The 57,671-nt window shown below is 58.9% G+C and carries 49 protein-coding genes and 1 tRNA gene (2 of these 50 only partly in view); 16 read left to right on the top strand and 34 right to left on the bottom strand.

Features of this window, described 5'->3' with window-relative positions:
• From KI611_RS22135 to motA, 7 genes are all read right to left on the bottom strand, one after another.
• On the bottom strand, positions 1-2,494 hold the 5' portion of the coding sequence (locus tag KI611_RS22135; RefSeq protein ID WP_319002327.1) for a methyl-accepting chemotaxis protein. It extends 332 nt beyond the left edge of the window; the window shows 2,494 of its 2,826 coding nt (coding positions 1-2,494); it begins with the start codon at positions 2,492-2,494; its stop codon lies beyond the left edge, outside the window.
• Positions 2,495-2,524: 30 nt separating this feature from the next.
• Positions 2,525-4,912, bottom strand: coding sequence for a methyl-accepting chemotaxis protein (locus tag KI611_RS04460; RefSeq protein WP_319002326.1), 2,388 nt, complete (start codon positions 4,910-4,912; stop codon positions 2,525-2,527).
• A 29-nt stretch (positions 4,913-4,941) separates the two neighbouring features.
• Positions 4,942-5,442 carry a chemotaxis protein CheW gene (locus tag KI611_RS04450; protein ID WP_226418629.1) on the bottom strand — a complete coding sequence of 167 codons (501 nt, stop codon included), beginning with the start codon at positions 5,440-5,442 and terminating at the stop codon, positions 4,942-4,944.
• 22 nt (positions 5,443-5,464) lie between these two features.
• Positions 5,465-7,822 carry a chemotaxis protein CheW gene (locus KI611_RS04445; protein WP_226418628.1) on the bottom strand — a complete coding sequence of 786 codons (2,358 nt, stop codon included), beginning with the start codon at positions 7,820-7,822 and terminating at the stop codon, positions 5,465-5,467.
• Between the two features lie 90 nt (positions 7,823-7,912).
• On the bottom strand, positions 7,913-8,278 hold the full coding sequence (locus KI611_RS04440; RefSeq protein WP_226418627.1) for a response regulator: 366 nt from the start codon (positions 8,276-8,278) through the stop codon (positions 7,913-7,915).
• Between the two features lie 241 nt (positions 8,279-8,519).
• A complete protein-coding gene (motB, locus tag KI611_RS04435) occupies positions 8,520-9,467 on the bottom strand; it encodes a flagellar motor protein MotB (RefSeq protein WP_226418626.1) in 948 nt (315 codons plus the stop codon).
• A gap of 28 nt (positions 9,468-9,495) precedes the next feature.
• Positions 9,496-10,353 carry a flagellar motor stator protein MotA gene (gene motA / locus KI611_RS04430; protein ID WP_226418625.1) on the bottom strand — a complete coding sequence of 286 codons (858 nt, stop codon included), beginning with the start codon at positions 10,351-10,353 and terminating at the stop codon, positions 9,496-9,498.
• 181 nt (positions 10,354-10,534) lie between these two features.
• On the opposite strand from motA, the gene KI611_RS04425 reads away from it, so the two are divergent.
• Positions 10,535-11,113 (top strand): NUDIX hydrolase, encoded by a 579-nt coding sequence (locus KI611_RS04425; protein WP_226419871.1) that lies wholly within the window; start codon positions 10,535-10,537, stop codon positions 11,111-11,113.
• Here KI611_RS04425 and KI611_RS04420 read toward each other — a convergent pair.
• The 11 genes from KI611_RS04420 to KI611_RS04370 all read right to left on the bottom strand — a co-directional run bounded on the left by KI611_RS04420 (position 11,079) and on the right by KI611_RS04370 (position 21,028).
• Positions 11,079-11,759, bottom strand: coding sequence for a hypothetical protein (locus tag KI611_RS04420; RefSeq protein ID WP_226418624.1), 681 nt, complete (start codon positions 11,757-11,759; stop codon positions 11,079-11,081). The genes KI611_RS04425 and KI611_RS04420 overlap by 35 nt on opposite strands.
• 95 nt (positions 11,760-11,854) lie before the next feature.
• Positions 11,855-11,995 (bottom strand): DUF3149 domain-containing protein, encoded by a 141-nt coding sequence (locus tag KI611_RS04415; protein ID WP_226418623.1) that lies wholly within the window; start codon positions 11,993-11,995, stop codon positions 11,855-11,857.
• A gap of 28 nt (positions 11,996-12,023) precedes the next feature.
• A complete protein-coding gene (locus KI611_RS04410; protein ID WP_226418622.1) occupies positions 12,024-12,533 on the bottom strand; it encodes a FixH family protein in 510 nt (169 codons plus the stop codon).
• 13 nt (positions 12,534-12,546) lie between these two features.
• Positions 12,547-13,965 carry a cytochrome c oxidase accessory protein CcoG gene (ccoG, locus tag KI611_RS04405; protein ID WP_226418621.1) on the bottom strand — a complete coding sequence of 473 codons (1,419 nt, stop codon included), beginning with the start codon at positions 13,963-13,965 and terminating at the stop codon, positions 12,547-12,549.
• 135 nt (positions 13,966-14,100) lie between these two features.
• Positions 14,101-15,000 carry a cytochrome-c oxidase, cbb3-type subunit III gene (gene ccoP / locus KI611_RS04400; RefSeq protein WP_226418620.1) on the bottom strand — a complete coding sequence of 300 codons (900 nt, stop codon included), beginning with the start codon at positions 14,998-15,000 and terminating at the stop codon, positions 14,101-14,103.
• A 14-nt stretch (positions 15,001-15,014) separates the two neighbouring features.
• Entirely contained in the window at positions 15,015-15,191 is a 177-nt protein-coding gene (locus KI611_RS04395) for a cbb3-type cytochrome oxidase subunit 3 (protein ID WP_226418619.1), read from the bottom strand.
• A gap of 3 nt (positions 15,192-15,194) precedes the next feature.
• Positions 15,195-15,833, bottom strand: coding sequence for a cytochrome-c oxidase, cbb3-type subunit II (ccoO, locus tag KI611_RS04390; RefSeq protein WP_226418618.1), 639 nt, complete (start codon positions 15,831-15,833; stop codon positions 15,195-15,197).
• Between the two features lie 16 nt (positions 15,834-15,849).
• On the bottom strand, positions 15,850-17,274 hold the full coding sequence (ccoN, locus tag KI611_RS04385; protein ID WP_226418617.1) for a cytochrome-c oxidase, cbb3-type subunit I: 1,425 nt from the start codon (positions 17,272-17,274) through the stop codon (positions 15,850-15,852).
• A 291-nt stretch (positions 17,275-17,565) separates the two neighbouring features.
• Positions 17,566-17,766: a cbb3-type cytochrome oxidase assembly protein CcoS gene (gene ccoS / locus KI611_RS04380; protein ID WP_226418616.1), complete on the bottom strand. Its 201-nt coding sequence runs from the start codon at positions 17,764-17,766 to the stop codon at positions 17,566-17,568.
• Positions 17,766-20,204, bottom strand: a complete 2,439-nt coding sequence (locus KI611_RS04375) for a heavy metal translocating P-type ATPase (RefSeq protein ID WP_226418615.1) — start codon at positions 20,202-20,204, stop codon at positions 17,766-17,768. Before KI611_RS04375 ends, ccoS begins: the two co-directional genes overlap by 1 nt.
• Before the next feature lie 56 nt (positions 20,205-20,260).
• A complete protein-coding gene (locus KI611_RS04370; protein WP_226418614.1) occupies positions 20,261-21,028 on the bottom strand; it encodes a 3-hydroxyacyl-CoA dehydrogenase in 768 nt (255 codons plus the stop codon).
• 237 nt (positions 21,029-21,265) lie between these two features.
• Between KI611_RS04370 and KI611_RS04365 the strand changes: the two genes are divergently transcribed.
• From KI611_RS04365 to KI611_RS04345, 5 genes are all read left to right on the top strand, one after another.
• Positions 21,266-21,454, top strand: coding sequence for a hypothetical protein (locus tag KI611_RS04365; protein ID WP_226418613.1), 189 nt, complete (start codon positions 21,266-21,268; stop codon positions 21,452-21,454).
• 103 nt (positions 21,455-21,557) lie between these two features.
• Entirely contained in the window at positions 21,558-22,508 is a 951-nt protein-coding gene (locus KI611_RS04360; RefSeq protein ID WP_226418612.1) for a diguanylate cyclase, read from the top strand.
• 81 nt (positions 22,509-22,589) lie between these two features.
• A tRNA-Thr gene (locus KI611_RS04355) sits at positions 22,590-22,665 on the top strand.
• 150 nt (positions 22,666-22,815) lie between these two features.
• The gene (gene murJ, locus KI611_RS04350; RefSeq protein ID WP_226418611.1) at positions 22,816-24,366 is read left to right on the top strand and encodes a murein biosynthesis integral membrane protein MurJ; all 1,551 of its coding nucleotides are present in this window, start codon (positions 22,816-22,818) and stop codon (positions 24,364-24,366) included.
• A 14-nt stretch (positions 24,367-24,380) separates the two neighbouring features.
• The gene (locus KI611_RS04345) at positions 24,381-25,010 is read left to right on the top strand and encodes a YbhB/YbcL family Raf kinase inhibitor-like protein (protein WP_226418610.1); all 630 of its coding nucleotides are present in this window, start codon (positions 24,381-24,383) and stop codon (positions 25,008-25,010) included.
• A 78-nt stretch (positions 25,011-25,088) separates the two neighbouring features.
• On the opposite strand, the gene KI611_RS04340 is transcribed toward KI611_RS04345, so the two are convergent.
• Positions 25,089-26,609, bottom strand: coding sequence for a TolC family outer membrane protein (locus tag KI611_RS04340; RefSeq protein ID WP_226418609.1), 1,521 nt, complete (start codon positions 26,607-26,609; stop codon positions 25,089-25,091).
• 120 nt (positions 26,610-26,729) lie between these two features.
• Between KI611_RS04340 and KI611_RS04335 the strand changes: the two genes are divergently transcribed.
• The 5 genes from KI611_RS04335 to KI611_RS04310 all read left to right on the top strand — a co-directional run bounded on the left by KI611_RS04335 (position 26,730) and on the right by KI611_RS04310 (position 33,308).
• Positions 26,730-27,389, top strand: a complete 660-nt coding sequence (locus tag KI611_RS04335) for a transglutaminase-like cysteine peptidase (protein ID WP_226418608.1) — start codon at positions 26,730-26,732, stop codon at positions 27,387-27,389.
• A 10-nt stretch (positions 27,390-27,399) separates the two neighbouring features.
• Positions 27,400-29,313, top strand: coding sequence for an EAL domain-containing protein (locus tag KI611_RS04330; protein ID WP_226418607.1), 1,914 nt, complete (start codon positions 27,400-27,402; stop codon positions 29,311-29,313).
• A 6-nt stretch (positions 29,314-29,319) separates the two neighbouring features.
• Positions 29,320-30,789: a CYTH and CHAD domain-containing protein gene (locus tag KI611_RS04325; protein WP_226418606.1), complete on the top strand. Its 1,470-nt coding sequence runs from the start codon at positions 29,320-29,322 to the stop codon at positions 30,787-30,789.
• Between the two features lie 176 nt (positions 30,790-30,965).
• Positions 30,966-32,675, top strand: a complete 1,710-nt coding sequence (locus KI611_RS04320; RefSeq protein ID WP_226418605.1) for a glycosyltransferase family 39 protein — start codon at positions 30,966-30,968, stop codon at positions 32,673-32,675.
• Positions 32,676-32,855: 180 nt separating this feature from the next.
• Positions 32,856-33,308 carry a pilin gene (locus KI611_RS04310; RefSeq protein ID WP_319002325.1) on the top strand — a complete coding sequence of 151 codons (453 nt, stop codon included), beginning with the start codon at positions 32,856-32,858 and terminating at the stop codon, positions 33,306-33,308.
• A gap of 456 nt (positions 33,309-33,764) precedes the next feature.
• On the opposite strand, the gene KI611_RS04305 is transcribed toward KI611_RS04310, so the two are convergent.
• The 11 genes from KI611_RS04305 to KI611_RS04255 all read right to left on the bottom strand — a co-directional run bounded on the left by KI611_RS04305 (position 33,765) and on the right by KI611_RS04255 (position 47,835).
• Positions 33,765-35,348, bottom strand: a complete 1,584-nt coding sequence (locus KI611_RS04305; protein ID WP_226418604.1) for a GAF and HD-GYP domain-containing protein — start codon at positions 35,346-35,348, stop codon at positions 33,765-33,767.
• A gap of 11 nt (positions 35,349-35,359) precedes the next feature.
• On the bottom strand, positions 35,360-36,127 hold the full coding sequence (locus tag KI611_RS04300) for a 3',5'-cyclic-nucleotide phosphodiesterase (protein WP_226418603.1): 768 nt from the start codon (positions 36,125-36,127) through the stop codon (positions 35,360-35,362).
• A 2-nt stretch (positions 36,128-36,129) separates the two neighbouring features.
• The gene (locus KI611_RS04295) at positions 36,130-38,340 is read right to left on the bottom strand and encodes a CHASE2 domain-containing protein (protein WP_226418602.1); all 2,211 of its coding nucleotides are present in this window, start codon (positions 38,338-38,340) and stop codon (positions 36,130-36,132) included.
• A gap of 24 nt (positions 38,341-38,364) precedes the next feature.
• The gene (locus tag KI611_RS04290) at positions 38,365-39,066 is read right to left on the bottom strand and encodes an FHA domain-containing protein (RefSeq protein ID WP_226418601.1); all 702 of its coding nucleotides are present in this window, start codon (positions 39,064-39,066) and stop codon (positions 38,365-38,367) included.
• Positions 39,067-39,083: 17 nt separating this feature from the next.
• The gene (locus tag KI611_RS04285) at positions 39,084-39,905 is read right to left on the bottom strand and encodes a Stp1/IreP family PP2C-type Ser/Thr phosphatase (RefSeq protein ID WP_226418600.1); all 822 of its coding nucleotides are present in this window, start codon (positions 39,903-39,905) and stop codon (positions 39,084-39,086) included.
• 1 nt (position 39,906) lies between these two features.
• Positions 39,907-42,420 carry a CHASE2 domain-containing serine/threonine-protein kinase gene (locus tag KI611_RS04280; protein ID WP_226418599.1) on the bottom strand — a complete coding sequence of 838 codons (2,514 nt, stop codon included), beginning with the start codon at positions 42,418-42,420 and terminating at the stop codon, positions 39,907-39,909.
• A gap of 99 nt (positions 42,421-42,519) precedes the next feature.
• A complete protein-coding gene (locus tag KI611_RS04275) occupies positions 42,520-43,476 on the bottom strand; it encodes an ornithine cyclodeaminase family protein (RefSeq protein ID WP_226418598.1) in 957 nt (318 codons plus the stop codon).
• 11 nt (positions 43,477-43,487) lie between these two features.
• Positions 43,488-44,189 (bottom strand): TerC family protein, encoded by a 702-nt coding sequence (locus KI611_RS04270; protein WP_226418597.1) that lies wholly within the window; start codon positions 44,187-44,189, stop codon positions 43,488-43,490.
• Positions 44,190-44,253: 64 nt separating this feature from the next.
• Complete coding sequence (gene sucD / locus KI611_RS04265; protein WP_226418596.1) at positions 44,254-45,147, bottom strand: succinate--CoA ligase subunit alpha; 894 nt, start codon at positions 45,145-45,147, stop codon at positions 44,254-44,256.
• An 11-nt stretch (positions 45,148-45,158) separates the two neighbouring features.
• Positions 45,159-46,319 (bottom strand): ADP-forming succinate--CoA ligase subunit beta, encoded by a 1,161-nt coding sequence (gene sucC, locus KI611_RS04260; RefSeq protein ID WP_226418595.1) that lies wholly within the window; start codon positions 46,317-46,319, stop codon positions 45,159-45,161.
• A gap of 136 nt (positions 46,320-46,455) precedes the next feature.
• Positions 46,456-47,835, bottom strand: a complete 1,380-nt coding sequence (locus KI611_RS04255) for an MATE family efflux transporter (protein WP_226418594.1) — start codon at positions 47,833-47,835, stop codon at positions 46,456-46,458.
• Between the two features lie 72 nt (positions 47,836-47,907).
• On the opposite strand from KI611_RS04255, the gene paaK reads away from it, so the two are divergent.
• Positions 47,908-49,203: a phenylacetate--CoA ligase PaaK gene (paaK, locus tag KI611_RS04250; RefSeq protein WP_226418593.1), complete on the top strand. Its 1,296-nt coding sequence runs from the start codon at positions 47,908-47,910 to the stop codon at positions 49,201-49,203.
• Positions 49,204-49,209: 6 nt separating this feature from the next.
• Here paaK and KI611_RS04245 read toward each other — a convergent pair whose 3' ends face one another.
• Positions 49,210-49,911: a fumarylacetoacetate hydrolase family protein gene (locus KI611_RS04245; RefSeq protein ID WP_226418592.1), complete on the bottom strand. Its 702-nt coding sequence runs from the start codon at positions 49,909-49,911 to the stop codon at positions 49,210-49,212.
• Positions 49,912-50,032: 121 nt separating this feature from the next.
• On the opposite strand from KI611_RS04245, the gene KI611_RS04240 reads away from it, so the two are divergent.
• Positions 50,033-51,814 (top strand): FimV family protein, encoded by a 1,782-nt coding sequence (locus KI611_RS04240; RefSeq protein WP_226418591.1) that lies wholly within the window; start codon positions 50,033-50,035, stop codon positions 51,812-51,814.
• Here KI611_RS04240 and KI611_RS04235 read toward each other — a convergent pair.
• The gene (locus tag KI611_RS04235) at positions 51,811-52,557 is read right to left on the bottom strand and encodes a Nif3-like dinuclear metal center hexameric protein (protein ID WP_226418590.1); all 747 of its coding nucleotides are present in this window, start codon (positions 52,555-52,557) and stop codon (positions 51,811-51,813) included. The genes KI611_RS04240 and KI611_RS04235 overlap by 4 nt on opposite strands.
• Before the next feature lie 14 nt (positions 52,558-52,571).
• On the opposite strand from KI611_RS04235, the gene KI611_RS04230 reads away from it, so the two are divergent.
• Complete coding sequence (locus KI611_RS04230; protein WP_226418589.1) at positions 52,572-53,726, top strand: Do family serine endopeptidase; 1,155 nt, start codon at positions 52,572-52,574, stop codon at positions 53,724-53,726.
• 384 nt (positions 53,727-54,110) lie between these two features.
• Here KI611_RS04230 and KI611_RS04225 read toward each other — a convergent pair whose 3' ends face one another.
• The gene (locus tag KI611_RS04225) at positions 54,111-54,656 is read right to left on the bottom strand and encodes a hypothetical protein (RefSeq protein ID WP_226418588.1); all 546 of its coding nucleotides are present in this window, start codon (positions 54,654-54,656) and stop codon (positions 54,111-54,113) included.
• Between the two features lie 661 nt (positions 54,657-55,317).
• Here KI611_RS04225 and KI611_RS04220 point away from each other — a divergent pair.
• Positions 55,318-56,256, top strand: a complete 939-nt coding sequence (locus tag KI611_RS04220) for a hypothetical protein (RefSeq protein WP_226418587.1) — start codon at positions 55,318-55,320, stop codon at positions 56,254-56,256.
• A 616-nt stretch (positions 56,257-56,872) separates the two neighbouring features.
• A complete protein-coding gene (locus tag KI611_RS04215; protein WP_226418586.1) occupies positions 56,873-57,505 on the top strand; it encodes a recombinase family protein in 633 nt (210 codons plus the stop codon).
• A gap of 91 nt (positions 57,506-57,596) precedes the next feature.
• On the opposite strand, the gene KI611_RS04210 is transcribed toward KI611_RS04215, so the two are convergent.
• Positions 57,597-57,671 carry the final stretch of a hypothetical protein gene (locus KI611_RS04210; protein ID WP_226418585.1) on the bottom strand. The gene runs 654 nt beyond the window's last position, so only the last 75 of its 729 coding nucleotides appear in the window; its start codon lies beyond the right edge, outside the window; the stop codon is at positions 57,597-57,599.

Raw genomic sequence — 57,671 nt, 5'->3', positions numbered from 1 at the left:
CCCGTTTGATGCTGGTCACCACCTCCTCCATTGTCCGCCCGGCCTGATCGACCAGACGATTGCCGGCTTCGACCCGATCGACCGAGTCCGAAATCAGTCCCTTGATTTCCTTGGCGGCCGCCGCGCTGCGCTGCGCCAGGTTACGGACCTCGGTGGCGACGACGGCGAAGCCGCGCCCCTGCTCCCCGGCCCGCGCCGCCTCGACCGCGGCATTCAAGGCCAGGATGTTGGTCTGGAAGGCAATGCCGTCGATCACCCCGATGATGTCGGCGATCTTGTGGCTGGCCTGATTGATCGAGCTCATCGTATCGACCACCTTGCTGACCACCACGCCGCCCTGCTCGGCAACCGACTGGGCGCTATCGGCCAATTCGTGGGCCTGGCGGGCATTGTCGGCATTATGGCGGACTGTGGCGGTGAGCTGTTCCATGCTCGAAGCGGTTTCCTCAAGGCTGCTCGCCTGCTCTTCGGTACGGCTCGACAAATCCAGGTTGCCGGAAGCGATTTCGCGGGCTGCCGTATTGATGGTGTCGGCCGACATCTGAATTTCGCCGACCAGCTCGCGCAGCTTGCCGACCGTGGCATTGGCATCGTCGCGCAAGCGGCCGAAGGTTCCCTGGTAGTCGGTCGTGATGACCTGGGTCAAATCGCCCCGGGCCATCCGCTCGAGCAGGCCGCCGATCTCGCCGATCGCCGAACCGCTGGTTTCGAGCAGATTGTTGATGCCCAGGCCGAGTTCCCGATAGAACCCCTCCAGCACCTCGGTATCGAGACGGGCTTCGAGATCCCCGGCAGAGGCGCGGTGAATCAGCTCGGCAACCAAACGCTGGGCGTTCAGTTCGGCAGTCCGGTCGACCCACTCGCCGACGGTACCCAGTCGCTGCCCCCGGTCGTTGGTAATCGGATTGGTCAGCACGTTGTAGATACGGCCACCGATCTGCATTTCGACGCTGCGCGGGCTTTTCAATTCGCGCAAGCTTTGCAGGGCCGCGGCCGGATTATCGAAGAAATCGCCAATGTTGCTGCCCACGAAGCGATCGGCGGAAAAGCCGGGAATGGTCTCGCGCAGACCGCCTTCGATAGTGCGCAAGGTCGATAGCAGACCTTTGTTGGCGTAGATGACTTTCCCGTCGTCATCGGCAATCCGCAAATTCGCCGCCACGCAGTCGAGCGCGATCTGTATCCGCAGGTTGTCATTGGCGATGCGCTGGCTCTCCGCGACATTGAATCCTTGCTGGATCTGCATCGACTGAAGCCCCTGCAGCACCTTGCCCATCTCGTCGTTGCGCAGCACGGTCAGGTTGCGGGTGTAGTCGCCATTCGCCAGCGACTGGAAGGTTTCGATGATCTCGTCAATCGGCCGGGTAATCGACCGGGTAAGCGCGACGGCGATCAACAACCCACCGGACAAGCCGAGCACGACGATCAGGATGACCGAAAGACGAGTGTCGGCAAAGCGCTGCGTGCTCTCGTCCATGTCCAGCCGGACATGTGCCACCTGACGCTTGAACAGCTCACTCGCCTGTTTCGCCGCTGCGGTGTAGGTCGGATTGATCGTGCTCAGAAGAATCCGGTTGGCTTCGTCAAAGCGATTCTCGGCCAGTGCCGCCATAGCCGGGCGCAGCCCTTCGGTGACATAACGCTGGCGGGCCGCGGCATAGGCGGCCTCCAGCTCGAGGTCATCGGCCGAACCGCCGGCCTGCTTGTAGGCCGCCCATTGCGCACTGACTTCGGCGATATTCGCCTCGAGTTGCTTGAGATGGAAGTCGAGCGAATGATCGTGCATGGCAGCATAGGGGCCGCTCGGATCGTGCTGCAGCGACAACAGGATCTGGGAACGGTTATCGGCCATCAGCTGGCCGATGCTCGTCAAGGCCTCGAGCGGTTGCATCCGCTGCTTGTATAGGTTGCCGACCACGTCGTTGGTTTGCCCCATGCCCCAGATACCCAGACCGGCGATCAACGCCAGCATCGACAACAAGGTACCGAAACCGGCCAGCAATTTGCTCTTCAGCGACAGGCCGGACAGCAGGCCATCGCCGCCCTTGACGACCGCGCCATGGCGAATCTGCAGGGCGCCGGACTTCTTCTCGCGGAACAGGCGGTAGGCACTTTCGGCGGCTTCGATCTGCTGGCGCGCCGGCTTGCGGCGCACCGACATGTAACCGACGGCCTGGCCATCTTCGCGGATTGGGGTGGCAGTCGCCAGCACCCAGTAATAATCGCCATTCTTGCAGCGATTCTTGACCATCCCGGTCCATGGGCGACCGTCCTGCAGATCCCGCCACATGTCTTCGAAAGCCTCGACGGGCATGTCCGGGTGGCGGACGATGTTGTGCGGCTGGCCGATCAGTTCGCCTTCCGAGAAGCCGCTGATATCGACGAAATCCTTGTTGATGTAGGTGATCCGTCCCTTCAGATCGGTTTTCGAAACGATCAGGATACGGTCATCAAGCTGGATTTCCACATCGGTAACAGGCAGGTTGGTTCGCATTGGCACTAATCCGTCAGATTGCTTTGTTTGTTAGAACTCGGTCCATTCGTCGTCATCCTGCACTGAAAGTGTCGAAATCTGGGCGGACGGGAGTTTTTTTGGGGTTCTTGCGGTCAATATCGGCGGAGAGACGGACTTGGCAGCAGCAAGCTGCGGCCGTTCACGGTGCGCCAGATGCATTTTATTTGGCTCAGGGGCTCTGTCACCAGGCAGCCGGAACACCGCCACCGAACGGCTCAGGCTGCGGGCCTGCTCCTCGAGGCTTTCCGCCGCGGCCGCCGCCTCCTCAACCAAGGCGGCATTCTGTTGCGTCACGTCGTCCATCTGATTGACTGCAAGACTGACCTGCTCGATACCTGAGGTCTGCTCGCGGCTGGCCTCCGAGATATCGACCATGATCCGGGCGACGCGCTTGATGCTGGCGACCACTTCTTCCATCGTTCGTCCGGCCTGGTCGACCAGTTTGTTGCCGGTCTGGACCTTGTCCACCGAATCGGAGATCAAGCCTTTGATTTCCTTGGCCGCTGCGGCACTGCGTTGGGCGAGATTGCGCACCTCGGTCGCCACCACGGCAAAACCGCGCCCCTGTTCGCCGGCCCGTGCCGCTTCAACGGCGGCATTCAACGCCAGGATGTTGGTCTGGAAAGCGATACCGTCGATCACCCCGATGATGTCGGCAATCTTGTTGCTCGACTGGTGGATGGCGCTCATCGTCTGGACCACCTGACCGACCACTTCGCCGCCCTTGATCGCAACCTCCTGGGCATTGCTGGCCAGTTCGTTGGCCTGCCGCGCATTGTCGGCATTCTGTTTCACCGTACTGGTGATCTGCTCCATGCTGGAGGCTGTTTCCTCCAGGCTGCTGGCCTGCTCTTCGGTCCGGCTCGACAGATCCTGATTGCCGGAAGCAATTTCCTGAGCGGCGGTATTGATGGCGTTGGTCGCATCCTTGATCGAGAAAATGATTTCCTGCAGATGGTCGACCGTCGCGTTCGCGTCGTCCTTGAGCTTGCCGAGCATTCCTTGGTAGTCGGTATCGATCCGTTGCGTCAGGTCGCCCTCGGACATCCGCGCCAACATTTCGCCGACATCGGTGAGGGCACGGCTGTTGGCGGCCAGCAGATCGTTGATCCCCTGGGATATTTGCTTGAAGAAGCCGCTCATCTTGTCGGCATCGAGGCGCCGGCTGAAGTCGCCGGCCACGGCGGCACTGATGATGCCCGCCACCTCCCGCTCGATTTCGACTTCAGCGGTACGATCCAGCCATTCGACGACGCTGCCGAGACGCTCGCCGCGGCCATTGACGATCGGGCTGGCGACCAGACTGAAATAGCGCCCACCGATCACGATTTCAGTCCGATGGATGGCCGTCAGCCGGGCCAGTACGTTGCGCTGGTGGCTCGGTTGCTGGTGGTAGAGATCGAAATTCGAGCCGAGAATGGCATCGGCACGGAAGTTGGGCAACTGCTTCCGGATGTCGTTTTCAGCCAACTGCATCATTTCCTGAGCAGCAGCATTGCAGTAGATGATCACGCCGTCGGGGTTGGCAACCATCACCTTGTTCGAGGAAACGTCGAGGGCGACTTTGATGCGCAAGGTTTCATCCGCCACTTTATGCTCGGCTTCGGTGCGCCGTTTCAGATCGTCCTGCATCTTGTCGAGCGCCAGCATCAATTGCGCCGTTTCATCCTTGCCGGCGCTGTCGATGCGGTTTTCGAGGTTGCCGGCCGCCACCGCCTCGGCCACTGCCACGGCCTCCTGCATCGGACCGGTAATCTGCCGGGTCACCCAGATGCCGGAGGGAATCATCACGATTACCGCCAGCAGGACCAGCAGCAGCATCGTCGTTTGCACCCCCGACTTGATATCGTCGATCTCGGCCACGTTCCGGACGTTGTTGTCGTGTTGCGCTTGCGCATAGTCGCCGATCGACTCATACCAGCCCTGCAACTTCGGCTGGAGGTCGGCGAAGAAGTGCTGTTCGATATCCGAACGGTTGCCGGCCTTGATCAGCCCGAACATCCGGTTGAGCGAAGCTTCGGCCAATTGGCGCTCCGGCAGGATGCGGCCAAGGATTTCCTTGTCGCGGGGCGTAACGGTCGCCTCGACAATCTGGCTTTCGGCTGCCAGATACTTGGCCAGTTCAGCCTCGGCGTTAGTCTTTTCCTGCTCCTGCTTGTCCGGCTGTTCGTAGATCAGCGCCGTCCGCACATGCCGGCCTATCAGCAGATTGCGCGTACGCATATCGACCGTCAGTTCGGTTTTCTTGATGTTGTTATTGACGATGAGTTCGACCTCATCGCCGATCGTTTTCAAGCTGAACAGGGCAATTCCGACGAGCACCAGCATCAGGACAAGCGCCCCGATCGTCGTCATGATGAGGCGGGTGCCGATCTTGTAATCGCGAATATTGAACATGTTGTCCTCCCGTTGCGCAGCGGCGCCGATTATTCGGTCGCCGAGTCGATCAGTTCCATATCGGCACTGCTCATCAGGCGCTCGATGTCGGTCACGATCATCATCCGCGAATCCTGCGAAGCCAGGCCAACAATGTATTTCGTATCGAAGCTGCCGGAAAAATCCGGGGCCGGGCGGATTTGCGGCGGGGTCAGCGAGATGACGTCGGATACGCTATCGACCACGACGCCGATCACCCGACCGGCGACGTTGAGGATGACGACCACCGTAAAGGGCGTGTATTCGATCTTGCCAAGCTTGAATTTGATCCGCAAATCGACGATCGGCACGATGATGCCGCGCAGGTTGATCACTCCCTTGATGAAAGGCGGCGCGTTGGCAATCAGCGTCGGCGGCTCGTAACCGCGAATTTCCTGGACCTTCAGGATATCGATTGCGTACTCCTCGCTGCCCAGCGTAAAAGTCAGGAACTCGCTGACCGTCAGATCCGCTTCGCCTGCTCCTGCACCACCGTGCGTCATCGCTTCCATGTATTGCTCCTCGATTCAGCCGTCAACCGGCTTTCTGCATATTCGACTTGGCCATGCCGGCAATCGCCGAGACGTCCAGAATCAGTGCGACATGGCCATCGCCCATGATGGTCGCCCCGGAAACCCCGACCACCCGGCGATAGTTTGCCTCCAGGCTCTTGATCACCACCTGGTGCTGCCCGACCAGGGCATCGACGAACAAGGCGGCCTTGGCGCCATCGGCGTCGATCACGACCATGATGCCTTGGGTAAAGTCGGTCCACGCCGATTTCAGGTTGAAAACCTCGTGCAAGACGACGACCGGCAGATATTCGCCGCGAACCTGGATGACCCGTGCCTGGTTGGACAACGTCTTGATGTCGCTGGCCTGCGGTTGCAGCGACTCGATGATGTAGGACAAGGGCAGGATGTAGGTCTGATCCCCCACCGCAACCGACATGCCATCCAGAATGGCCAGCGTCAGCGGCAGGCGCACGGTCATCCGCGTGCCGACCCCGAGCATCGACTCGATTTCGACCCGCCCACCCATTGCCTGGATATTGCGGCGCACGACATCCATCCCGACCCCGCGCCCCGAAACATCAGTGACCTGCTCGGCGGTCGAGAAACCGGCCTCGAAGATCAGGTTGAACACTTCCGCATCGGTCATCTGCTCGGATACCGGCAACCCGCGCTCGCGCGCCTTGGCCAGAATCTTGTTGCGCGGCAGACCGGCCCCGTCATCCCCGACCTCGATGACGATATTGCCGCCTTGATGGTAGGCCTTCAGGGTGATCGTCCCAACCGGGCTTTTACCGGCGGCAACCCGTAGTTCGGGCAACTCGATGCCGTGATCGAGACTGTTCCGGATCAGGTGGGTCAAGGGATCGGCAATGCGCTCGATCAGGCCCTTGTCGAGCTCGGTCGTTTCGCCGGAAGTCTTCAGTTCGACCTGCTTGCCCAGCTTGGCGGAAAGGTCGCGAACGACTCGCGGAAAGCGCGAGAAGACGAAAGAAATCGGCATCATCCGGATCGACATCACCGACTCCTGCAGATCGCGGGTGTTCCGCTCCAGCTGCGTCAGGCCGTTGATCAGGCGTTCCGGAGCCTGGTCTTCCATCCGCATCGTGGTCTGCAGCAGCATGGCCTGGGTGATGACCAGTTCGCCGACCAGATTGATCAGCTGATCGACCTTCTCGATGCTGACGCGTATCGACGAATCCCCGGCCGCAACAGCCTGGCTGGCCCGCCTCGCGGTGCGCGCCGGAGCGGGCGCCGGCTTTTCGGCTGGCACAGGGGGCGGCTGGACGCTGACTTGCACCGTCCCGGCCTTTTCCGACGGGGCGATCGGAACAAAAAAGCCGAAACCATCACCTTCCTCGGCGACCTCAACCACCGGCACTACCGCTGGCGGTGGCGTCAGTGGTGCGAAGAAGCCGTAAGCCTCCTGGTCATCTTCCACCAATGGCTCGGCAGCCAGGGCCGCCTGCGGCACGCTCGGCAAGGGTTCAAAAAAGCCGTAGCCGTCGTCATCTTCGGTCTTGTCGATGGCTGCAGCAATATCGGTAACCGAACGATCATCAACGGCCGAAAAAAATCCGTAGCCGCGATCCTCGTCCGGTACACCTGGCGAATCCTCAAAGAACCCGAAAGCCACGGCACCATTTACGGCAACCGACTTGTCTTCGGAAACCCGCCATGCACCGTTATCGGCGACGAAATCGACCTGGTCGGAGAAATCCTCCAGCGCCGCAGCGGTGATCAAACGACATTGCCAGAAGCCAACATTGTGAGCATCGACATCGGGCTGGGAAATAATTTCAAGAGCCCCGATGGTGCGAAGCTCATCAAGCAGAAGGGTGACACCGTCGCCTTTGGCAGAAAACTCGGTGGGCACGAACTGGATATCGAAAACACGCTTTACCGCCCCACCTGCCTCGGCCGAAGCCTTCGACCCGGCAGAAGGGGTCGCAACCGGCGGCTCGGGTGTTGCCGGCGCCTCGACCGGGGGTTGATCGGCCGACAGCTGCCGCAGTCGCGCCGAAACGGCTTCGACCTGCTGCGCATCGACGGTGCCCCGCCCCTGATGCGCTTCGAGCATGCTGCGCAGCAGATCTCCCGCCTCAAGAAAGGCATCCACCATATCGGCACGCAAGCCCAACTCGTGCTTGCGAATACGATCAAGCAAATTCTCCAGGATATGGGTGGCATCGGCCAGATCGCCAAAGCCGAACGTCCCGGCGCTACCCTTGATTGAATGCGCCGCCCGGAAAATGGCGTTGAGCTGCTCTGGATCGGGATTCTCGACATCCAGATCAAGCAGGAGCGCTTCCATTGCCGCCAGATGCTCCGCCGATTCCTCGAAGAACACCTGGTAGAACTGACTCATGTCGATAGCCATGCTACCCCCTCACCTCGACAGCCCACGAGCCCGCTGTCGGAAATCGAATGCGACGAACACCGGCATGATTGCCGGCTCGTCGGCCTCGGCTCAGCCGATTACCTTGCGCACGACTTCGATCAGTTTTTGCGGGTCGAAGGGCTTGACCAGCCAGCCCGTGGCACCGGCTGCACGCCCTTGCGATTTCATGGCATCGGAGGATTCCGTCGTCAGCATCAGGATAGGCGTCGATGCGTACTGCGGCAGGGCGCGCAGGCTCTTGATCAAGGTCAGGCCATCCATGCGCGGCATATTCTGATCGGTAAGGACGAGATTGATGCTCCGGGCCTTGGCTTTATCCAGACCGTCCATGCCGTCGACCGCTTCAACGACTTCATAGCCGGCACTTTTCAGGGTAAATGAAACCATCTGACGGATGGAGGCAGAATCGTCAACAGCAAGAATGGTTTTCGCCATTTTTTCCTCGTATGTAGATCAGAACAACTCGATGCCGCCGCTGGCGTAGCCGGTTTGCCTGATTTGGTTATTTTTCCCGCCCTGTGACAGGAGACTCAATTTCTGTAATACCAGTTCGACGTGCGCGGATAACTCCCAAGCACGCCACGTCCGGGATGAGCCGCTCGCTTCGAGCAGAAGCTGCTACCAGCCTCTTCCCGCAGTTCGGACCCGGCCCAAATCGGCCTGGCGGCCTGAGGTTTCAGCCGGAGGTCCCCTTGCCGGCAGCCGGCAGGTTCAGTCCGCCCGAAATATCTCCCTCGTTGGAAATTTCAGACTGTGGCCCCTCCTCCTGGAGAATGGCCATCTCGGTTCTCTGATTCAGCACCACGATGCTGATTCGGCGGTTGGCCGAACTCAGCGGATCATTTTTGTCAAACGGCACCGTCGATGCCAGCCCAACGACCCGCAAAACCTTGGTATCGCCCATCCCGCCGGCAACTAGCTCCCGACGCGACGCGTTGGCGCGATTGGCCGACAGCTCCCAATTGGTAAACCCCTGGCTGCCACCGACAAACTGCGCGGCATCGGTATGCCCGGCCAGGCTGATGCGGTTGGGAACCTCGTTCAGGGACTTGCCGATCTGCCGCAAAATATCCCGGGTATATGGTTTGAGCTCAGCCCCGCCGGAATCGAACATCGGCCGATTCTGTTCGTCGACGATCTGAATCCGCAGCCCTTCTGTCGTTATGTCGAGCAACAACTGCTTCTTGAACTGCGCCAGTTGCGGAGTCTGCTCAATCATCTTTTCAATATCCGCCTTCAGGGCTTCCAGGCGCTCCCGCTCTTTGCGCCGGAACTCGGCTTGAGCCTCCTTGGAAAAGGACGTTGTCTTCTTGCCTTCGACGTCGCCCTTCTTGACCTGACCAGCCTGCCGCGTCAAATCCTGGCCGCCGCCCTGCAAAATACTGGTTGCATCACCCAGACCGCTGCCACCCGACATGCCAACCTTCAAGGGATTCTGAAAATGCTCGGCAATGCCCTGCAAATCGCCCTTGGCCGTCGAGCCGAGAAGCCACATCAGGAGGAAGAAAGCCATCATCGCCGTTACGAAGTCGGCATAGGCAATTTTCCAGGCTCCACCATGCGCGCCACCGGCAACGACCTTTTTGCGCTTGATGACTATCGGGCGAGAGGAATCGTCGCTCATCGTATCGGCTTAGGTGTCGGTGAGAAAATCACTTGCCCTTGCGGGCCTTGAGTTCGTCCTCAAGCTCGATAAAGCTGGGGCGCACGTCGGACTCGAGGGTCTTGCGGCCAAATTCAATAGCGACCTGCGGTGCATAACCGGACATCGAGGCCAGCAAAACCATCTTGATCATTTGATAGATTTTCGCCCCCTCTTTTGCCTTTTGCTCAAGCAAGTTGCCCACCGGCTCGACAAAGCCGTAAGCAATGAGAATACCGAGAAAAGTACCGACCAACGCCCCACCGATCATCTTGCCGAGCACTGCGGGCGGGGAGCCGACCGACCCCATCACGTTGACCACACCCATCACCGCAACCACGATACCGAAGGCCGGCACCGCACCGGCCAGCTTGGCAACCGCGTGCCCTGGCGCCTCCGCTTGATGATGGTGCGTCTCCAGTTCGACATCCATCAGGTTTTCGATTTCCACGGTATTCAGGTTGCCGCCAACCATCATGCGCAGGTAGTCAGTGACGAACTCCATGACATGGTGGTCGTTTACCAGATTGGGGTATTTGCTGAAAATCGGGCTGGCTTCCGGGTTCTCGACATCGCCTTCGATGGACATCAGGCCTTCTTTGCGAACTTTGCCGAGTACTTCAAAAAGCATGGCCAAGGCGTCGACGTAAAACGCCTTGGTGAATTTCGAACTTTTGAGAACTCCTGGCAAAGCACCGACCGTGGCCTTGAGAAGCTTGATGTTGTTACCGCCGACAAAGTAGCCGGTCGTCAAACCAACAATAGCGATGTATTCGGCAGGCACCCACAGCGCGAGCAGGCTGCCATGAAGGGCGTAAGTTCCCAGCGACGAAGCCAGAATGATTACATAACCGACGATTAGAAACATGCAAAGCCCCCTGGGTGCCAGCCTATGACTGGCGCGAATACGCGTATTTTCTGGTTCCCGCTATTGTAGCCACTGGGCTCGCCGGAGTGAAGGAAGAAATATGCAGACCGGCACGGCAAGCACAGGCTGCATCGGTCGGTGCTAAACTGAAATCTGAACTTAACCGATCAAATTATCCGTGATTCGTTTCTGCAACCGCTGCGGTGCTGATGTCTCCCATGTCGTTCCTGCCGGAGACTCTCTTCCGCGACACGTATGTAATAGCTGCGGCTACATTCATTATGAAAACCCGCGCCTCGTTGTCGGTTGTGTTGCCGAATGGGACGGGCGTATCTTGCTTTGTCGGCGAGCCATTGAACCTCAACTTGGGTTCTGGACGTTGCCGGCCGGCTTCATGGAAAACGGCGAGACGACGGCCCAGGCCGCCAGCCGCGAAACGATGGAGGAGGCCGGAGCCAGCATCATTCTGGACGCGCCTTTCGCGATGGTCAGCATCGCGCACATCAATCAGGTTCACCTCTTTTATCGCGGCCGCCTGGCCACTCCCGCCTACGCTGCGGGGGTGGAAAGCCTGGAAGTGCTGCTGTTGAATGAAGAAGATATCCCTTGGCAAAATCTGGCCTTCCGCAGCGTCACGCTCTGCCTGGAACACTATCTCGCGGACCGGGCCAGCGGCACTTATGGTTTTCACGAAGCCGAACTGACACCGCTGGTTTTCTCGCCGATCAATCGTTCTGACGATACTGAACCGGCACGCTGATAACGAACTGCTTGCCGCGTAAAATGTCCGGCAACGGGGCCTGAGCAGTTGCCTTGACCATCAAATCAAGCGCCAAGCTGTCGAGCAATGGCTGGCCACTACTCCGACCAAGCGCGACAACCGGCGCCCCCACTCCCACCGCAGCGCTAACGGTGACAACAACATCGCCTTCCAGGGCCCCTTCGCGAGCCGATGCCGGATACTGTTTGTATGATCGGGCAGCCCGCGCCAGACTCAAGCGATATTGACGAACCCCGTCCTCACTTGGTGCATCGGCAAGATCTCGTATCTGGGTAGCGCTCACTACCTGACTGCGACGCATTTCGGCAGACTGCCCCGCGGCGCGCCCCAACGGAACGTCAATTGTGGTGATGGTGGAGACCAATCGGGACGAACCTGTCGTGAAATTCCCCGGTTTGGCAGCAGTCAATGGTTTGCCTTCGGACGGTTTGAAAAGACGATTCGCCGCCGTCAGGGGAGCACCCTCAACTCGCCCCTCCGGCAAACGCTCGACAAGCGTGGCGACCATAACGCGACCACCAGCCGGAGCCAATGTCGGCAACCAGCGCAGATACGCACGAAAGCCACCGAGAACAGCGAAGTGTATAAACAGCGAAAGCAACAAGGCACCAAGCAGTTTCCTCACGTTTTACACACCGGCCCCGGAAAAACGAATCCCCCGCCGGAAAAACCGAACGGGGGATCTTGTCCGCACAAAACCGCGGATCCTGACGACACGAATTACTTGCCGAGTTTCCGGCTTTCTTCGTTCATCTTGCTTGAGTACATTTTGCCCATCCAGGCGCCAATCACCAACACACCGACAATGACCCCAAGACTCATCAGGCCGATATCGCTACTAAACAACAATTCCCATGCCATATGTCACCTCCCAGTAACAGAATAAAACCTACTTACCCGCCTTAGCCGTCAGGCGCAGCGGTTCCACAGAATCAGCCTGCCACTCCCCCTGAAGCCGCCATTGCCCAGCCGGATCTTCAATCGAGACAAGCCAACGTCCAGAAATATCAGCAGTCAACTTGCCGCTGTAAAAGCCCTGCCCCTCCGAGACCATCTGCACCAACTGGTCCTGACCTGCCCGGGTCGGATGAGCCAATTTAAGAATAATCGCCTCTGGCACCTGGGCCGTTGCATCGGCGCCAAGAAGCAGACGGATATTCATCTCCGAGCGCATTACATCGGCATGCAGACCAAGGTTACCGGCCATGTGATCGCGATGCAAACGCTGGTTCACCGAAAGCCCTTGCTTGTAGTAGTCATCAGTAACCAGACCGTCATTGCTGACAATCGCCAGCCAGGCCGTAATAAAGCCTGCGACGACCACAATCGCCGGGCCGGAAATCAAAATCCACGGCCACGGTTCCTTGTACCAAGGGCGGTTATCGTTGCGTAATCTCATTGTTGTACTCATGTCAGGGCATCAAAAAAGAGGCCTTCTCATGAACCGCGATCTGCTCGTGGTTCTGGGCCTTGATATCAAAATAAATCGTGTTCGCACCTTTTTTGCCGGACTCCGGCGGGACACGCACAACGACAGTCACTTCATGATTATCGGCACTGGCGACGTCGATAATACGCTCGCCAAGGATTTCTATTCCATCCAGCCCATTGACCACCACCGAGTAACGCTGGGGCTCTTCCGTAGTGTTCATGATCTTCAAGTTGTACACGTTTTCAATCTGCCCATCATCAGCTTCTCGCGCCAACGTCGAACGATCGCGGATCACATCGACTTTAAGCGGAACACGAGTAGCCAGCGACCAGATCGCTGCCGCAGTAATCATTGTCAAAATTGCCGTGTACAGAATGATGCGCGGCCGCAGCAAATGTCCGACAACCTCCTGCGGTGTAAAGTGTTTGGCCAAGGCATTTTCGGTGGTATAGCGAATCAGCCCGCGCGGCAAACCAATTTTTTCCATTACCGGATCGCAGGCATCAATACAGGCGCCACACCCAATACATTCGTACTGCTGCCCCTTGCGAATATCAATTCCGGTCGGACAGACCACGACACACAACCCACAATCCACACAGTCGCCAAGGCCAGCTGCTTTAGCATCAACGCCCTTCTTACGAGCACCACGCGGTTCACCTCGCTCCGGATCATAGGTGATAACCAGCGTATCCGGATCAAACATCACGCCCTGGAAGCGGGCATAGGGACACATGTATTTACAGACCTGCTCGCGCAAAAAGCCGGCTTGCATATAACAGAACCCGGCATAGAAAAAGGTCCAGAAAAGCTCCCAGCCGGAAAGATTGAACGGCAGAGCCGCGAGCAGCTCACTGACCGGCGTGAAATACGCCACCAGCGTAAAGCCGGTCCATAACGAAATTAGCAGCCAGATTGCATGTTTAGCAGCCTTTAACCCCGCTTTGCGGGCAGTCATCGGGCCATTGTCCAGTTTCATTCGGGCCGAACGATCACCTTCAATCCGGTTCTCAACCCAAACAAAAATCTCGGTATACACCGTTTGAGGGCAGGCATAGCCACAAAACAGCCGTCCGGCGATGGCCGTAAAAAGAAACAACGCATAGGCCGAAATAATCAGTAGCAACGCGAGATAGAAAACATCCTGCGGCCACAGAACAAGCCCAAAAAGATAAAACTTGCGCTCAACCAGATGCAGCAATATGGCCTGACGACCGTTCCATTCGATCCAGGGAGCACCGTAAAACAGAATCTGAGTAATCCAGACGAAGGCCCATCGCCAGTTGTTCCACCATCCTTTGACCTCGCGGATATAGACCTTCTTGTGTTTCTCGTAAAAAGAAACAATGGCCTGCGTATCGGCAGAGTTGGCTGGTGTGTTGTTTTCCGCTGGTTCCATACAAGGAAGTATCCGTATCAGAATTGCGCTGAAGTCATATATTTTGCGTTTGCATCAGCGCAATTTTGATACTGATAATTATTTTTCGAGCCTTGCTCGAAAAAACGGGGCGGCAAGCCGCCCCGTCTGTACCAATTACTTGGCGCCTTGACTCAGGCTATACACGTAGGCCGTAAGCAGGTGAATCTTGGCTTCGCCGAGAAACTCCTTCCAAGACGGCATCTTGTTCTGACGCCCGTTGTTAATCGTCTCGGTAATGGTCGCCTCAGACGAGCCGTACAGCCAGACCTTGTCGGTCAGATTCGGGGCACCAACGGCATGCATACCGGTGCCTTCCGGACCGTGACAGCCAATACAACCGGCCGAGGTAAAAGCTTCCTTACCCTTGGCAGCACGCACGGAATCGTTCGGCAGGCCAGACAGCGAACGGACGAAATTAGCCAAATCCTTGACCGTATCCGCACCGAGTTGAGCGTGGGGAGGCATAACACCCATCCGACCATTATTCAAGGTTTCCTTGATCTGCTCCGGCTCGCCACCATACAACCAGTCGTTATCGGACAGATTCGGGAAGCCCTTGGCACCACGAGCATCGGCGCCGTGACACTGCATGCAGTAGGTCAGGAACAAACGTTTGCCCATCTCATTGGCCTGCTTGTCGCTAGCCACAGCCTTGACATCCATGGCCAGATACTTGTCAAACAAAGGTTTGACAGTAGCATCCATCTTGGCAACTTCAGTTGTGTGCTGACCGACCGAGGTCCATCCCAGCATACCCTTGAAGTTACCCAGCCCCGGATAAAGCGCCAAATACACAAACGCGAAAATCACGGTGATGGTAAACAACCAACTCCACCATTTCGGCATCGGGTTGTTGTATTCCTCGAGAGTTTCATCCCAGACATGACCCATGGTCTTGCCCGGCGTGAAAGTCGCTTTGCCCTGCACTATTAGAAGTACCGCGCAGGCCAGAATACTGCCCGTCACGATCACAATCACGTACAGGTTCCAAAAATCGCTAACGAAATCGCTCATTTGCTTTCCTTTTTTCAGCGAGGATGAGATGCGCGAGTCACCGCATCCTGATCATCGTGCTCCGCGAAAGGCAAGTTGGCAGCTTCTTCAAACCCCTTTTTGCTGCCCTTGCCATAAGCCCACCCCACAATCGCCAGGAAACAAAGCAACCCGGCAACCGTAATGATGGAACGCAGATCGTTGATGTCCATGGCTTATTGCTTCATCGTGCTCAGTGCCGTACCCATGCCCTGCAGGTAGGCGATCAGAACATCCAGCTCGGTCTTGTCACCGATTGCCGCCTTGGCACCCTTGATCTCTTCGTCAGAGTAAGTCGGGATACCACGGACATTGGCATAGCCACGCATGACGCTCATCTTTTTCTCGATGTCGGCGCCAACACTCTCCTTCGCCTTGGTATTTGCCAGGAAGGCGAAGGCAGGCATGTTGGATTCCGGCACCACATCACGCGGATTCATCAGGTGGGCACGTTGCCATTCGTCAGAATAGCGACCACCAACGCGATGCAGATCAGGACCGGTACGCTTGGAACCCCATTGGAACGGGTGATCATAGACGTACTCGCCAGCGACAGAATAATGGCCATAACGCTCGGTTTCAGCGCGGAACGGACGAATCATCTGTGAGTGACAGAGGAAGCAACCCTCGCGGATATAAACATCGCGCCCAGCCAGACGAACTGCATCGTAAGGCTTGGTACCCTCAACCGGGGTCGTAGTCGACTTTTGGAAAAAGAGCGGAACGATTTCCAGCAGACCACCGACACTGACCACCAGCAGGGTCAGAACGATGAGCAGGCCAACGCTCTTCTCAATTTGCTCGTGCTTGAACATTATTTTCTCTCCCTAATCAAGCGTGATGGCCAGCCGGAGCGATCACCGGCATATCTTGAGTCTTGCCGCCCGCCATGGTCTTGAACATGTTGTAAGCCATGATCAACATACCGACCAGGAACAGGACACCACCCAGCCAACGGATCGCCCAGAACGGATAGGAGCCTTTGACCCCTTCGACAAAGCTATAGGCCAGCGTACCGTCGGCATTGACAGCGCGCCACATCAGACCCTGCATCACACCGGCAATCCACATCGAGGCAATGTAAAGCACAGTCCCGATGGTAGCGATCCAGAAATGGGTCGTAACCAGCTTGGTACTGAACATCTCGCTCTTGCCGAACAGTTTCGGCAGCAGATAGTAGATGGAACCGATCGAAACCATGGCGACCCAGCCAAGAGCACCTGAGTGCACGTGACCGACAGTCCAGTCCGTGTAGTGCGACAGGGCATTCACCGTCTTGATGGACATCATCGGGCCTTCAAACGTGGACATACCGTAGAAGGACAGCGAGGTGATCAGGAACTTCAGGATGGGATCGTCGCGCAGCTTATGCCAGGCACCGGACAAGGTCATGATGCCGTTGATCATGCCACCCCAGGACGGCGCCAACAGGATCAGGGAGAAGACCATACCAACAGACTGCGTCCAGTCAGGCAACGCGGTGTAATGCAGATGGTGCGGGCCCGCCCACATGTAGGTGAAGATCAGCGCCCAGAAGTGAACCACGGACAGACGGTAGGAATACACCGGACGGCCAGCCTGCTTCGGCACAAAGTAGTACATCATGCCCAGGAAGCCGGCGGTCAGGAAAAAGCCCACGGCGTTGTGACCATACCACCACTGAATCATCGCATCCTGAACACCGGAGTATGCAGAATATGACTTGGTCAGCGTAATCGGCACAGCAGCACTATTCACCAAGTGAAGCAGCGCAACCGCAATGATGAAAGCACCGAAGAACCAGTTGGCCACATAAATATGGGAAACCGTGCGCTTGGCGATGGTACCGAAGAAAACCAGTGCGTAAGAAACCCAGACCAGCGTGATCAGGATATCAATCGGCCATTCCAGCTCGGCGTATTCCTTACCGCTGGTGATACCAAGCGGCAACGTAATAGCAGCCAACAGAATGACGATTTGCCAGCCCCAGAAAGTAAAAGGAACCAGCGGACCACCCCAAAGGCGGGCGTGGCTGGTGCGCTGAACACACCAGTAAGACGTTGCAAACAACGCGCAGCCACCAAACGCAAAAATAACCGCGTTCGTGTGAAGCGGACGCAGACGGCCAAAATGCAGGAAGCCAAGATTCAGCTCCGGCCAGACCAACTGGGCTGCGATGATGACACCGACAAGCATACCGACGATGCCCCAGATGACAGTCATGACGGCAAATTGCCGTACGACCTTATCGTTGTATGTGGTTTTCGTTCCAGACATGAACCCACCTCTCGTTAATGAAAAGACTAAATGACCACCCCCCTAAACCCAAGGCGGCACATGAACGCGGATATTATTCTAGATTAGCGGGGGCGTTTTGACCTAGATCAACCTACCGATTATCTAGGCCACTAGTCCAAAGGGTTTAGAACTCTGGTCCATTTGGCTGAGCGTAGACAAAAAAAGGGTGCGTCGCAACGCACCCCAACCCCAACAGAGAAATACCGTGAAGCTCGCGCTTCACACAGATTGAATAGTGCCAACGGTATCGCCTGCGACAGTTGACGCAGGTCAAACTTTATCCAGTTTGTCGCTCTCGGCAGTTTCCTCGACTTCGGTTTGCTGCTTTGGCATATCGTCATCCATCAGGACGCGAAAACCGGGACCTTCCAGATCGTCGAACTGGCCGCTGCGCACCGACCACCAGAAAGCCACAGCGATGCCGAAAACGAGGATCACCGAAACCGGAATCAACAGGTAGACGCTTTCCATCAATCCTTCTCCACACGCTGAATGCGCAATGAGTTGAGCACGACCAGCAAGGAGCTCGCCGACATACCAATGCCCGCCAGCCACGGGGTAACGTAACCGGCAATCGCCAGCGGGAGCGCAACAAAATTGTAGGCAAACGACCACCAGAGGTTCTGACGAATCACCTGCAACGTCTTTCCGGCCCGCCGCAAGCCGTGGCGTAAATGATCGAGATTTTCGGAAAGCAGCACGAAGTCGGACTGAGTCCGCGCCAGTTGCGCCCCGCCGCCCATCGCCACCGAGACTTGCGCCTGCGCCAGCACCGGAGCGTCGTTGACCCCGTCGCCGACCATCGCCACCAGCGCACCTGCCGCCTGTAGTGCCTTGACACAGTCATGCTTGCCCTGTGGCGTCACACCGGCCCGGACATCCTCGATGCCCAACGCAGCGGCCACCCGCTTCGCTACTGCCGGTGCATCACCGGTCAACAAGACAACCTGCTTGCCCGCCGCCCTCAACTCACGCACCAACGCCGCCGACTCCGGACGAACTTCGTCACCAATCCGGAAAGTCGCCAGACAACCACCAGCATCTCCCAGGACCACCACGGTATCACCGCTTTCCAGCCAGGCGGCGGCCGCATCCGGCAACTCAGCATGGCTCAGGGCCAGCACATAGGCGGGGCGGCCGATGCGGCAACGACGCCCCTCGACAACAGCTTCGATCCCCAACCCCGGCTCGCTCACCACATCCACCGCCACGGGAAGACTAGCGCCAGCCGCGTAGCGCAAAGCCGTGGCCACCGGATGCTCGGAACTTTGCTCAAGGGCGGCAGAAATAGCCAGACACTGATCCTTGCCAAGCGAACCAAACACCCCGACATCAACCAGATGCATGCGCCCAGTAGTCAGGGTACCGGTCTTGTCAAAAACAAAATGAGTCGCCCGGGCAAGCGTCTCAATGGCGTGCCCACGCGTCACCAGCAGGCCATCCTTGGCCAGCGCCCCGGCCGCGACGGTCAGGGCAATCGGCGTGGCCAGGGAAAGCGCACAGGGACAGGTTACGACCAATACCGAAACGGTAATCCACAGCGCTTTCGAAGGATCGACGAAATACCAGCCAACCGCTACCACGACGGCAACGGCCAGCAGCGCCGCGACAAAATAGCTGGCGATGCGGTCAGCCATTTCGACGATACGCGGCTTTTCGGTTGCGGCCCGTTCCATCAGATTGATGATTGCCGACAAACGCGTTCCTTCGCCGACCTGCTCGACCTGGATCACCAGCGGGCTCTCGGCGTTGATCGAGCCACCCGTCACGAGATCGCCCGGAGACTTGGCGACCGGCCGGCTCTCGCCGGTGAGTAGCGACTCGTTGGCACAACTGACGCCTTCGACGACCCGACCATCAGCCGGCACGATGTCGCCGGCGCGAACCAGGACATAGTCACCGGGGCGCAAATCGGCCACGACGCGCTGCTCGGTGCTCCGGTCGCCGGGGAAATCCGGCATTTTTTGCGCAAAGGCCGGGAGCAGCTTGGCCAGCGCCTCGGTCACGCTCAAGGCTTTTTGCCGCGCCGTCATCTCAAGATAGCGCCCACCGAGCAGGAAGAAAACAAACATTGCGACCGAGTCGAAATAGACCTCGCCCGACTGCATCAGCGTAGCCCAGCAACTCGCCGCAAAAGCCGCGCCAACGCCAAGGGCCACCGGCACATCCATGCCGACCCGGCGCAGCTTGAGGTCACGCCAGGCATTCCGGAAAAACGGTGCGGAGGAATAAAAAATCACCGGCAACGTCAACAGCAGGCTGGCCCAACGCATCAGGCTTTCAATATCGGCCGTCATGTCACCGTCGGCGATATACACCGGAAAGGCGTACATCATCACCTGCATCATGCCGAATCCGGCAACCCAAAGGCGCCACAAGGCTTCGCGCCGCTCCTTGCGGGATATTTCCTCGTTCTTGGCGGCGTCGTAGGGATAGGCACGGTAGCCGATAGCGGCAATGGCGCCGAGAATATCGGAGAGCTTGACCCGGGACTCATCCCAGCGCACCCGCGCCCGGCGCGTCGCGTAGTTGATATCGATCGCCGTCACGCCAGGCAGCTTGCCAACGTGCTGCTCATTGAGCCAGATGCAGGCTGAACAGGTGATACCTTCCAGCAACAATGAAGCCTCGCGTTCATTCTCGCCGAGGTCTTTGACAAAGCTTTTCTGAAAATCAACGTGGTCGTAAAGCGCCAGTTGTTCGAGGATGGCCGGCATCGCTTCGCGCGGCGACTCGGGCAGCGCATCACGGCTGCGGTAGTAGTCCTGCAGCCCGTTATCGACAATCGACTGGGCCACCGCCTGACAACCGAAGCAGCACATGGCGCGGGTATCGTTGCCGATTTTCACCGACAGATCGACATCGTCCGGAATCGGTTGGCCGCAGTGATAACAGGAGGATTCAGACATGCAATAAAAAAGGCACCGAAGTGCCTTTTTGGTCAATGGCGGAGCCGAAGTATAGTTTATTTGACTCCCATGCGGATGGCGCCATCGAGACGGATCACCTCGCCATTGAGGTAGGAATTCTCGGCAATGTGCTTGACCAAAGCAGCATATTCGGCCGGCTTGCCCATGCGGGTCGGGAACGGCACCATCTTGTTCAGGGAATCCTGAACCTCCGGCGGCATGCCGAGCAGCATCGGGGTTTCCATGATGCCTGGCGCGATGGTCATGCAGCGGATACCACTACGGGCGAGCTCACGGGCCACCGGCAGGGTCAAGGCGACGATACCGCCCTTGGAGGCGGCATAGGCGGCCTGCCCCAACTGGCCCTCGTAGGCAGCCACGGAGGCGGTATTGATGATCACCCCGCGCTCGCCGCCGGCATCCGGCTCGCCTTTCAGCATTGCCTCGGCAGCCAGGCGAATCATGTTGAAAGTGCCGACCAGATTGATATTGATCACCTTGGCGAAACTCTCCAGCCGGTGCGGACCTTCCTTGCCGACGACCTTTTCAGCCGGCGCGACGCCGGCGCAATTGACCAGCCCCTGTAAGCCGCCAAATTTGGCAATGGCCGTCTGCACGGCGTTCACCGCAGAACTCTCGCTGGCCACATCGGTTTCGACGAAACAGGCGCCGGCCCCGAGTTCGGCCGCCAGCTTTTCACCGGCATCACGATTCAGGTCAGCCAGAACAACCTTCGCCCCCGCCTCGGCCAATGCCCGGGCCGTCGCTGCACCCAGACCGGAGCCGGCGCCGGTAACCAGAAATACCTTGTCTTTTAATTGCATATCTACTCTCTCCTTGAAAAGCTCAGTCAGCCGAAACCGGCGCCCATTCCAGACGGTACCGTATGGAGCAAAAAACATCATCTTACTCGCTGACCGTGAGAAGAAAAAAGCCTCATCGCGCAATCTGAGCCACAAACACCAGTGCCGCATGACGAATATTTTGGCTTTTGGTACGCGCGACAACTAGAGTGAACTAACTACTTGATGTTGCTTGTCACAAACCAACGGGAGGCTGTCATGACAACCTTTGATTCCCCTATCTCACGTTGCGAAGCGGTACGTGAAATGGTTCTCACCGATGAAACACAGGCTGAATGCGCGCGCGAGCATGAATGCCCGCCAGATCGGATCTGCCCGCTGAGCGGTTATTTCGTTGAAGCCGACAGCACACCTGAAGAGATGACCGAAAGCCTCCGACTCCACTGACTCGCTGGCCTCACCAGCCAATCGACCAAGCTAAGCCGGACGGGTGCTATGATGAGTGGGAAATCCATTCATCGCAGCGCACTCCCGGACAACGATTCAGGTGATGTTCGATAGAAGCAAGAGCACGGTACTCGTCGTCGATGCCTCGGCAGCCAATCGCGCCCTGATTTGCGAGTGCCTGTCCCAACTCCCGGAAATCGAACCACTGGCCGTCAGCGATGGCGCACAGGCTTTGACAGCCTTCCGCGAATGTTCACCCAGCCTCGTCCTGCTCGATATCGCCCTGCAGGACACCGATTGCATTTCGCTGGCCCGGGAAATGCGCATCTGGGAACACCTGATCACCCCGGATGGACTGACCAACTGGACCCCCATCGTCTTTCTCTCCAGCATCATGGATGAAGAAGTGCTGGCCCGCGGCATTTTGGCGGGCGGCGACGATTTTCTCTACAAGCCGATTTCGGAAGTCGTTTTACTGGCCAAAGTGCGCGCCATGCTGCGCATTGTCGCCATGCAGCGCGAAATCCACGCAGCCCATCGGCAACTGAAGGAAACTGCGCTACTCGATGGACTGACCAACATTCCCAACCGCCGCCACTTCGACGAAACGCTGGTCACCGAATGGAAACGCTGCGCCCGGACCGAAAGTCCGCTCAGCATCATTATTGGCGATGTCGATTTTTTCAAGCAATTCAACGATCTTTACGGCCATCAAGCCGGGGATGCCTGCCTCAGGGCGGTCGCCAGTTCGCTGAACGAGTCGCTGTTCCGGGTCGAAGACATGGTCGCGCGCTACGGTGGCGAGGAGTTTGCCGCAATATTGCCAGGCACCGACACCGGTGGCGCCCAAGCCGTTGCCGAACGCATGCGCCGCTCGGCCCGGGAACTCTGCATCCCCCACGACTCGGGCGTCGGCGGCCTGGTATCGTGCAGTTTCGGCGTCGCCAGTACCCAGCCCAATAGCGGCAGCATGCCGCTGCAACTTCTCCAGGCCGCGGATATCAGGCTTTACGCCGCCAAGCGGGCCGGGCGCAATCAGGTAAGTGCGCGCTGAATAAAGACTGACAAACGCGCAGCCCCGGCCTCTGCTGCTTGCCCGAACGCCAGTCGTATTGTATTATCCGCGCCCTTGGAAGCCGCTTTAGCTCAGTTGGTAGAGCAGTTCATTCGTAATGAAAAGGTCGCCAGTTCGATTCCGGCAAGCGGCACCATCTGAATAGCCCACCCTCAGCGGTGGGCTTTTTCTTTTCCGACGCCCGTTGCCGTCAAAACCTTACCCACTCGCCCGGCCGTCCGATTGATGCGGCACAGCGTAGAATCACGGCTCTTTCGCCCTCCCGTGCAAGCCACATTTCCCACCGATGAATCTGCTCCGCGCGCTGGCCACGGTCAGCGGTATGACACTCCTCTCCCGCATACTCGGTTTCGTCCGGGACTTCGTGATTGCCCGGGCATTTGGTGCCGGCCTGGCGACCGATGCATTTTTCGTCGCCTTCAAGCTGCCCAACCTGCTCCGCCGGATGTTTGCCGAGGGCGCTTTCTCGCAGGCTTTCGTGCCGATACTCGGCGAATACAAAAACAAGCGCGGCGATGACGAAACCCACGGACTGATCGACCATGTCGCCAGCCTGCTGGCCATGGCCCTGTTCCTCGTCACAGCCATCGGCATTGCCACGGCACCCGTGCTGGTCTGGATTTCCGCCCCCGGTTTCGCCGCCGACGCCGGCAAGTTCGAACTGACCGTAACACTCACCCGGATCACCTTTCCGTACATCCTGTTCATGTCCCTGGTCGCGCTCTCCGGCGGCATTCTCAATACCTGGAGCCGCTTCGCGCTGCCGGCCTTCACCCCGGTGCTGCTGAACATTGCCTTCATCGGCATGGCATTGTTCGCGGCCCCCTATTTCGACCCGCCAGTCCTCGTGCTGGCCTGGGCAGTTTTTCTCGGCGGCCTGCTGCAACTGGCCATCCAGATCCCGGCGCTCAAGAAAATTGCCATGCTGCCGCGGCCTTCGCTGAACTGGCGCGCGGCCTGGGCCGACCCCGGAGTGCGCCGGATTCTGACCCTGATGGGACCGGCCCTGATCGGCGTTTCGGTGTCGCAGATCAGCCTGTTGATCAACACCATTTTTGCGTCTTTTCTCAAGACCGGCAGCGTTTCCTGGCTCTACTACGCCGACCGCCTGATGGAATTCCCGTCCGGCCTGTTGGGAGCTGCTCTTGGCACCATCCTGCTGCCTTCGCTGTCGCGCTATCACGCCAGCGAGAATCACGGCGAATACTCAAAGCTGCTCGACTGGGGCCTGCGCCTGACCTTGCTGCTGGCCGCCCCGGCCGCGGTCGCCCTGGCCATACTGGCCGTGCCCTTGATCGCCACCCTGTTCTTCCACGGCGCCTTTTCGGTGGATGACGTGTTCCGCACCCGCGAGGCGCTGGTCGCCTACGCGGTCGGACTGACCGGACTGATACTGGTCAAGGTCCTGGCCCCGGGATTTTATGCCCGCCAGAACGTCAGGACCCCGGTTCGCATTGCCTTGATTTCCCTCTTCGCCACCCAGGTCATGAACCTGCTTTTCATCGGCTGGATCGGTCATGCCGGTCTCGCCCTTTCGATCGGCCTGGCCGCCTGCCTGAATGCCGGCTTGCTCTATCGCGGCCTGCGCCGGCACAACATCTACACGCCGCAACCCGGCTGGCTCGGCTTCGTCCTCAAGCTGATCGGCGCGATGACCGTCATGGCCCTTGCCCTGTGGTTCGCCATGGGCCAGGAAAGCGGGTGGTTGCAGGGTGGCACGCTTGATCGGATCATCCATCTTTCATGGCTGGTAGTGCTTGGCATGGCGGCCTATTTCGCTACACTGTGGATTCTCGGCTTCCGCCTGCGCGACTTCAAACGCCGGGCGGCGACATAACAGGAGATGCATCGATGAAACTGACCAGCACCAGCTTCGCCGACGGGCAAAAAATTCCCGGCGAGTTTTCCTTTTGCATTCCCGATCCGGCCCATCACGTTTGTCTGGGCAAGAACCTCAACCCGCAACTTGCCTGGATCGATGTACCGGCTGACACCAAATCCTTTGCCTTGATCTGCCACGACCCCGATGTCCCGAGCCAGGGCGACGATGTCAACCAAGACGGCCGCACCATTCCCGCCTCATTGCCCCGCGTCGACTTCTTTCACTGGGTGCTGATTGATCTGCCAGCTTCCGTCAACGCCATCAACGAAGGCGAATTCAGTCACGACGTGACGCCGCGTGGCAAACCGGGGCCACAGACCAGCCGGGGCAGTCGGCAGGGAATCAACAATTACACCAACTGGTTCGCTGGCGATCACGACATGAGCGGCGACTACTACGGCTACGATGGCCCGTGCCCGCCGTGGAACGATGAAATCGTCCACCGCTACGTCTTTACCGTCTATGCGCTGGATATCGAAACACTGCCCGTCGAAGGAAAATTTGGCGGACCGGAAGTCCGTGCCACCATTCAGGGTCATGTTCTGGCCGAAGCCTGCCTGACCGGCACTTACACGCTGAATTCGGCACTGCAAGACTGACTGGCACCCATCAGCAAAAAGGCCCTGCATCAAACGCAGGGCCTTTTTCATGGTTTATCGCGCCGCCCGAGAGGCTTGTTACTGCCCCATGCGACGCCCCGGGGCTTGCTCCGCGGGGTCAATGCGCTTTTCCGGACGCAACACCTGGACAGGCACCGGGACAACCGCCGGCTTGCTGTCAAGCAAGGCCATGGCGCGGGCGTTGAGTGCCTCACGGTCCGGTGCCGCGGCGGCGATGGCTTCGCTGGGGCAGAGCTGGCTGACATCAGCCTGAGCAAGCTCGCCGGATTCCGGATCGCGGCTGTCGAGCTTTTGCAAGCCAAGCGTCTGGAGCAGCGTCCCCATGCCGGCATAGGTCCGGAGGTAGGAAAGACTCAGGTCGGAATCGGCGTTGACCGCATTGCGCCGGGCACTGAGCAGTTCGTTTTCGGTATCGAGCAGGTCGAGCAGGGTTCGCTGGCCGACGTTGAACTGATCCCGGTAGGCATCGCGCGTCTTCTCGAGCAGGCTGACCTGGGTGGCAAGATAGTTGGTTTGTTGCTTCAGGCGCTGCACGTCGTTATAGGCGATGAGCAAGGTCTGCCGAGTATCGCGGCAGGCCTTTTCGCGCAGGTCGAGGGCGAGATTCTTGCGTTCAACGTACTGCTTTTCGCGAGCCCGGTCCGCGCCGCCATTGAACAGATTCCAGCTGACAACCAGCTCGGCGACGTTGTAATTGCGGTCGCCATCGACACCAAGGTAATTGCTGGTGTTGTCGGTCCGCGCCCGGAAATCGAGCCGGGGAGAATAGGCAGCACGCCGGGCGTTGATGTCGTACTGGGCAGCTTCGGTGTTTTCAATGGCGGCGAGCAGAGCCGGATTGTTCTTGTAGAGCGCATCGAGGGCGACTTTCGGGTTAACTGGAACACCGCTGCCGAGCTGACCGGGGGGAATGACGACGCCCGGGGGCAGGCTGCCGACCAGGCGCTGGTAGCGCGCCGAGACGTCGTGCAGGTTGGCGGTTTCTGTGGTCAGGTTGATTTCGGCCAAGGCCAGGCGGCTGCCCGCCTGTTCGAGGTCGACGCGACGGCCGACGCCGGACTGGGTGCGCCGGAGAAGTTGTTCCTGAGTGGCCTTGTGCTGAACGTAGTTGTCTTCGGCCAGATTGACCAGAAAACGGTAGCGCAGCACATCAAGATAGGCCCGCGCCGCTTCGAGGGCGACGGTTTCGGAGGCGTCGAGCAGTTCGTAATAGCGGACCAGGCGGGCTTTGTCGAGACGACGAACTTCGTTGCGGGTAGCAAAGCCATCGAAAAGCATCTGGTTCAGGCTGAGCAGGTAGCCATTGCGCGAGTAATCGTTTCGCTGGTTGCTTGGCGGCTGCTTGAGGCTTTCCCGGCCACCGCCGGCCGTCAGATCAACGCGCGGGAAGTAGCCGCCGCGGGCGACGCCGATTTCTTCCTCGGCCGCCTTGTAGTTATGCCACTTCGAGGTGACTTCCGGACTGTTCAATACCGCTTGCTGGGCTACCTCTTTCAAGGTCGACGGAAGGTCGGCGGCCGGAGCGATGGCGGGGAAAACGAGGCAAATCAGTAAAGAGAGGACTTTGGGGGAGGTCATAAGGGGATAATTTAAAATTTATTTGAGCCGATTGTAGGGATACCCTGACTATTGGAATGTGTAATATTCCGCACTCGCCGCCAAGAATCGAATGATTTGAAGTATTTATCTCAGAGCCCTGTGCTGTCCCGCTTGCTGGTCATTGGCGCCCTGACTGGCGGGCTGGCTCTGTGCGGCCTTGAGACAGCATTCGGCCTGGATTTCGATCGTTTGCAACAAGTCCTGATCAGTCGCTTCGGCCCCGGCCAGGCAGGGCTTCTGGCCGATTGGCAGAAAATGCTGGCCAATGGAAAAAATGCCGCCGAGCCGGACAAACTGCGCCGGGTCAACGATTTCTTCAATCGGCGGATCGTCTTTGACGACGACACCAGCATCTGGGGGCAAACCGATTACTGGGCGACCCCGATCGAGCTGATTGGCCAGGGGCGCGGCGATTGCGAAGACTTTTCGATTGCCAAGTACTACTCGCTGCTCGACCTCGGCATTCCAGTCAGCAAACTCCGGCTCGTTTATGTCAAGGCCCGGCAAGAAGGCCCGGCCGGGCCGACTCTGCAGGCGCACATGGTTCTGGCTTATTACGCCACACCGAATGCCGACCCGCTGGTCCTCGACAACCTGAATACCGAGATTCGCCCGGCCTCGCGACGGACGGATCTTGCCCCTATTTTCAGTTTTAACAGTGCGGGCCTTTGGCAGGGTACCGGCAACCAGTCCAGCAAGAGCAATCTCTCGCGCTGGCAGGACTTGCTGGCACGAGCGCGCGCCGAAAGCTTCGAGTGAGGTAATCACCATGTCCCTATTTCGACAACTCTGGCTCGCCGTCATCGCGAGCACCATCATCGCCTTCGCCGGCAGCTTCGTGGCCAGCATGCTGACCGCCCGGCAATATCTGACGCAGCAATTGGCGATCAAGAACAACGACAATGCCGCCTCGCTGGCGCTCTCGATGTCGCAACTCGACAAGGACCCGGTCACCGTCGAACTCCAGGTGGCCGCTGTTTTCGACAGTGGCCAATACGCTGCCGTGCGCCTGATCGACCCGGAAGGCAAGGTGATGATCGAAAAGCTCAGCCCGCCTGCGGCTGGCGATGCTCCGGCCTGGTTCGTCAAGGTTTTCCCGATCGAATCGCAGCCCGGCCAGGCCCAGGTTTCCAACGGCTGGAACCAGTTCGGAACGGTCGAGCTGGTCAGCCACAGCCAGTTCGCCTACCGCGAACTCTGGCGTGGCGCGATCAATCTGCTGCTCTGGTTCATTGGCGGTGGCGCCATCATGGGCCTGCTCGGCATGCAGGTGCTACGCCGCATTAAGCGGCCGCTTGATGCCGTGGTCGGCCAGGCACAGGCAATCAGCGAACGACGCTTCGTCAGCATCGCCGTGCCATCGACGCCGGAACTGAAAAGCGTGGCCAGTGCAATGAATGCCATGGTCGACCGGCTGAATGCGATGTTCGCCGAGGAGGCTGCGCGGCTCGACAAGCTGCGCCGCGAAGCGACGCTCGACAGCCTGACCGGCCTCGCCAACCGGGCGTTCTTCCTCAATCAGCTGGATGCCGCGCTGAGCGACGACGATGCCGCCCCGACCGGCAGCCTGCTGCTCCTCCGCCTGGCGGACTTGGCCGGCATCAACCGGCGGGCCGGACGCGAGACGGCCGACGCCCTGCTCCGCCGGCTCGGTGCCACCCTGCAGGAACTCGCGGCCGACAAGCCGGGCGCCGCGGCGGCTCGCCTGAACGGTGCCGATTTTGCCCTGCTGCTGCCGGGCGTCCAGGACCCGAGCCAGCCCGCCACAAAGCTGCTCGACGCCTTGCGCGATCTGGTGGCGGCCGGGATGATCGACAGCGAACAGGTCGGTCACCTCGCCAGCGGCCTTTATCTGCACGGCCAGAGCATTGGCAGCCTGTTTTCCCGGCTCGATGCCGCGCTGGCGACGGCCGAGGGCCAGGGAAATCTGGCCTGGTGCCGCGCCGAAATCAGCGGCGAGCAGCGCACCACGTCGAATGCCGACTGGAAGAAGCTGCTCGACGGCGCCATCGAAACCCAGCGCCTGCGCCTGATCGAATTTCCGGTCGCCGGCAACAGCGGCCAACTGCTCCACCTTGAATGCCCGCTTCGCCTGCAAGCCAGCGAAGGCGGCGAATGGCTGGCGGCCGGCAGCTTCATGCCGATGGCCTCGCGTCTCTCGATGACCACCGAACTCGACCTCGCCGCCGTCCGGCTGGCGCTGGAGCGCATTGCCGCCGGCGCCGCGGCTGTGGCGGTCAACCTCTCCGGCGAGTCGATTCTCGTCGCCAGCTTCCGCAGCCGTCTGCAATCGCTGATCGCTGCCCGCAAGGAACTGGCCCCTCGGCTCTGGCTGGAAGTTTCGGAAGTCGGCGCCTTCCAGCACTTTGCCGAATTCCAGGCCTTCTGCAATACGCTGCGGCCGCTGGGTTGCCGTCTCGGAATCGAACACTTTGGCCGGCGTTTCAGTGAAATCGGCCGCCTGCATGACATCGGCCTCGACTATCTCAAGGTCGATGGCAGTTTCGTCCGGGCCATCGATACCCAGCAAGGGAATCAGGCATTCCTCAAAGGATTGTGCAGCATCGCGCATAATATCGGCCTGACCGTAATCGCCGAAGGCGTGCAAACCGCCGAAGAGCTCGCCACCCTGCCCGACCTGGGCTTTGACGGCGCCACCGGCCCAGCCGTGCCAAGGAACTAAGCCGACATGAGCATCGAAATCGAGTTAAAGCTGCAACTCACAGCGAAGACCGCCAAGAAGCTGGCAAGCCACCCGCTGCTTGCCGGCATCAAGCCACAAAAGCAACACTTGCTGAATACCTATTTCGACACGCCGAAACTCGACCTGCAGGCCAAACGCATCGCGGTCCGTTTCCGCAAGAAAGGCTGGCAGTGGCTGCTCACCGTCAAATCCGCCGAACCGGCGAGCGGCGGCCTGGCCATGCGCAGCGAGTGGGAAGCCCAAGCCACGCCGGGTGTATTCGACTTCAGCCATGTCGACGCCGATGATCTGCGCCAATTCCTCGAACAATCGACCGGCGACCTCGAACCGATCTTCACCACCGACTTCCGGCGGCAGATCTGGAACGTCCCGTTTGGCGAATCCCTGATCGAATTGGCGGTTGATCGCGGCAATATCGAAAGCCGGGGCAACAGCACGCCGATCTGCGAAATCGAGCTCGAGCTGCTCTCCGGCAAGATCGACGACATCTTCGGCCTGACCCGCAAACTGCAGGAACAACTCGACCTCCACCCGGCCATCGCCAGCAAGGCCGAGCGCGGCTACAACCTGTACAACAAGGTGCCGCCCAGCCCGTTCAAGGCCAAAGCGGCAACCATCAACGGGCAAATGACACCGGTCGAAGCCTTCCGCAGCATCGCCCTCGGCTGCCTCGAACACTTTCAGCGCAATGAAAATGGCCTGCTTGCGGGAGGCGAAGCCGAATTCATCCACCAGGCCCGCGTTGCCTTGCGACGGCTGCGTTCGGCGATCAAACTCTTCGCCCCCGTCCTGCCGCCGGAATTTGTCACGGCCTACGGCCAGACCTGGCAGACGCTGGCCAGCGCGCTCGGCGATGCCCGCAACTGGGACGTCTTTCTCGAAGAAACCCTGCCGCCCATCCAGGCCGCCTTCCCCGATAACCGCGACATCAAACGCCTGCGCAACGAAGCCCGCCAGCGCGCCAAAAGTGCCCGCCGCTCGATCATCCGCCTGCTCGCCGTCAGCGAATATCCCCGCCTGCTGGTCGAATTCACATCGGCAATCTACGCTCTCACCGACACCTTGCCGATGCCGCTCAAGGAATTTGCCGCCGAACGCATCGCCAGCCACGCCCGGCGCGCCAGAAAACTCGCCACCCGACACGCGACACTCAGCCCGGAAGAACGCCATCGGATGCGGATCAGCTTCAAGAAGCTGCGCTACACCCTGGAATTTTTCGCCCCATTGCTACCCAGCAAGCGCCTCCCGCCCTACCTTGCTGCACTGTCGCAATTACAGGATGAACTCGGGCTGATTAACGACCACGTGACTGCTGAAGCACTGATCGGTGACGTGTTGGCGAAACGCCCGGATGGGCCGATTCATGGCTGGGTAGCGGGAAGACAAGGGTTATTGGTTAACGACCTGACCGGCACGTTAAATACTTGGATAGCACAACAAACGTTTGGGAAATAGCTTATTGCCGGCCACCTGCTCACCGCTGAGTGCCTGTGCTATTTATATGGAGACGAAGCCTCCGAGCGGGCAAATCAAAGTGACAATAAATGGCGGATCTATTTTTTCCGAATGACATACTCCGAAGTCATGTACCTGGTCACCTCAACAAAGACAGCCAAGTGAGCACTTAAACAGTGAAACAAACTCATCGAAAAGTTACCGCTTTGGGTTGGCAAGCCTTGAGTTTTCTGCTCATCGCGGCGGCAGTTATCGCCCTTTATGCCCCGTTCCTCGACAATTCAATTGTCTTCGACGATCACAATTTATTCACAAACCTGTCGATCTATGATCACGCCATCAGGCCTTTCAACCTTACTCCACGCAATTTCCCTTATTTCACGCTTGGCTTCACGGAAGTTATCTGGAAGAGCATAGAAGTACACCGCATCATCAGCCTGCTGCTCCACCTCATCAACACATTTCTACTATTTCGCCTGCTTGGTACCTGGCTGAAAGAAATCGGTGAGGCTCCACCTCCCAATGCAACGCTGCTTGCTGCCGCAGGCAGCCTGTTCTTCGCTATTCATCCGGTTGCGGTCTACGGGGCCGGATATCTGGTCCAAAGAACAATTCTGTTCGCCACTCTTTTTTCACTGCTGTCCCTCTGGTTCTACTGGCGAAGCCTAGCAAGAAACCGTATTTCCGATGCGATTACAGCGGCTCTTTTCTACAGCCTTGCGATTTACTCCAAGGAGCATGCCATCATGCTGCCCGCATCGGCCTTGCTCCTTACCCTGCTGCATGAAGCGCCCTGGCGAAAGAACTTGGCAAAGGCCGCCGTTTTCGCCGGCCTCTGCCTTCCGTCTGCCATCCTAGTCATCCTTACAGTCAAGGGGGTCATCGGCACATCCTACGAACCCGATTCAGCAACCTTCATCAATGCAATCCCGGTCGCCGACTCCCAAATAATGCAATGGCTGATCAGTGGAGTGACCCAAACTGGTTTATTTTTTGATTACCTGAAAAGCTGGCTATTTCCGGACGTACGGATAATGTCTGCTGACATCCGGGTAGACTTCTCATCCAGCTGGACTCCTATATGGATTACTGTAAAACTTGGCGCCTTTGTCGCCTTCGCTGCTAGCGGAGCTTTCCTGGTTCAACGTAGAGGCCCCCTCGGAATCATCGGCTGGGGAATGCTTTATTTCTGGCTGCTCTTCGCTACCGAACTTGTGTCAATACGATTCCAGGAACCTTTTGTTCTCTATCGAAGCTACATTTGGGCTCCCGGCATCATCATCGCCCTTTCTGGATGCCTGACACTGGCAAGGCTGTCCACTCGGGCCATGATATGTTGTTCCATCATCGTACTCTCCATATCATTTTTCATGAGCCGAGACCGCTTGCTTAGCCTGAAAAACGACAGGTCGCTTTGGAACGATGCGGCTGCCAAGTTGACATCGCCGGACCTGCCGGGCACCGAGCGGATTTTCTATAACCGAGGAATTCAACGACTAAAAGAAAACTCGCCATTTGATGCACTAGCCGACATGAACCGCGTTGTTTCACGCCTTCCCTCTTCTTTTGAAGGCTATAGTGGCCGTGCAAAAGCGCATCAGAACCTCGGGCAACATGAACTTGCACTCGCTGACCTGACGACGGCGAGCACCCACACGACAACCGCTGCGGCATTGGGGATGCTCGAATATGATCAATTTGTGTCGTTTACTGCGCTAAATCGGCAGCAGGAAGCGGAAATAGCCCTTACCCAGGCGGCAAGCCATGGCCATCCAACAGCCCGTGCGCTACTTGACTTCGAAAAAAATCGCCGCATGAAATCAAGCCATTGGCCCTCACCGTCAACCGAGGGGGCGCAACTGACCAAACAGGGAACATTAAACTGACTATTTTTGGCAGTATCTATTGCCGCCATTTTCGGAATTTAGCCCCAGCTTGCACAGAGCACACCCAATCAACTGAAAAATAAAGGTTATTTATAGGCAAAGCTGAGAAGGCAAAGCTGGCATAGAAATTGGTTGTATTTCATCAGCGGATTTCCCCGCCTTTTGCCAAAGGAGCTTTCCATGAAACGGGTACAACAAGGTTTCACCCTTATCGAATTAATGATTGTTGTGGCAATTATCGGCATTCTCGCTGCCGTAGCCATTCCTCAGTATCAGGACTACGTGACGCGCGCCAAACTGGCGAAGGTTAACGTTGCCGCCGATCCGATCAAGACCGCGGTAGCGATGTTTGCTCAAGAAAATGGGGGCCTTGCCAATCTGCCTGGCGACGGCTGGACCTCTCTGGGCCTGCAAGGTGCCCCGACTGGAACGACCGAAGTTTCCGGCATTACTGTTACCGCAGCCACCGGCGCGATTGTGGCAACGATTCAAGGCGTCGGAACAGGTTATGACACCAGCACCGTGACCTACACTCCGAGCGTCGGTAATTCGGCCGTTACTTGGGCGGTTGCATGCAACGACACTACCGCTGCTCACCGTGCAAACTTGGCCAAGACCTTTGCGTGCCCATAATTCCAGATATCGGCAACTAGTCCAAATGTAGATAAAGCTGCCATCTTCAAAAAATGCCGTTCAGTATTAACTGATCGGCATTTTCATTTTTGAGACAAGCAAATGTTGGCGGTAGGCATCCCCAGCAAAGCTCGGTGCTTTCATTGGTGGGCCGCCCGAAGTGGTGGGCTATGCGAGGTCACTAATGCGGCCTCCCTATTCTTGGCACTACCTTTTCGGTGGCAGTTCAGTGCCACAAGTTCACTTGATCCTATCGCTTATCCTCATCTTCCTGATTGAGAATTGGCAGTTTCCTCAATGGACTCATCTATATGTCAAACATCTACACCTCTCCGACTGAACCGAGTTTTTTCCATTGATAGGTTAGAAAATGGTGTCGACTTTGCTCCCAGCATTAATAGTCCCATATCGATATAGCCACTTTCCGATTAGCCACCCTCCAGGAAATCATTTCATTCAGCAATCCACCTGTTGCGTCCCCAAAAAAAACCCTGCATATTCCCGGTAAACCGCTCTCCGTACGAATACCTCATGTAGTTCCGGATCAATGTGTCCGTTGTTCTTGAAGTTTTCGAGAATGCTTAGCGCCTCCGACAGCCTCATCCCTTCCTTGTACGGCCTATCTTTGGCGGTCAGTGCCTCGAAAATATCGGCAATGCCCATCATCCTGGCTTGCCAGCTCATCTGGTCGCGCCGGAGACCTTTCGGGTAGCCTGTGCCGTCCATCCGCTCGTGGTGACCACCGGCGTATTCCGGGACATTTTTCAGATGCTTCGGCCAGGGTAGCTGTTCCAGCATCCGGATCGTGGCAACGATGTGGTGGTTGATGATTTCGCGTTCCGGCTGAGTCAGGGTGCCGCTGCGAATGGTCAGGTTTTCAAGTTCGTCGTCGGTCAGAAAAGCAACCTCATCGCCGTCGACATTACGCCAGCGATAGCCCGCGCCAATTTTTTTGACACGCGCGATATCTTCATCACTCATGTTTTCGCTGCCAATATTCGCCTGACGCAGAACACTGCGGTCGACATCGCATTGGAGGCAAAAACCACGATAGATCGCTTCGGCTTCAACGGCATCCTTGCCTTCTGCAATGCTCCGCCATTTGCGCACCTCGGCATCGCGTTTGATCACCTCGAAGCGCGTATCGATCAGATTGATGCGATCGTAAATCGTCTGCAGCTTGGTTGCCTTGTCGACGACATGCACTGGCGTCGTCACCTTGCCACAGTCGTGCAACAGGGCGGCGATGCGCAGTTCGTAGCGCTCGCTGTCGGTCAGTTTGAAATCGGCAAGCGGGCCTTCCGACGTAGCCTCGGCCGCTTCGGCCAGCATCATCGTCAGCTCCGGGACGCGCTGGCAATGGCCGCCGGTGTAAGGCGACTTTTCGTCGATCGCCAGATTGATCAGCTTGATGAAGGCTTCAAACAGGGTTTCGAGCTGCTGCACAAGTTGGCGGTTGGTCAAGGCGATGGCCGCCTGTGAGGCGAGCGACTCGGCCAGGCGCTGGTCGGCCTGGGAGAATTCAACAACGCGCCGTTGCGGGTCGAGGGCGTTGATCAGCTGCAGGACACCGATGATCTCGCCTTCATGGTTTTTCATCGGCACCGTCAGGAACGACTGTGAGCGATAGCCGGTGCGCTCGTCGAATTTGCGCGTTCCGGAAAAATCGAAACCGTCCGCCGCATAGGCGTCTGCGATATTGACCGTCCGACCGGTAATGGCGGCATAGGCGGCCACCAGGCTGTCATTCGGCGTACCATCGTCGCGGTAGAGAGCGAGATCGGGAAAGTTGCCGGAAGTCGGCTGGCCACTTGAGCCACCGAAGGCGATGCCCAGCGAATTCGTCCGGACAATCTCGAAATGCAGGTGCTGCCGGTCTTCGGAAAGGAGATACAGCGTCCCACCATCGGCCCGGGTAATGGTCTTGGCGGCAAGCAGTATTTTTTCCAGCAGCAGATTCAGATTACGCTCGCTGGAAAGTGAAGCGCCGATTTCATTAAGTTGCTCAAGACGGAGAAAGAGGTCATCGAGCGTTTCCATTCAGCCCCCTTCTAAAACTCCAAAACCTGGTTATTCTGCAACATCCGGGGCTTGAAATTACCGAGACAACGCTCGATCTCCTCCATGGTCAGCTCGATTTGCCCCGGCTTCAGGTGGGTGATGTGGATTTCGCAGGCGCGCTCCAGTTTCTGCAGCTCGGCCGCCAACATGTCCGGGCAGAGATGCTTGGAAAGTTCTGCCAGGCGCTGTTCGCGGTTGGAAAAGGCGCATTCGATGATCAGGTGCTTCAAATTGGCAACGCGATTGACGGCGTGCCAGAAGGGATCGCAAATCCCCGTATCGCCTGAGAAAACCAGACTGGCGGCACCGGAGTCGAGGTGGTAGCCGACGGCCGGCACCGTGTGTTCAGCCGGCAGGGCCGTAATGCGGCGACCATCCAGCGTGATGACCTGGCCGAGCTCGATCGCCTGATAGCGCATTAACGGCGTATCGGCATTCGGCACCTCGGCGAAGTCCGGCCAGATCGCCCAGTTGAAAATGTGGCGGCGCAGGATGTCGAGAACCGCGGCGCTGCCGTAAACCGTCAGCGGCGTGTGGCGGCGATCAGCCACCGTATCGATCATCAACGGCAAGGAAGCAATGTGATCGAGATGCGAGTGGGTGAGAAAGACATGATCAATCACCGCCAGCTCGCCAATCGACAGGTCGGCGACCCCCGTGCCGGCATCGATCAATATGTCATGATCGACGAGCAACGACGTGGTCCGCAGGTGCCGGCCGCCGATTCCGCCACTACATCCAAGAACGCGCAGCTTCATGTCTATTTGGTCTGGTAAATGGTGACACCGCCCCAGGATTCGGCCGGTGGATTAGCCCGCCAGGCAACGATCCGTTCGGCGTAGAGCGAATAAAGACGACAACCCGGCGAACGTTGGGCCAAATCGTCGAGCAAGCGTTCGGCCTGGTCCCAATCCCGCGCACGATACAGGTGCAGAACATGTTGCCACAGTTTCAGCTCATCGCGCACCGTCGGCGGCAATTCGGCGGTCAGTCCGAGCGGCTCATGGATGCTCACCGGCTCATCCTTACCTTTGACCTTGACGAGATCGAGTTCGCGGAACGTGACATCGCCGACGTGCACACGCGTCAGTTCGCCCACGACAATGCCGACGCCGTACTCCTTGGTGATGCCTTCAAGGCGGGACGCCAGATTCACCGGATCACCCATTACCGTATAGGCTTTGCGCACCGGCGAGCCCATATCGCCGACCGTCATCATTCCCGTATTGATGCCAATGCCGATCTTCAGTTCCGGCCAGCCACGCGCCTGGAAGGATGCGGCCAAGGCTTTTACTGCGCGCTGCATGCCAAGCGCCGCCAGCACGGCGTGACGGGCATTTTCCGCATCACCGACCGGCGCACCCCAGAATGCCATGATGGCGTCGCCGATGTACTTGTCGAGGGTCCCGCGATGGGCGCGGATGACATCGGTCATCGCGCCGAGGTAATCGTTCATCAGGCGCGTCAGCTCTTTCGGGTCCATGCCCTCGGACAAAGAGGTGAAGCCACGGATATCGGCGAAGAGCACGGTGAGTTCGGCGTTGCGCCCTTCCATGCTGTAGCTTTCCGGGTCCTTGACCATTTCATCGACCAGCTCCGGCGGCACGTATTGCCCGAACAACTCGGTAACTTGGCGCTTCGTCCGCGATTCGACGAAGTATCCCCAGGACATATTCAGCCCATAGAGCAAGACGATCAGCAACACGCTGGCCGCCAACGGCAGCACCAGATTGACCGAGGTCCACAACCACAGGTTGATCGCCAGCGTGGCGACCAGCATCCCGCCGGCCAGCGCCGTCGCCCGGCGCGGCGAAAGCAGCGGCAACAGGGCGGCCAGCATGCCACCCAACAGCACTATCTGCAGCGCCTCGAGGCCCGGCCCGTCGCCCGGCCTTTCCTTAATCGTCCCAGCCAGCATGCCGACAATCAGGTTGGCGTGCGCCTCGACGCCGGGATAAGCCCCGCCGACCGGTGTCGATCGCAGGTCCATCAGTCCCGGAGCGGTGGTGCCGATCAAGACGATGCGGCCCGCCAGATGCTCGGCGGCAACCCGCCCCTTCAAGATATCGACAGCGGAAAAGTAGGGAAAACTGCGTTGGTAACCGCGATAGGGAATCAGGGCCGCGGCATTCTCGTCGACCGGAATGCGCAGGCTGCCCCGCTCGCCTTCGAGATCAAACCAGGCGATCCTTTTCTGCCCCGCCGCAGACCCCGGTGTCAGCCTGGCGTTGCCGAGCAGGGTGCGCACCACCGCCAGCGAGAGCGCCTCGTAATAGGCGCCCTTGAACTCGACGATCAGCGGGATGCGCCGTGAACTGCCATCGAAATCGACTACCGGATTGAAGTGCCCGGCGCTCGCCGCGGCCTTCTGGAGGAGCGGCAGATTCGCCCCAAACCCGTCCCAGCTGACGAAGGAAGTGCCGGAGTCGGCGAAACTGCCGGCCGGAAATGCCGGCGGCGGCAAAGCCCCTGCCTGCTGGGCGCTGCTCGCCCCGGAAAAGTAGTAGCCGAGGACGACCGGGCGACCGCGCAAGCTGTCGGCAAACAACTGGTCATAGTCGAGACTGTGCCGCAATTCGGCCAAGGTTCGCTGAAACCCGGCCTCGCCTTTCAACTGCTGCCGCCCGACGCGCTCCAGCACCTTGAGGCCCGAGCTTTCATCGGGCTCGGCAAAAACCACATCGAAACCGAGCACGGCAACCTGGTAATCCTCGTACAGGCGATTGACCAGTTCCGCCAGGACATTGCGTCCCCACGGCCAGTGCCCGACTTCGCCCAGGCTGCGCTCGTCGATATCGACGATGACAACCCGCTGATCGACGGTATCCGGCATGGCCAGCCGGACCCGCACATCGTAGAGATAGGCCTCAAGGGCGGTGACGAAGGGAATCTGCCACAGCTGCCCGGCGTGACCGAGCATCAGCAATACACATAACGCGCCGAGGATGAAGCGGACCAGAGGCTTTTTCACGCCGGCGTCACTGGGCAACCGACCTCAGGCTTTGAGAAAAAATTCCATCTTGATTCCGGCGATTTCGATCACATCGTGGTCGCCCAGCGGGTGAGCCTGGGCGTCGAGCGCTGTGCCGTTCACCACGGGAAACTGCCGACCTTCGACGTGTGTGATGAAGTAGCCATGCGGCCGCCTGGCGATCACCGCCACCTGCAAACCGGGCTTGCCCAGCGTCGTCAGGGTTTTGGTCAGTTCGAGCTCCTTGCCGGCATTCGGGCCGCTCAACAGCTGGATGGCAGCGGCCGGAATGCTCGGGGCCGGCGGAGGCGGCGGCACGCCAAGGTTGGAGCGGGTCGGCGAGCCGGTCGGCGCGAGTTGCATCTCGCTGGGCAGCTTGGCCATGGCCGAGCGCATCAGCGCATTCTTGTCGAAATCACCGGCGGCCGCCCCGGCCTGCGAATCGCTCATGTACTTGAGCTTGTACTTGCCCAGTTCGATGACATCGTTGTTGCGCAGGATGTGTTTCTTGACCGGCTGGCCGTTGACCAGCGTGCCGTTGGTGCTGTTCAGATCCTCAAGGAAGGAGTCGTTGAGGATCGTCACCACCACGGCATGCTCGCCGGAAATGGCAAGGTTGTCGATCTGGATATCGTTATGCGGCTTGCGACCAATGCTCAGGCGCTCCTTGTTGAGCTGAATTTCCTTGAGCACCAGTCCATCCATCGAAAGGATCAGTTTTGCCATCTCTTGCCATCCTCGTTTTACTTCAAGCGGGCCAGCAGCTTTTGCCACCACCCCCTGGGCGAAGAATAGTCGCCCCGCACCTTGACCAGAATTACCGAGACATTATCGCGCCCGCCGTTGTCATTGGCCATCTGCACCAACTGTTCCGCAGCCAGTGTCAGATTGCCGCCCAGCGTTTGCAGCGTGAGCGCGATTTCATCATCCTCGACCATGTCGTTCAAACCGTCCGAACAAAGCAGCACGATATCGCCGGCCTGCAGTTCGTAATCATGAATTTCCGTGTCGACATCGTGATCGACACCAAGCGCCCGCGTCACCAGATTCTTGTTTTGCGAATAGCGCGCTTCTTCGGCGGTAATCATGCCACTATCAAGCTGCTCCTGCAAAAGGGAATGATCCTTGGTTAATTGCTCGAAGGACTCACCGCGCAGGCGATACAGACGCGAATCCCCGACATGGGCAACACTCATCCGGTTGTCGTAAAACCAAGCGAGCACCAGAGTCGTCCCCATCCCGGCATATTGCGGCTGTCTTTGCGCGGCATTGAAGATGGCTGCATTGGCCAGCAGAACTTCCCGGGCAATGTGCTGTTCGGCAAAGCTGGCATCGCACAAAGCGGCCGATCGGGCGCTTTGTGTCGGAATGAAACAGGCGAAATTGCTCGAAAGCAAGGTGGTCGCCATGCCGCTGGCCACTTCTCCGGCGTTATAGCCGCCCATGCCATCGGCCAGGATGGCGATGCCCAACCCGGCATCGGCAAACAACGCATCTTCATTATGCGAACGGACCCTTCCCGGATCGGTGCGAGCCACCACCTCCAGAGCGTCGGCGAGCTTCATTTCAGGTATCCCTCACAGCCGGTGATCGGGCAGCCTGTGCTGCCAATTGGTCAATGCAGGCGCGCAGATCGGCGGCCATTTCGGCTCCGCGTTGATAGCGCTCCGCAACATTCTTGTTCAGCGCCCGAGCGATCACCGCCACCACGCTGCTCGGTAAGGCAGGATCAATGCTCAGAATATCCGTTGGCGCCTCGTTGGTGATCTTGTACATCAACTGGGCCAGCGACTCGCCGACAAACGGCAGTTGTCCGCAGGACATCTGGTACAAGGTGACACCCAGCGAAAAGAGGTCGGAACGACCATCGATTTTCTTCCCGGCGAGTTGTTCGGGCGACATGTAGGAGGGCGTACCGAGCACCATGCCGGTCTTGGTGCGCGACGAATCGGTGATCCGGGCAATGCCGAAATCGGTCACCTTGACCTGGTCGCTCGCCGCTTCGTACATGATGTTGGCCGGCTTGATGTCGCGATGGACGACCTGCTGGCCATGCGCGTAATCCAGCGCATCGGCGACGCGGGCTATGATCGACAGGACCGTCGGCAAGGGCAGCAGCGCGGCCGGCTTGGTCTGTGCCACCAGGTCGCGGCCCTGCAGGAATTCCATGGCGATATAGGCCAGATCGTGCGCTTCGCCGGCATCGTACATCGTGACGATATTCGGATGATTGAGCCGCCCCGCCGTTTCGGCCTCGCGGAAAAAGCGCTGCTTGACGTCGGCCAGCTCGTCTTCGTCGAACTCTTGGGCCAACGCCATGGTCTTGATGGCGACGACCCGGTTGATCTGCGGATCGCGCCCCTGATAGACCACACCCATCGCCCCCTTGCCCAGCTCCTTCTCCAATTCGTAACGACCGAGCATCGGCTTGTCGAGCTGCCCGCCCGCGACAATCGGCGGACCGGCATCGGCCAATGGCACCATTGCCGAGCCCTGTCTGGCCCGCCCGAGACGCATCTGGATATCGCGGAACGTCGGGTTGTGTTCGGCCATCGTGCGAAACACCGTCTCGGCCTTGGCAAACTGGCGCTGGCGCTCGTAATCGAGCGCCAGGTTGTACATGTTCTCCATCAGCCCATCATCCAGCGGACATTTGCGGAATTTTTCAAAAGCCATGTCGAGCTGCCCCTGGCCCTGAAAAGCCAGACCCAGCATGCGGTTCGCTTCTGCCGAGGCGAACGCCGATTTTTCTGCTGGCCGCTCGCCCAGCAGAAACCGCTTGGCGACCAGCAGCAAGTGACCGACCACCAGCAGGCTGGCCGCCCCCATCAGCGGAATCCACAGGCCGACGCCGAGCATCAGAAAAAAATAGCTACCGAACAAGATCAGCAGAAGCAGCAGGGTAGCCAGCGCGCCCTGCCAGCGCCCCAATTTGGGCAGCGCGAAAATGAGGTAAACACCGACGACCAGCAGGGCGGCCAGGCTAGCCCAGATTCCCCACGACGGCGTCACGAAAAAGTGCTCCTGCAGGATGCTCGATACCGCATCGGCGACGCCGAGCACCGGCGCCATCGACGGCGCCTGCGAAGCAGCCAGACCGGTAGCCGTCACCCCGACCAGGACGATCTTGCCGGCATACTTGCTGGCCGGAACCTTGCCAGTCAGCACATCGGCGAAGGAATCCACCGGAAACGCCGACTGTCCGTCGCTGGCCCTGTAGAAGTAGGGGTTCATCCGAGTGCTGGCATCGGTGGCGATCCGCAGCTTGCCGAGCCGCACCGCCTCACCGAGCCGGACCTTGATGTCGGCCGGACCGAGATCGAGACTCCGGGCCGCGATCATCAGCGACAGCGCCGGGTAGAACTGGTCGGAATACTGGACGACCAAGGGCTCGCTCCGCACGCTGCCGTCGGTATCCGGCGTACGGTTCAGAAACCCCAGGGCGAGCGCCTTGCCGCCCAGAGTCGCAAGCGGCATCTGCACCTGTGTCGCCGGCAACGCGTGCCCTTTCCCTTCGACCACCTGCGGCAGGCGGTTCGACAGCAGGAATCCGGGTAACGCCTGGGTGGGATGCCCCGGCACCTTGCCCAATTCAAACGACACCGGCAACACAACGTTGCCGGCCCGGGCGTAGCTATCCGCCAGTTGGCGATCCGAATTGAGGGCTGTTTCAGCCTCGGCCAGTACGGCCGTTATTTTTTTGGTTTCCGGCCCCAAACCCGCCCCATCGGCTACCGCCTGATTGGCGATGTCGATCAGCCGGGTGATATAGGTGTAACCGGGATCGAGCTGCGCTTCGGAAAACAACACGGTATTGGCAATCACCTTGGCCGGCACCTCCGCCAGCCGATCGGTAAGCCGGGCATGCAGTTGCCGCGACCAGGGCCAGGGACCAAGCTGGGCAATGCTCCGGTCGTCGATGGCGATCACCGCGATGCGCTCGGATGGGACGCGACTGGCGGCCTGCATACCGAAGTCGTAAGCCTGGCGTTCAAGGCCATCCAGGAGATCGGAGCGGACGGCAGTCAGCATCAGCAGGGTAACGAGCCCCCCGAGGAACCAGTCCGACTTCCAGAACACGCCCTTCGCCATCCCCCCGCCCTCTTGTTTTTAGTGTCGGATCACGAGCCAATGCGGCCGGGGCATATTCTTACGCCCACTCGCTCCCCCGGTCAAACCTCATTGCATCGGTATTTCCTGCCCCAGGCCCGCCGCTTCGGCCGCAGCGAGAACCCGCAGGGCAACGGCCAGATCCTGGATCGCCATGCCCTGCGACTCGAACAGGGTGATTTGCTCGACCGATGTACGGCCGGCATGACGCCCGACGATCACTTCCCCGAGTTCAACCAGCTGACGCGGATGCAAGCGGCCTTTTTCCAGCAAAGGCAGCAGATCTCCGGCTTCAGCCACGGCGGTCGGCACGCTGTCGACGGCGACCAGCGCGCAGCGTTTGACGGCAGCTTCCGACAGTTCCTGACGGATCAGCGCATTCGAACCCGCCGCATTGATATGCACGCCCTCCTCCAGCCATTCGGCGTCGAACAAGGGCTGGGCAGCCGTCGTCACGGTGCCGAGCAGATCGCTGCCGCGCACCGTCTCCTCGGCGCTGACCGCCGGTACCACGGCAACGCCGGTCTGCTCGCTCAAGCGCTGGCAGAAAGCCTGCAACTTGTCGGCATGGCGGCTGAACACCTTGACCCGCTCGAGCGGCAGCGCCGCGCAGATGGCCTGGACATGGCCTTCGGCCTGCCAGCCGGCACCGAACACACCGGCCACCGTCGAATCGGGCCGGGCCAACCATTTGGCGGCCAAGCCGCTGACCGCTCCGGTCCGGATCATGCCGAGATAGTCGGCTTCGATCACGGCCCGCAATCTGCCGCTGGCCGCATCGAACAGGTGAACCAGGAAGCGGTTGCCACTGCGATTGCTGGTATAGGCCTTGTAGCCGATAACCCCTTGCGCCGGCAGCGCCCCCTGCAAAATATGCAGCACGGTCTGCGGCAGGCGGCTGCGGGCACGCGGCGTGTCGAGCGCCAAACCCAACGCCAGGTCGCGATGCGCCGACTCGACAGCCTCCATCGCCATCGCTACCGTCAACAGTTTTTTTACGTCATCTTCCGAAAGAAACAAGGCCATAGCACGACTCCTTAAACGATGGTCACATCCTGCCTGGCCAGCAGACGCTGCTCCAGCCAGCGACCGAGACCAACGACCAGCACGGCGCCAACCGCTCCGGCCGCCTTGGCCGACCAGGCCGGCAGCGGCGGCAGTAATTGGATGACGCCCGGGTCGGAGAAGATCATTTGTCCGGCGACATAGCCAAGCAGGCCGGCGCCAAACAGCACGATGGACGGAAACCGCTCCATCCAGTGCAGAATCAGCTGGCTCGACCAGACGATCAACGGAATGCTGACCGCCAGCCCGAAGAACAGCAGGGCCAGACTGCCATGCGCCGCCCCGGCCACCCCAATGACGTTATCCAGGCTCATCACGAAATCGGCGACGATGATGGTCTTGACCGCCCCCCAGAGATTGCCCGAAGCCTTGATGTCATGACCGTCCTCTTCCTCGGGCAGCATCAGTTTGACGGCAATCCACAGCAGCAGGAGTCCGCCGACCAGTTTCAGCCAGGGCAGGTTCATCACCAGCGCGGCGAAGACGGTCAGCACGACACGCAGGCTGACCGCGCCGGTAACGCCCCAGAAGAGGCCGGTCCGGCGCTGTTCCGGCGACAGATTGCGACAGGCCAGCGCGATGACTACGGCGTTGTCACCCGACAGCACGATGTCGATCAGGATGATCTGGCCAACGGCAATCCAGAAGAGGCTAGAAGTTAAGTCAAGTTCCATAAACCATCAGACGAAAAAAAGGCGAGCACGCAGCCCGCCTTTTTGGTTGAGCAAGGCTCGAATTTTACAGCAAGGCCTTGAGCAGCTTGGCCATTTCAGACGGATTGCGCGTCACGGTGAAACCGCAGGCTTCCATGATTTCCAGCTTGGCATCAGCCGTATCGGCACCGCCGGAAATCAGGGCGCCGGCATGGCCCATGCGCTTGCCGGCCGGAGCCGTGACACCAGCGATGAAGCCGACGATCGGCTTCTTCATGTTGTCCTTGCACCACATGGCAGCTTCAGCTTCGTCCGGACCGCCGATTTCGCCGATCATGATGACCGCATCGGTATCCGGGTCGTCGTTGAAAGCCTTCATCACGTCGATGTGCTTCAGACCGTTGATCGGATCGCCACCGATACCGACCGCCGACGACTGGCCCAAACCGATTTCGGTCAACTGGCCGACGGCTTCGTAGGTCAAGGTGCCGGAGCGGGAAACGACGCCGATCCGACCCTTGCGGTGGATGTGACCCGGCATGATGCCGATCTTGATTTCGTCCGGCGTGATCAAACCAGGACAGTTCGGCCCGAGCAGCAGGGTCTTCTTGCCGCCCTTGGCTTCCTTTTCCTTCATCTTGTTGCGCAGGATCAGCATGTCGCGGACCGGGATGCCTTCGGTGATGCAGATGGCCAGATCGAGGTCGGCTTCAACGGCTTCCCAGATCGCGGCGGCGGCGCCCGGGGGCGGCACGTAGATCACGGAAACGGTGGCACCGGTTTCGGCGGCGGCTTCCTTGACCGAAGCGTAGATAGGAATGTTGAAGATGGATTCGCCAGCCTTCTTCGGATTCACGCCGGCGACGAAGCAGTTCTTGCCGTTGGCGTATTCCTGGCACTTTTCCGTATGGAACTGACCGGTCTTGCCGGTAATGCCCTGGGTGATAACTTTGGTGTCTTTATTGATGAAAATGGACATTCAATAGCTCCTTACTTGACCGCAGCAACGATCTTGGTGGCGGCCTCGGCCATGGAATCGGCAGAAATGATCGGCAGACCGGAATCCTTCAGGATCTGCTTGCCCATGTCTTCATTGGTACCCTTCATGCGCACGACGAGCGGCACCGACAGATGGGTTTCCTTGGCCGCGGCGACGACGCCGGCAGCAATGGTGTCGCACTTCATGATGCCGCCGAAGATGTTGACCAGAATGCCCTTGACGTCAGGATTCTTGAGCATGATCTTGAAGGCTTCGGTGACCTTCTCGGTCGTCGCACCACCGCCGACGTCGAGGAAGTTGGCCGGCTCGGCGCCAAACAGCTTGATGGTGTCCATCGTGGCCATGGCCAGACCGGCACCGTTCACCAGGCAGCCGATGTTACCGTCGAGCGAGATGTAGGCCAGATCGAACTTGGATGCTTCGATTTCGTCGGCATCTTCTTCGTCGAGATCGCGGAAGGCAACGATTTCCGGCTGACGGTACAGGGCGTTGGCGTCGAAGTTGAACTTGGCGTCCAGCGCCTTGATGTTGCCGTTGCCTTCGAGGATCAGCGGGTTGATTTCCGCCAGCGAAGCATCGGTTTCCATGTAGCAGTTGTACAGGCCCTTGAGCGCTTCAACGGCTTGTGCCTGCGAAGCGGCCGGAATGCCGATACCGGCAACCAGGGTCATGGCTTGTTCGTCGGTCAGACCAACCAGCGGGTTGATGAAAACCTTGAGAATTTTTTCCGGGGTGTTGTGGGCAACTTCTTCGATGTCCATGCCGCCTTCGGAGGAGGCCATCATCGCCACGGACTGGGTCGCGCGATCGGTCAGCGCAGCCACGTAGTACTCGTGCTTGATATCGGCGCCTTCTTCGATCAGCAGGCGACGAACCTTCTGGCCTTCCGGGCCGGTCTGGTGCGTGACCAGTTGCATGCCGAGGATCTGGTTGGCGTACTCGCGCACTTGCTCGAGCGACTTCGCCACCTTGACGCCACCACCCTTGCCACGGCCACCGGCGTGGATCTGGGCCTTGACCACCCAGACACTGCCGCCCAGGGTCTCGGCTGCCTTGACCGCTTCATCGACGGACAGACAGAAGATCCCGCGCGGAACCGTAACGCCGAATTTCTTCAGGAGTGTTTTGCCCTGATATTCGTGAATTTTCATGCGCTTTCCTTGCGTTTAGTTGAGTTGCGAGCAATAAGCGGTAGCCATACAGTCCCCCGGCCCCGCCCTGTTATAACGGTTTGAGCCCAAAATCTTACCACAGACCGGATTTTTTATTGCTGGCCAAAATTCATAATTACGGACTGCTTTCGATGGCCCGAACCGCCTTGTAGAGCAACGGCAAAAGCAGCGCGGCGGCGAACATCAGCCCGATCACCGCGGCCAGCCAGAAACCGGCGACGCCGAACGGCGGCTGCCACCTGTAACAGAGCCAGGCCCCACCGAGCAAACCGACGCCCCAGAAGCAGAAGGTCTGCACCAGCATCGGCAGAAAAGTCACCCGATAGGCCCGCAGGACATGACCGGCAACGGTCTGCAAGGCATCGAAAAACTGGTAGATGGCGACATAGGCAATCAGGCTAAGCGCCACCGCCCGCACCGCCGGATCATCGGTATAGGCGGCGATCAGCGGCCCGGCCGTCAGCCAGAGCCCAAGGCCGGCCAGGGTCGACAGGCCGGCCGCAAGCAACAGGCCGGCCTTGATCGTCGCATGGGCACGCCGCCAGTCGCGCCCGCCAACCGCCTGCCCGACGGCTGCCATGGTGGCGATGGCGAGCGACAGCGGCAGCATGTAGGTCAGCGCCGATAGATTGGCGATGATCCGGTGACCGGCGACGACGGTCGCGCCCAACGACGCAACGAAGAGGCTGATCAAGGTGAACGAGGTTATTTCAACCAGGTTGGACAAACCCATCGGCAAGCCCAGGCGCAGCAGTTCCCGCCACACCGTCCAGCGTACCCACTGCCAGTTGGCGAAAGGCCGGTAGCGTCGGCCGAGCGGTCCCCAGGCAAGATAGGCGGCGCCGCTCAGACAGGCCAGCCAACCGATCAGGATATTCGACAAGGCACAGCCGACGACGCCAAGCGGCTCGCCAAACCAGCCCTGCAGCGCCAACCCCCAGGCGAGCAGGGCATGCAGGCCGAGGGCAAAAATGCCGATCCCCATCAACACCCGCGGTTTGCCCAGCGCATTGCAGAAAGCGTAGAAGGTCCGATAACACAACGCCGCCGGCAGCCCCCAGGCAAGCCAGGCCAAATATTGTCTGACCTTGGCAGCCACGGCGGCGTCCATATCCGCCATGCCGAGCACCGCGTCGGGATGCGTCAGCAACAGCACACCCGGCACACTGAGCAGCAAGGCCAGCCAGAAACCCTGCTGCAGAATGCCGGCCACCTCGCCATCGCGCTTTGCGCCGTGCAAGTGGGCGACGACCGGCGCCACCGCCTGGAGGATGCCGACCAGCGCAAAAACGACCGAGACATGAATGCCGCTGCCGATGGCGACTGCCGCCAGATCAAGCGGACTGACATGGCCGAGGACGGCGGTATCGATCACCATCATGCCGACCGAGGCGAGCTGGGCGATCAGGATCGGAAAGGTATGGGCAAGCAGCCCGCGGGCCACGACAAGAAGCATCGAGCGATTGTCGCATGCCCGGCCGACCGGCAAAAACATGCCAAGTTGATCTGGCTCAAGCAGCCGACCGGCCGGCCGGTCGAAAATCTCCGGTTCAGGAGGGAGTCAACAATGAAAAAAGGCCTACACGCCATAGAAACCGCCAGTCGCGACGAGATCATCGCGCTCCAGACAGCACGTCTGAAATGGACGCTGCACCACGTTTACGACAATGTGCCGCACTACCGGGCCAAATTCGATGCCGCCGGCGTCCGCCCCGAGGATTTCCACTCGCTGGCCGACCTCGCCAGATTCCCCTTCACCACCAAGCAGGATCTGCGCGACAACTACCCTTACGGCATGTTCGCCGTCCCCCGTGAAAAAGTCGTCCGCGTCCATGCCTCGAGCGGCACGACCGGCAAGCCGACGGTGGTCGGCTACACACAGAAGGACATCGACACCTGGGCCGACCTGATTGCCCGCTCGATCTACGCTGCCGGCGGCCGACCCGGCGACATCGTCCATGTCGCCTACGGCTACGGCCTGTTCACCGGCGGTCTCGGTGCCCATTACGGCGCCGAGCGACTGGGCTGCACGGTGATCCCGATGTCCGGCGGCCAGACCGAGAAGCAGGTTCAGCTGATCTGCGACTTCAAGCCGAACATCATCATGGTCACCCCGTCCTACATGCTGAATATCGCCGACGAATTCCATCGCCAGGGCATCGACCCGAAAAGCACCGCCCTGCGTATCGGCATCCACGGCGCCGAACCCTGGACCGACGCCATGCGCGGCGAGATCGAGAAGGCTTTCGCGATCGACGCCATCGATATCTACGGCCTGTCGGAAGTGATCGGCCCGGGCGTCGCCAACGAATGCGCTGAGACCAAGGACGGCCCGGTGATCTGGGAAGACCATTTCTACGCCGAAATCATTGACCCGCTGACCGGCGAAGTGCTGCCCGAAGGCAGCGAAGGCGAACTGGTGTTCACCTCGCTGACCAAGGAAGCGATGCCGGTCATCCGCTACCGGACCCGCGACCTGACCCGGCTGCTGCCGCCGACCGCCCGTTCGATGCGGCGGATCGGCAAGATTACCGGCCGCTCGGACGACATGCTGATTATCCGCGGGGTCAACGTCTTCCCGTCGCAGATCGAGGAACTGATCCTCAAGCAGCCCAAGCTGTCGCCGCATTACGTGCTGGAAATCAGTCGCGACGGCCACCTCGACACGATGAAGGTAAATGTCGAACTGAAGCCCGAATTCGAGTTCACCAGCAATGCCGAGAAGGAGTTCGTGGCGCACGACCTGCAGCACCACATCAAGTCCTACATCGGCATTTCAGCTCGCATCGACGTGGTCGAAATCGGCGGCATCGAACGCTCGATCGGCAAGGCCAAACGCGTCATCGACAAACGGCCGAAATAGCGGCAGCTAGACGATCCGGGCGCGCAGCGTACCAACGCCGTCGACGCCCGCTTCCAGCACATCGCCGGTAACGATCGGCCCGACGCCGGCCGGCGTGCCGGTATAGATCAGGTCGCCGGCCTCGAGGCGGACCATCGTGGACAGGTTGGCGATGATGTCGGCGACCTTCCAGAGCATCGCCGACAAATCGCCATCCTGCCGCATCTGGCCATTGACGCTCAGCCAGATACGCCCGTGTTCAGGATGACCGGCCTCGGCCACCGGACTAATCACGCCGGCCACCGCCGACTGATCGAAGCCTTTGCCCATATCCCACGGATGGCCTTTTTCCTTGGCCCGGCCCTGGATATCCCGGCGCGTCAGGTCAAGCCCGACGGCGTAGCCGAAAATCAGGTCTTTGGCCGCCTCTACCGCAACGTTCGCTCCCCCCGCCCCCAGCGCGACGATCATTTCGACCTCATGATGCAGATTTTTGGTAAGCGGCGGATAGGCAACGCTGATCTCGCCCTCGCCGCTGACCATCGCATCGGCCGGTTTCATGAAGAAGAACGGCGGCTCGCGCCCCTCGGCCTGATCGGCGGCGCCCATCTCGCGGGCATGATCGGCATAGTTGCGGCCGACGCAAAAAATGCGGCGAACCGGGAAGCGGCTGGCGGTTCCGGCAACAGGAAGCGCGGTAACGGGACTGGGTGAAAATACGAAAGTCATCGGGCAATTCGCTGGGGGTTGATCACAAGCAGGAGTGTGCAATATTTCACCATGGGTGCGCCAGCGCAGTGTTACAGTTTTGCCATATCTGACGAAGTTAACGAGTAACACAAAGGCCCCCATGAATTCCAGAGCACTCCATCTCAGCGCACTAAGCGCAGCCCTGTTCTCAAGCGTGGCCAACGCCGTCGGATTTGGTGAAATCACCTTGCATTCACGGGTCGGCGAGCCTTTAAGGGCGGAGGTTCCGGTTCTGACCAGGGCCGGCGAGGAAATCGACACGGTCTGCTTTTCCCTTGCCCCGCTGCCCGGCTCGGACCTGCCCGTCGTTACCGCTGCCCGGACCCGGCTGGTCCGCAATGGCGCGAACTATCGCCTGCTGATCACCGGCACCCGGCCGATTGCCGAACCGGTGTTCATGGTCGGCCTGCGCGCCAATTGCGGCGCGGACCTGCAGCGCGACTACGTGCTGATGCCGGCAGCACCGATAATGCTGGCCGAAGTCGACCGCGAACTGCCCGTGGCCGCCGCAACTACATCCCCGAGAAAAACTGGCAATTCCCGTGAATGGCGTGCCCGTGATGGCGACACCCTGGCAGGCATTGCCGAATCGCAAGCCCCGGCCAGCGCCGCCGCACAGCGTCGCTTGCTGGTCGCGATGCTGCGGGCCAATCCCGATATCTCGCCGGATGCCCCCCTGCTCGAAGGCACGCCGGTACAAATTCCCAAGTTGCGCGAGCGCATGCCGACCAGGCGCACTGCCGACACCGAGCCGCCGTTAGCACCGCAGAACGCCGCAGCAGGCGAAGCGCCGGCGCCGCGTCCGAAGAGGACGGCGCCCAGCGCCCCCTCGGCCAAGCCGGCCAGCGGCGGCACCGATCGGGTCATTCTCGGCACGCCGCCGGACGACCTGAAACCGGGCGAAAAAGCCACACCCGCCAGCCTGAGCCAGATGGAAGAACGCATGCTCAAGCTGGAAATGACGCTGCATCTGCTCGACCAGGAAGTCGACAAGCTGAACAACGCCCTGGCGCTGACCACCGAAGCCTTGTCGGCCCAGCACAAACTCCAGGCAGCACAGGCGGCGCAAACGCCGCCGGCCGTCCCGGCAGCCGTGGCGACGCCGGCCAAGCCTGAGCGCTCGACGCAGGACAACTGGCTTGAATTGCTGATCAGCGCGCTGGTCGGCGGCGGCATTGCAGCCGGGCTGGCCCACATCCTGGGCCGGAATCGCCGCTCGAACAACGACGAGATTCCGCTGGCGATGACCGTTTCACCCCCGGAAACCCAGCCCGGGAAGCCCGCCGCCAAGGTTGTGCCGCCCCCGCAAAAAACGCCATCCGCGCCGGCCAGCGAACCGGTGCGCCCGGCAACCGTTGCGGTCGACATCCCCCTTGACGCGGCAATGTCCGATTTCAGGAAGAACGAAACATTCGACGTCAATCTAAACGAAGGCGATTCCGCGCTTGAACTGGCCGAGATCATGCTGTCCTTCGGGCGGGTGCGCGGCGCGGCGGAAACGCTGGCCCAGCACATCGAGGAGAATTCGCCGACCAACATTCAGCCGTGGACCATGCTGCTCGATCTCTATCGTCGTGGCGACATGCACGCCGAGTTCAACAGCCTGGCAACAAAGATGCGCCAAAAATTCAATGTCAACGTCCCGACCTGGGAAGATTCGACAACCCCGGTCTCCGGCCTCAAATCACTCGAAGACTACGCGCACATCGTCTGGCGGGCGGGCAATAGCTGGGGCACCCAGGAATGCCTTGATTACCTGTTCGAACTGGTTCATCAGAATCGCGCCGGTCAACGTAGCGGCTTCCCGCTCGAAGTCATCGAAGAGATCGCGCTTCTGATGCGGGTCCTCGAAGAAGGCTACGGACTGAAGCGCCCGGCTTAAACCGGGTTGTCCACATCGACGAATTCGCAGTTCAGGCCAAAGCGCTCGGCCAGGTGCCCGGCCAGGGCCATGACACCACCGCGCTCGGTTGCATGGTGGCCGGCGGCGAGATAGGCCACGCCGCTTTCGCGGGCAAGATGGACGGTCTGTTCCGAGATTTCGCCCGACAGGAAGGCATCGACCCCCAACGCTATCGCCTGCTCGAAATACCCCTGTGCGCCGCCGGAGCACCAGGCAATCCGGCGAATCGGCCGCACCGGATCGCCAATCACCAGCGGCGTCCGGCCAAGCGCCTGGGCCGCCTTGGCGGCCAGGACGGCCAGCTCGGTCGGTTCAGCCAACGCGCCTTGCCAGGCGATATCCTGTTCGCCGAAACGCCCGTCGGCCAGCCAGCCCAAGCGAGCCGCCAACTGCGCGTTATTGCCCAGCTCGGGATGGGCATCGAGCGGCAGGTGGTAGGCCAGCAGGTTGATGTCATGTTCGATCAGCGCCCCGAGACGGCGGCGGCGCATGCCGGTCACCCGGCCATCCTCGCCTTTCCAGAAATAACCGTGATGGACCAGAATGGTATCGGCGCCGCGCGCCACTGCAGTATCGAGCAAGGCCTGGCTGGCCGTGACGCCGGTTACGATGCAGCGGACTTCGTCGCGTCCTTCCACTTGTAGGCCATTTGGGCAATAATCCCGGAACTTTCCGGGCTCCAGCAGCTCATCCAGATAGCTAACCAGTTCTTCGCGTTTCATAGATACGGTCTTTCATGCACAGGTTGTGGCTGATTTTTGCACAAACGGTAACCGTTGCGGTCGCTGTTCTGTTCGTGCTTACAACGTTGAAACCGGAATGGCTGCACCAGTCGCCAACCGTCGTCGCGCTGCGTGAATCGGCATCCGGCAACGCCGACGGCAAAGGCATGCCGAGCGGCTCCTACCGTGATGCGGCGCGCGCCGCCTTGCCCTCCGTCGTCCATATCTACACCACCCAGAAGATCAAGCAGCAGAATCATCCGCTGTTCGACGACCCGATCTTCCGTCACTTCTTCGGTGAACGCCCGGAAGGCCAGGAGCAGAAAAACTCCGGTCTCGGTTCCGGTGTCATCGTCAGCCCGAACGGCTACATCCTGACCAATTACCATGTTGTCGAAGCCGCCGACGACATCCAGGTTTCGCTCAATGACAGCAAGACCTACAAGGCCCGCGTCATCGGCAGCGATCCCGAGTCCGACTTGGCCGTCCTGCAGATCAAGGCCGACAAGCTGCCGACCGTCACCTTTGCCCAGCCGGACGGCTTGCGCATCGGCGATGTCGTGCTCGCCATCGGCAATCCCTTCGGCGTAGGCCAGACGGTGACCATGGGCATCGTCTCGGCACTCGGCCGTTCGCACCTTGGCATCAACACCTTCGAGAACTTCATCCAGACCGATGCCGCGATCAATCCGGGCAACTCGGGTGGCGCCCTGGTCGATGTGAACGGCAACCTGGTCGGCATCAACACCGCGATTTATTCGCGCACCGGCGGCAATCACGGCATCGGTTTCGCCATCCCGGCCGCCAGCGCCCGCAACATCATGGAACAAATCATCCAGAACGGCGCGGTAACGCGCGGCTGGATCGGTGTCGAAGCCCAGGAAATCACTCCTGAACTAGCCGAGTCCTTTGGCCTGCCCGACACCGAGGGCGCCCTGATCGCCGGCGTCATGCGCGGCAGCCCGGCCGATGCCGCCGGCGTCCGGCCCGGTGACGTCCTGCTCACCGTCAGCGGAAAACCGGTCAAAGATCCGCAGATCATGCTTGATCTGATCGCAGCCCTGAAACCCGACGAACGCGCCAGTTTCCGCCTGCGCCGCGACAAGAGCATCGTCGAAGTGCAGGTCAAGATCGGCAAACGCCCAGCGATCCGGCAAGAGAAAGAGTAAGTCATGTGCCAGCTGCTCGGCATGAACTGCAACGTGCCGACTTAGTTAAACAAAATCAACAAGTTACGCTGGATAATTTTTTATTTGTGTCACCTATTTCGCGGATTCTGTGTAGCTTGAACGTGGCACCTCTGCGCTAATTGCGCCAGCAAGTACAACGCTCAATAGAAACGCGATGCATTACATGCGGACTCTTGCTGTGTTGACCACCGAATCGGATCGGTACTGACCAGACGAATTCATCAACTTGGGCTGCCCAAGCCGAACGGCAACTCTGTGCCCAAAGCAGAAATTGCGGAACTGCGATAGTAGACGTTCAACGATTGATGTAAGCGGAAGTTGAGCGAGACTGCGAGCCAAAACGACAACAGTTTGATCGGATTGTCAGTCCTCTAGGCCTGTGCTTTTGGGAGTAAATGCGATGCCCCCATTATCAGTCAGGAAATAATCCATGCGATTCATTGTGCAAAGAGCGACTTCTCTAGCTGAATCATTTCGTGGATAAGCTTTGCCATCAGGAAGCTGTACACCAAGGACCGGTGTGCCATATGCTCCCTCGATGAATATTGGACGTAATTGCATCTGCTCAAGCCTGTCCCAAAGACGCAAGAGTGCTTCATTCAAAACGACGGACCTATCTTGATATGGATTGACCGTTGCCCAAGCCCCCCCAGTGGAATTTCTCTGAACAGGGTCTATACAGCAAACCTTTGCCCTATCTATTAAATCCGGTAAATCAACGTCAATAAGTTTTAACTCAAGGTATCCCAATCTCGCAGCTGCTCGAAGGCGACCTTCGAGCTTTTCAGAGACCTCGGCCAGCTTCGCTTCGAAATTTTGAACTCGTTCTCGATGAAACAACTGAAACTGTGCCTCTGCTTCAATTTCGCCCAAGGTACGCAAGTCGCGAAGTTCATCTTTTGATGTCACTGTTATCTCCAAAACGAGGGCAACATATTTTGCGTCGTTACTTTAGTGCCTGTCTACTTAAAATTCGACAACCATAATTCACGAAGGCATCACAGTTACAGGATTTCGAAAATTTGGATTTGAACGTCACTGCCCGCCAAATAGTGTGAAAAGCGGCTCGTTAGTACGTTAGCATGAAACCGTTCACGGATGGCTGCTAAGGGCAACAACAGCGTAATTCCGCTTCTGGCCGAACTCTGTCTGATAACGATTGCATAGCCCAGTGCCGAGCCGGTCATGTTCGTGACGTTTGCTGTCCAGCATTGATGAAAAGCGACAGTCAACTCAGTTGATATTCCGCATTCGAGCCTGAATTTACTGCGCTCATGCGAAGCCCCCTCCGTGCCCTCCCGCGTACTAACTGCCCCCGTACCCTCCTCCAGTAGCAGATTCCTTGCGCTCCCTGCCATTTAGAGTCACAGGTAATGGACAAGGGGAAGCCTCGTGCTCCTTGCCAATTAGAGCGCCACGGAATGGATAAAGAAATCTAGCAAACATCTTTATTCGCTTATCAATCATTCCCACTGTGTTTCATGTGCTGTGCCCATTGGTCCATCTCTCGCTGAGGGAATGCGGCTAAGGGCTGGGTGCTAGCCAGTGGTCACATCACAGGAAATACAAAATGCAAGTATCAGTAGATACACATCAACACCAACAAGGCACCTGCCTTCAAAGTCTTCTAGCACAAGCCAATGAGGCTGCTGCACCTGGCCCGGATATGCGAGTGCCAGAGATAGAGAATCGAACAACCTGCAACAAGGCAAAAGCACAAACACAACACTCCGAACCCGAACTCTCTGTGTTAGATCGTGCAGCACTGAAGGATGTAGCAGTTCTCAGTAGAGATGAGCTAATCCAGAGGTACGGCCTGCCGCGTGCAGATAAGGCAATCGAGTTAGCCAAGAGCCAAGCACCCACAGCACAGCAAGCCTTTGCGGAATGCCAGCGAGAAATAAGAGCAGCCTATGCAAAGCGCGGGAAGGCTCTACAAGCACTACCTAATCCGCCGATGCAGCATAGCGTGAAGGACTTCGTGCATGTCATCTGTACTCAGCTAGAGCTACAGCTAAATGGTGTGAACCCGAGCGCGAATGAAGTGCTCAACTTAGCCTACCCTAACGATCCTAAAAAAGCTGAGCGCATTGGTGAGAGCCTGCGAGTGCAACGTGTGCAGGAAGCGTACGACTCGCCAGCAATTCAGAATCACCCAGTGGAGAAAGCGATGATTGAACACCACGGAAAGCGCAGTATGAACCTACGTACGCAGACACAAAAGTTCAGCCACAGCCTATCTGCCGGGGTAGTACTGTTCGAGGGTTACGACATAGCTAACAAGCTGAAAGCTCAAGTGAAGGAGCAGGGGACAAGGATAAGCGCGCTTGAGCAACAGATGGAATGCACGAAGAACCGGGAAGCGCTTGCGGATGCAGGGGCCACCACCTCAGCGGAGAAGGTTTTAGCTCTGTACGCCCAAGGCAAGAAGCAAACTGAGATTGCAAATCGGTTAGGTATGAATCCGAATACGGTGAAATCCATCCGCAGACGCTCCAAGAATGGCTGATATTGGATTCAGGGAGGGTGCGGACAGGGTGCATTTGCACCCTCGGTTTCAGGGAATATCCTACTACTACGTAGTAAGTACTCATGGATTCCCGGCCTCCCTGAGCCATCCCTAAAGCACGTAAATCAGAGCTTTCTTATAATACCATCCAAGCGCCTCCGGAGCCTTCAATCCCTCGGTGGCTGAACATCCGCCCCCAGCATGAAACCTCGCCGGAGAGCCTTCTAGGTGCCTTGCCGGGGGATTCTTGGCCTGCCCGCATTCACCCTGCGCTGTTCTTGATGCCGCTGTTCCTACCCTGTTTCAAACCGCTGCATTAGCATCTGTTTATGCACAACTCGTGCGCTACAGCCTTCGTTCAATGCGCTGTTGAACCCGCCCCCTCAGCCCCTCCTGAGCCGTCTATCAAGCGATAAATAGATACCCAAGGCAGTACCTCTACATTGTGTTTAGCCCTGCCTGAGCACCTCACAGCACCACTCCTGCGGCCTTCCGTTTGTTCGTTAGAGTATGCCTGTACGGACAGATAAAACCATACGCAAATTGCGTCCGTTAGACTTGACTTCACCCATACGGACAGAATACAGTTCGTACACCACATCAACGGACAAACATCATGAGCACAATTTTATATGCCCGAGTATCAACATCTGAGCAGACTATTGAGCATCAACAAAGCCACGCTGAGAAAGAACTAGGAATTCAGTTCGATACCGTAATTTCCGATGACGGAGTTTCCGGGGTTGCCGTGAAACTCAAGGACCGCCCCCAAGGGAAGCGTCTCTTCGACATCCTGAGGGCTGGAGACACGCTTGTTGTTCGCTGGGTAGATCGCCTTGGCCGGAACTACTCCGATGTTACGGACAGCATCCGCGAGTTGATACAGCGCGGAGTAGTCGTCAAGACGGTGATTAACCGCTTGGAGTTTGATGGTAGCGCAACAGACCCCATGCAAAAGGCAGTGCGAGATGCTTTGATCGGGTTCATGGCGGCTCTGGCACAAGCTCAAGCCGAAGCCACCAAGGAAGCCCAGAAAGCGGGCATTGAATACGCAAAGAATAATGGAGTATTCAAAGGCAGAAAACCCAGCTTCACCCGAGAACAACTGGATGTTGTTATATCAATGCTCGCCTCGGGAGAATCCATACAGTGCATCTCCAATAAAATGGGGATTTCCCGCGCCGCCATTTATCGGATTCGTGAAAACCCCGCGAGAGCCGCCACGGCCCTTGACAGCTGGAAACTATAAACGCAACGTTTTAGATGACAATTACCAACAATATTCAGATCAGCAAAATCAACAAAGCAAACCCCTAACAATTTAAACATCGAATAGATGATTAACTTTCTACTTTACGAGAACTAACGTTTTTCTTTTTTTGCAAGTCTTTATCTCGAATAGAAGCTCGATACTC

It is taken from the genome of Dechloromonas denitrificans (genome assembly GCF_020510685.1).
Classification (GTDB): Bacteria; Pseudomonadota; Gammaproteobacteria; order Burkholderiales; family Rhodocyclaceae; genus Azonexus; species Azonexus denitrificans_A.
Note: the sequence above shows the minus strand (reverse complement) of the source record. Positions and strands in the feature narration are given on the sequence as shown.

Excerpts from the sequence above, each read along its gene's own strand:
- KI611_RS04460 (WP_319002326.1), bottom strand. The coding sequence starts at position 4,912 with ATGTTCAATATTCGCGATTACAAGATCGGCACCCGCCTCATCATGACG.
- KI611_RS04450 (WP_226418629.1), bottom strand. The coding sequence starts at position 5,442 with ATGGAAGCGATGACGCACGGTGGTGCAGGAGCAGGCGAAGCGGATCTG.
- KI611_RS04445 (WP_226418628.1), bottom strand. The coding sequence starts at position 7,822 with ATGGCTATCGACATGAGTCAGTTCTACCAGGTGTTCTTCGAGGAATCG.
- KI611_RS04440 (WP_226418627.1), bottom strand. The coding sequence starts at position 8,278 with ATGGCGAAAACCATTCTTGCTGTTGACGATTCTGCCTCCATCCGTCAG.
- motB (WP_226418626.1), bottom strand. The coding sequence starts at position 9,467 with ATGAGCGACGATTCCTCTCGCCCGATAGTCATCAAGCGCAAAAAGGTC.
- motA (WP_226418625.1), bottom strand. The coding sequence starts at position 10,353 with ATGTTTCTAATCGTCGGTTATGTAATCATTCTGGCTTCGTCGCTGGGA.
- KI611_RS04415 (WP_226418623.1), bottom strand. The coding sequence starts at position 11,995 with ATGGCATGGGAATTGTTGTTTAGTAGCGATATCGGCCTGATGAGTCTT.
- KI611_RS04410 (WP_226418622.1), bottom strand. The coding sequence starts at position 12,533 with ATGAGATTACGCAACGATAACCGCCCTTGGTACAAGGAACCGTGGCCG.
- ccoG (WP_226418621.1), bottom strand. The coding sequence starts at position 13,965 with ATGGAACCAGCGGAAAACAACACACCAGCCAACTCTGCCGATACGCAG.
- ccoP (WP_226418620.1), bottom strand. The coding sequence starts at position 15,000 with ATGAGCGATTTCGTTAGCGATTTTTGGAACCTGTACGTGATTGTGATC.
- KI611_RS04395 (WP_226418619.1), bottom strand. The coding sequence starts at position 15,191 with ATGGACATCAACGATCTGCGTTCCATCATTACGGTTGCCGGGTTGCTT.
- ccoO (WP_226418618.1), bottom strand. The coding sequence starts at position 15,833 with ATGTTCAAGCACGAGCAAATTGAGAAGAGCGTTGGCCTGCTCATCGTT.
- ccoN (WP_226418617.1), bottom strand. The coding sequence starts at position 17,274 with ATGTCTGGAACGAAAACCACATACAACGATAAGGTCGTACGGCAATTT.
- ccoS (WP_226418616.1), bottom strand. The coding sequence starts at position 17,766 with ATGGAAAGCGTCTACCTGTTGATTCCGGTTTCGGTGATCCTCGTTTTC.
- KI611_RS04375 (WP_226418615.1), bottom strand. The coding sequence starts at position 20,204 with ATGTCTGAATCCTCCTGTTATCACTGCGGCCAACCGATTCCGGACGAT.
- KI611_RS04370 (WP_226418614.1), bottom strand. The coding sequence starts at position 21,028 with ATGCAATTAAAAGACAAGGTATTTCTGGTTACCGGCGCCGGCTCCGGT.
- KI611_RS04365 (WP_226418613.1), top strand. The coding sequence starts at position 21,266 with ATGACAACCTTTGATTCCCCTATCTCACGTTGCGAAGCGGTACGTGAA.
- KI611_RS04360 (WP_226418612.1), top strand. The coding sequence starts at position 21,558 with ATGTTCGATAGAAGCAAGAGCACGGTACTCGTCGTCGATGCCTCGGCA.
- murJ (WP_226418611.1), top strand. The coding sequence starts at position 22,816 with ATGAATCTGCTCCGCGCGCTGGCCACGGTCAGCGGTATGACACTCCTC.
- KI611_RS04345 (WP_226418610.1), top strand. The coding sequence starts at position 24,381 with ATGAAACTGACCAGCACCAGCTTCGCCGACGGGCAAAAAATTCCCGGC.
- KI611_RS04340 (WP_226418609.1), bottom strand. The coding sequence starts at position 26,609 with ATGACCTCCCCCAAAGTCCTCTCTTTACTGATTTGCCTCGTTTTCCCC.
- KI611_RS04330 (WP_226418607.1), top strand. The coding sequence starts at position 27,400 with ATGTCCCTATTTCGACAACTCTGGCTCGCCGTCATCGCGAGCACCATC.
- KI611_RS04325 (WP_226418606.1), top strand. The coding sequence starts at position 29,320 with ATGAGCATCGAAATCGAGTTAAAGCTGCAACTCACAGCGAAGACCGCC.
- KI611_RS04310 (WP_319002325.1), top strand. The coding sequence starts at position 32,856 with ATGAAACGGGTACAACAAGGTTTCACCCTTATCGAATTAATGATTGTT.
- KI611_RS04305 (WP_226418604.1), bottom strand. The coding sequence starts at position 35,348 with ATGGAAACGCTCGATGACCTCTTTCTCCGTCTTGAGCAACTTAATGAA.
- KI611_RS04300 (WP_226418603.1), bottom strand. The coding sequence starts at position 36,127 with ATGAAGCTGCGCGTTCTTGGATGTAGTGGCGGAATCGGCGGCCGGCAC.
- KI611_RS04290 (WP_226418601.1), bottom strand. The coding sequence starts at position 39,066 with ATGGCAAAACTGATCCTTTCGATGGATGGACTGGTGCTCAAGGAAATT.
- KI611_RS04285 (WP_226418600.1), bottom strand. The coding sequence starts at position 39,905 with ATGAAGCTCGCCGACGCTCTGGAGGTGGTGGCTCGCACCGATCCGGGA.
- KI611_RS04275 (WP_226418598.1), bottom strand. The coding sequence starts at position 43,476 with ATGGCCTTGTTTCTTTCGGAAGATGACGTAAAAAAACTGTTGACGGTA.
- KI611_RS04270 (WP_226418597.1), bottom strand. The coding sequence starts at position 44,189 with ATGGAACTTGACTTAACTTCTAGCCTCTTCTGGATTGCCGTTGGCCAG.
- sucD (WP_226418596.1), bottom strand. The coding sequence starts at position 45,147 with ATGTCCATTTTCATCAATAAAGACACCAAAGTTATCACCCAGGGCATT.
- sucC (WP_226418595.1), bottom strand. The coding sequence starts at position 46,319 with ATGAAAATTCACGAATATCAGGGCAAAACACTCCTGAAGAAATTCGGC.
- KI611_RS04255 (WP_226418594.1), bottom strand. The coding sequence starts at position 47,835 with ATGTTTTTGCCGGTCGGCCGGGCATGCGACAATCGCTCGATGCTTCTT.
- paaK (WP_226418593.1), top strand. The coding sequence starts at position 47,908 with ATGAAAAAAGGCCTACACGCCATAGAAACCGCCAGTCGCGACGAGATC.
- KI611_RS04245 (WP_226418592.1), bottom strand. The coding sequence starts at position 49,911 with ATGACTTTCGTATTTTCACCCAGTCCCGTTACCGCGCTTCCTGTTGCC.
- KI611_RS04240 (WP_226418591.1), top strand. The coding sequence starts at position 50,033 with ATGAATTCCAGAGCACTCCATCTCAGCGCACTAAGCGCAGCCCTGTTC.
- KI611_RS04235 (WP_226418590.1), bottom strand. The coding sequence starts at position 52,557 with ATGAAACGCGAAGAACTGGTTAGCTATCTGGATGAGCTGCTGGAGCCC.
- KI611_RS04230 (WP_226418589.1), top strand. The coding sequence starts at position 52,572 with ATGCACAGGTTGTGGCTGATTTTTGCACAAACGGTAACCGTTGCGGTC.
- KI611_RS04220 (WP_226418587.1), top strand. The coding sequence starts at position 55,318 with ATGCAAGTATCAGTAGATACACATCAACACCAACAAGGCACCTGCCTT.
- KI611_RS04215 (WP_226418586.1), top strand. The coding sequence starts at position 56,873 with ATGAGCACAATTTTATATGCCCGAGTATCAACATCTGAGCAGACTATT.